Origin of the sequence: Lentzea albida, assembly GCF_900111005.1 — a bacterium.
GTDB classification, from domain to species: Bacteria; Actinomycetota; Actinomycetes; order Mycobacteriales; family Pseudonocardiaceae; genus Lentzea; species Lentzea albida.
The window spans coordinates 285,669-343,339 of sequence record NZ_FOFV01000010.1; the positions used below are offsets into that span (position 1 = coordinate 285,669).

Sequence of the window (57,671 nt, forward strand, 5' to 3'; positions counted from 1 at the left end):
ACGGTCACCGGCCTGAGCGCGGACACCTCGTACTCGTTCACGGTGGTGGCGACGGACTCCGCGGGCAACGCTTCGACGGCCTCCTCGGGCGTCACGGTCAGAACGTCGACCGGTGGCGGCACTCCCACGGGTTCGTGCACGGTGACGTACACGCGGCCGAGCACGTGGAGCGGCGGGTTCACGGCGAACGTGACGGTGGCGAACACGGGCACCAGCGCGATCAGCGCGTGGCAGCTCGTGTGGGCCTTCCCGTCGGGGCAGCAGCTCCAGCAGGCCTGGTCGTCGACCGTGACCGTCGCGAGTGGACAGGCGACGGCGAAGGGCGTGTCGTACAACGCCGACATACCGGCCGGTGGCTCGGCGTCGTTCGGCTTCAACGCCACGACGACGTCCACGCCGACCGACCCGACGTCCTTCACGCTCAACGGTTCGGCGTGCGCCGTCCGGTGATGAGGGCGTTGCTCGCCCTCCTGGTGGTGGGTTCGGTGACGTTCGCCCTCCTCGTAGGACGCGCCGAACCCACCCCGGACCTCAGCAAGGGCGTCGACGGCATCGCCGCGTGGCTGCACGACCTGACCGACGAGTGCTCCACGGTCCGGCGCGGTGACGACTTCACCGAGTTCGCCGGACCGGTGCGGTCGAAGGTCTACGCGCCGTTCGTCGCGGAGTGGGGGACCTGCGCCAAGGAGCCGTACGGGCGGCTCGGGCTGCTGGTCCTCAGGCCTGGCTTGGACCAGGCCTGGCTGGCGGCGCTCGCGGAGGGCGAGGTCCGGGGCGATCCGGACCTCGCCTTCGGGGACGGGTTCGCCCTCACCGGCTCGATCGGCATGGAGTACCTCGGCCTGAAAAGACTTGAGTGCACGCCCAGCGCGTGCTCGCTCAGGGAGATCGAACATCATTGACAGACAGGAGATCCGGAGCAATGAAGCTCAACGGACAGAGGCGGTGGGCCGCGGCGGGAGTCGTGGTCGCCACTGCCGTGGCAACGTTCGGGGTGGCGATGAGCGCACCCGCGGGCGCCGCACCTGGCTGCCGTGTGGACTATACGGCGAACAGCTGGGGCGGAGGGGGTTTCGGTGCTGCGGTGAAGATCACCAACCTCGGTGACGCGATCTCGGGTGGGTGGACGCTCAAGTTCTCGTTCCCCGGAAGCCAGCGCGTGGCCCAGGGCTGGAGCGCGAACTGGACGCAGTCCGGCAAGGACGTGACCGCGACGAGCATGTCGTGGAACGGCAGCCTGGGCACCAACGCGTCGATCGACATCGGCTTCAACGGCAGCAACGCCGCCACCGGTGACGCGAACCCGTCCACGTTCACCCTGAACGGCACGACGTGCACCGGTCAGCCGGGGACGACGACGACCACCACCACAACGACGACGACCACCACGACCACGACGTCGAACGGCCCCGGCCCCGGCAACCGGGTCGACAACCCGTACGTGGGCGCGAAGCAGTACGTGAACCCGGACTGGGCGGCCAAGGCGAACGCGGAACCGGGCGGCAGCAGGGTCGCGAACCAGCCGACCGGTGTGTGGCTGGACCGCATCGCGGCGATTGCGGGAACGGCCGACTCGCGCAGCCTGGCCGGACACCTGGACGAGGCGGTGCGCCAGGCGGCGGGCTCACCGCTCGTGATCCAGCTGGTGATCTACAACCTGCCGGGTCGCGACTGCTCGGCGCTCGCCTCCAACGGTGAGCTCAAGGCGACGGAGATCGACCGCTACAAGTCGGAGTACATCGACCCGATCGCGTCGATCCTCGCCAGGCCCGAGTACTCCGGTCTGCGCATCGTCACGACGGTGGAGATCGACTCCCTGCCGAACCTGATCACGAACGTCTCGCCGCGTCCGACCGCGGTGGCGGCGTGCGACACGATGAAGGCGAACGGCAACTACGTGACCGGCGTCGGCTACGCGCTCGCGAAGCTGGGTGCGGTGCCGAACGTCTACAACTACCTCGACATCGGCCACCACGGCTGGATCGGCTGGGACGACAACTTCGGCCCGACCGCCGAGCTGCTCTTCCAGGCGGCCAACGCGTCGGGCAGCACCAAGGCGAACGTGCACGGCTTCATCGCCAACACCGCGAACTACGGCGCGCTCAAGGAGCCGTACTTCAAGATCGAGGACTCGGTGAACGGCACCTCGGTCCGCCAGTCGAAGTGGGTGGACTGGAACCGGTACGTCGACGGGTTGTCCTACGCCCAGGCGTTCCGCAACCGTGCCGTCCAGGCCGGTTTCGACGCGAACGTCGGTGTGCTGATCGACACCAGCCGCAACGGCTGGGGCGGCAGCGCCCGTCCGACGGGCCCCGGCCCGACGACGAGCGTCGACGCCTACGTCAACGGTGGCAAGATCGACCGTCGCATCCACCTCGGCAACTGGTGCAACCAGGCCGGTGCCGGACTGGGCGAGCGCCCCAAGGCCGCTCCGGAGCCGGGCATCGACGCCTACGTCTGGATGAAGCCGCCGGGTGAGTCCGACGGCGCCAGCGAGGAGATCCCGAACAACGAGGGCAAGGGCTTCGACCGGATGTGCGACCCCACGTACACCGGCAACGTGCGCAACGGCAACAACATGTCCGGCGCGCTCGGCAACGCCCCGATCTCGGGCAAGTGGTTCTCCGCCCAGTTCCAGGAGCTCATGCGCAACGCCTACCCGGCGCTCTGAGCCGCGGGATGTGAGCGTGCCCATGCGACCGGCCTCGTTCGCTGAGGTCGTACCGCGTGGGCACGCTCTTCCAGCCTGATCGTCTTTTCCGTCGCGGAACTTTCCAGACGGTGCCGAATTCGTCTGGACCACCTGAAGTTCGCAATGTTAACGCGCACATAACACTTGATGTCATCAGAAGGTGCTCCCTATGGTGTCGACACGCTCACTGAGCGCAAGCGCGAGAGGAGGCTGTGTGGTCACCATCGCGGACGTCGCAAGGCACGCCGGGGTCGCCCCGAGCACGGTCTCCTACGTCCTCACCGGCAAGCGGTCCATCTCCGCGGACACGAAGACGAGAGTCCGCGAGAGCATCAGAGCCCTGGGCTACCAGCCGCACGCCTCCGACCGCACGATGTCGGCGGGCAGGACCAACGTGATCGGCCTCGTCCTCCCGCTGCGCGCGGGCACCCACCTGCCCGCGGTGATGCGCTTCGTCACCGCCGCGGTGACGACCGCCCGCCGTTACGACATGGACCTGCTGCTCATGACCGCGGACGACGGAGCCGCGGGCCTGCGCCGCGCGGCGAACGGCGCCCAGGTCGACGGGTTCCTCGTCATGGACGTGGAGATGGACGACGACCGGGTGCCGTTGCTGCGGCAGCTGGCCAAGCCGTCCGTCCTCATCGGACACCCCGCGGCGGCCCGCGGCCTCACCTGCGTGGACCTGGACTTCGAGGCGGCCGGCGCCAAGTGCGTGGACCACCTGGCGGACCTGGGCCACCGCTCGATCGGCTTCCTGGGCGCGCCCAGCGCCGTCTACCGGCGCAGCACCGGCTTCGCCCACCGCACCATGAACGGCTTCAGCGCGGCGGCGATGCGCCGCGGGGTCGCCGCGACCGCGCTGGCCGTGGAGGGCGACCACGACTCGGTGCTGCGGGCCACCAAGGCCCTGATCCGGGCGCACCCGTCGATGACGGCCCTGGTGGTGCACAACGAGGCCGCGCTGGGGTGGATCACCACCTGCCTGCGGGCGGCCGGGAGGCAGGTCCCGGGAGACGTCGCCGTCGTGGCGATCTGCCCGGACGAGCTGGCGGAGCAGACGTCACCGCTGCTCACTTCGGTGCGGCTGCCGGCGGAGGAGCTGGGGCGGCACGCCGTCGACCTGCTGGTGGCGAAGCTGGAGGGCAAGCAGCCGCCACCGCTGATGTTGTTGCCGCCCAGGCTCTCGCGGCGGGCGAGCACGCCGGACCCGGCACCACACCGCGGCACGGCCTGAGGGCTCACCGAGCGGACGGTCGCAGGGACGACTTCGGCCCGCGCGGAAACGCGGCGCGCGCGGACCGGCCACGCCCGCAGACCGTCCTGGAGGAGTGCGCGACGCCACGGCGGAGCGACCGTCGCGCACTCCTCGGCCCGTGCCGTCTTGCGTAGACTTCCTGTGGTGGAACTGGCGGAGGCACTGGAGCGCAGGCCGGTCGTGCTGGACGGCGGCATGTCGACGGCACTGGAACTGGCCGGGCACGACCTGTCCGACGAGCTGTGGTCGGCGCGGCTGCTGCTCACCGACCCGGACGCCGTCCGCGCCGCCCACCTCGCCTACTTCCGCGCGGGAGCCGAGGTCGCCATCACCGCGAGCTACCAGGCGAGCTTCGACGGCTTCGCGAAGCGCGGGATCAGCGAGAGCGAGACGGCACGCCTGCTCAGGTCCAGCGTCGGGCTCGCACGCTCAGCCGCGTCCGAAGTGGACGGACCGCGCTGGGTGGCGGCGTCCGTCGGGCCGTACGGGGCGGTGCTCGCGGACGGGTCGGAGTACCGCGGCCGTTACGGGCTGAGCGGGCGGGAGCTCCAGGCGTTCCACCGCAGGCGGATCGAGGAGTTGTGCGCCGCCGGGCCGGACGTGCTCGCGGTCGAGACCGTCCCGGACGTCGACGAGGCCGAGGCGGTGCTGGAGGTGGTGCGCGGCAGCGGTGTGCCGGCCTGGCTTTCCTACAGCGTCCGCGGGGACAGGACGTGCGCCGGGCAACCGCTGGGGGAGGCCTTCGCGGTCGTGTCCGGTGTGGACGAGGTGATCGCGGTCGGCGTGAACTGCTGCGCGCCGGAGGACGTGGCCGGCGCGGTCGCCGTGGCGCGTGAGGTGACCGGCCTGCCGGTCGTCGTGTACCCCAACAGCGGCGAGCGGTGGGACGCGCGCGACCGGTCGTGGACGGGGGACGGCGGCGGGTTCGCCACGTCGGCGGGGGAGTGGGTGCGCGATGGAGCCCGGCTGGTCGGCGGGTGCTGCCGGACCGGGCCGGACGCCATCGCGGTGCTGGCGGAGAACTTCACCGCCGCGGGAGGGTGATCGTCAGGCGGTGGTGCAATTCCTGCCGTTGAGGTGGAACGAGGCAGGTGCGGCCGCGTCACCGGTGTGCGTGGCCTGGAAGCCGATGGTGGTGGACGCGTACGGGGCGATGGTCGCGTTGTAGGAGACGTTCCGGGCGATCACCTGTCCCGAGGTGGGGGAGTAGGTGGCGTTCCAGCCGCCCGTGATCGTCTGCCCCGGCGCCAGGGTGAACCCCAGCGACCAGCCTTCGACCGGGGTGGGACCGGTGTTGGTGATCGTGATGTTCGCCGTGAGGCCGTTGTTCCAGGCGTTGGTCGTCGTGCCCAAGCGGCAGGACCCCTGACCGGGGAGCAAGGTGGTGGTGGTCGGCCCCGTCGTGCTCGTCGTGGTCGTGGTGCTCGTCGGTTCGCTGCCGCGGAACTGGCTGATGAACCTCCACGCCTCGTCGGACGTCCAGGTGCGCCAGCCGTCGCCGCCCCCGTCGACCGGTGCCGGGGTGTGCCCGCCGTCGAACGCCGCCCACACCACCGGTTGACCGGACCGGCAGCCGCTGTACGCGGTGACGACGTGGGTCCTGCTGCCCGCGCTCGGTTCCCGCGGGTTCTGCGCCGTGCAGCCGTTGTTGCGCACGAACGTGTCGCGCAGCGCCCGGCCCTGCGAGATGTTGAGGACGGTGTCGCTGATCCCGTGGATGCCCAGGTAGGCAACGGGTTGCGTACCGCCGTTGCAGCCGCTGAGCTGAGCGCCCGCGTACACGACCACCGCGCGGAACACCGTCGCCCTGGCACAGGCGACCGCGTACGACATGGCCCCGCCGTAGCTGAAGCCACCGGCGAAGCGCTGGGTCGTGTCGAGGCACAGCGCCGCGTCCAGCCGTGCGAGCAGGTCGTCGACGAACACCAGGTCCTGGCCGCCGGGGTTGGCCCAGCCGTTGTTGTTGCCCTGCGGTGCGACGAAGATCGTGCCGTTGTCCGCCGCGTCCGACAACCGCCGGAGCCCGTAGTACGACCAGTTGTAGCCGTCGCCGCCGCCGGAGTCGACGTCGTTGGCCGTGCCGTTGAGCCAGTGGAAGCCGACGAACAGCCGGTACTGGCGGTTGTTGTCGTAGTTCGCGGGCAGCCGCAGGAAGAACGTGCGGTTCTGGCCGCCGCTGCTGATCGTGTGCTGGCCGCTCGTCAACGCGGGCGATTTGCCGCACCCCGCCGTCGTGGCACCGACCTCGCCGGCACCGACCTCGCGGGCACCGCCCGCGGCGACGCCCGCCGCGCCCAGCAGCACCACGGCACTCGCGACGGCCGCCGCGAGCACGGACCTGTGCCGGCTCATCGCACACCGCACACTGCGCCGTTGAGCGAGAACCCGGTCGCGGCCGCGCTGTTGCCGGTGTGCGTGGCCTGCAGGCCGATCGAGATCGACCCGTTCGGCGGGATCTGCGGGTTGTAGTTCACGTTCCGCGCGGTCACCTGGCCGCTCGCGGGCGAGTAGGTCGCGCTCCAGCCGCCGGTGATGACCTGTCCACCTGGGAGCGTGAACTGCAACTGCCAGCCGTTCACCGCGGTGGTGGACGTGTTGGTGATCGTGATCGTCTCGGTCAGCCCCGTGTTCCAGGCGTTGACCGACGCGGTCACCGCGCACCCACCGGACGGCGGTGGGGTGGTCGTGGTCGTGGTCGTCGTGGTGGTGGTCGTGGTGGTCGGGTCGGTGCCCGGCTGGTCCAGGCCCAGGAACGTGATGGCGCGCGAGACCATCCCCGCGGTCGGCACGTCGTGCCCGGTGCCCTGCGCGCTGATGCCCTCGACGACACCCGTTGCGCCGTACCGGGTGCGCGTCCAGTTCGACTGCGGCTGGTCGGTCGACACCGGCGTCCTGCTGACCCCGTGCACATTCGTCCACTGGTCAAGCGCCTCGCCGAAGTTCGGGTACGCGAGGGTCGTGTCGTTCGTGCCGTGCCACAGCTGCATTCGCGGGTAGGCGCCGGTGTAACCGGGGAACATCGCCCGCGCCTGGTCACCCCACTGCTGCGGGGTCTTCTGCAGCGTCCCGCCCGAGCACTGGCTGTTCCACAGCGACCCGTCGGTCGTCGCGAAGCACCCCGCGGGAACGCCCGCGAAGGCCGACGCCGCGCTGAACACGTCCGGGTACTCGGCCGCCAGAACGTTGGTCATCATCGCGCCGGACGAGATGCCGGAGACCACGATGCGCGACGGGTCGACGTTGTAGCGCTGGCGCGCGTGGGCCACCATCGACATGATGCCGGTGGAGTCGCTGCCCCCGTCGCGGCGCAACGCGTTCTGGGTGGAGACGTCGAAGCAGCGGCCGTCCCGCGTCGCCTCGGGGTAGACGATCACGAACCCGTACCGGTCCGCGGCGCTGACGTAGTCGCGCCCGCCGCCGTTGTGCACGGCGCTCGCCGTCCCGGTGCAGTAGTGGATCATCAGGAGCAGTGCGGGCCGGGCGGCGAGCCGGTCCGGCGCGTAGACGTACATGTTGAGGTTCGTCGGGTTGGTGCCGAAGCCCGTCACGCGCGTCAGGGACGCGGCGTGCGCCTGCTGCGGCACGGAGGCGAAGGCGATGGCGGCGACGACGGACAGCACCGCCGCGATGACCGCGATGACGCGGTACCTGGTCGTGCGCGGAAAGGTGGGGTTGCGGAGGGTCACGATGACCTCGTTCTCTCACAGGGAGTTCCAGGGCAGGCCGGCGCCCGCGGAGGACGTCACGCCGACTCCGCGGGGCCTGCCTGTGGTGTGGTGCGGGACGTCAGCGCGCCGTGCAGGACGGGTTCAGGCCCGATCCGTTGCCGCTGCCCTGGAAGCCGAACTCGGTGGACCCGCCCGCGGGCACGGAGGCGTTGTAGTCCACGTTGGTCCAGTTGATGGTTCCGCTGTTGCCGCTGCGGGTCGCGCTCCATGAGCCCGTGACGGTGCCGTTCGACAGCGTCGTAGTGACGGTCCAGCCCCGCAACGCGCTGGAACCAGCGGTGACCTTGATCGTGGCGACGAAGCCCTCGTTCCACTGGTTCAGCGACACCGTCGCGGTGCAGCCGCCGGTGCCGGGGTCGTTGCTGGTCGTCGTTGTCGTGGTGGTGGTCGTGGTCGTCGTCGGGTCGGTGCCGCCACCCGCGTTGAGCGCGTCCAGCGTGGAGTTGTACGCGGCCTTCTTGTTGCCGCTGCCGTCGAACAGCAGCGGGGTGCCGTAGGAGCGCCAGGAGTCGGTGTCGCGGATGCCCCACACGGTGATGCCCGTGCAGCGCGCGACGTTGAGGCAGGCCTGGGTCACCCGCTGGAAGTTCTGGGCCTGTGCGCTGCCGGAGCCCTCGATGTCGAGCTCGGTGATCTGCACGTCCACGCCGAGGTTCGCGAAGTTCTGCAGCGTGGTCTGGTAGTTCGACGGCACCGGGCTCTGGCTGTTGAAGTGCGACTGCAGGCCGACGCAGTCGATCGGGACGCCGCGGGACTTGAAGTCCTGCACCATCCGGTACACGGCCTGGGTCTTGGCGTGCGACCAGTCGTCGGTGTTGTAGTCGTTGTAGCAGAGCTTCGCGCCGGGGTCGGCCGCACGAGCCGCGCGGAACGCGGCCTCGATCCAGTCGTTGCCGGTGCGCTGCAGGTTGGAGTCGCGGCGAGCGCCGCTGCTGCCGTCGGCGAACGCCTCGTTGACGACGTCCCAGGCGTAGATCTTGCCGCGGTAGTACGTCGCGACCTGGGTGACGTGGTTGAGCATCGCGTTGCGCAGGGCGGTACCGGACATGTTCTGCATCCAGCCCGGCTGCTGCGAGTGCCACGCCAGCGCGTGCCCGCGGACCCGCTTACCCTGGTTGCGGGCCTGGTTCACGATCCGGTCCGCGTTGCCGTAGCTGAACTGGTTCTGGTTCGGCTCGGTCGCGTCCATCTTCATCTCGTTCTCGGCCGTGACCATGTCGAACTCGCGGTTCAGGATGCCCACGTAGGTCGAGTCACCGAGCTTGTTCGCGGCCACGGCGGTGCCGAAGTACCGGCCGCTCTGCTGCGCCGCCGCGGCGAGGGTGGTCGCCGCGTTGGCGACGGGTGGGGCGATCAGGGTGGCGCCGATCGCGGCGGTCGCGACCGTGGCGATGATCGGGATCAGGGCCACTGACTTCGATGTCAGTTTCATCTTCCACGCTTTCCGAGGTCGACCCGAATGCAGGACGGGTGATGGTCAGTGCGGTGGCCGGACCCGGTGCGCCATTGCCGGATCTCGGTGGGCGTCGAATCCGCGGTGGTGTTCCGCCAACGCCTACCGGTGCCGTTCCCGGAGTGTCGCAGCAGTTCGACACGGCTCACAAGAAGTCGTTGTCGAATTCGACAGCAGATTACCCTGATCGGCCTACCCTGGATGCGGGAGCGCTCCCAACTAGCACGTCAAAGCCGTGATCGCATTCTCGGCGGACTTTTCGAAACTTTCCTCGACGTCGTCGACGCGCTTCGTTTCCGCCGTTGACGATTCAGTGCTCCGTGGTTACGTTGGCCCGAACTCGCATTCGCATCTGATTCCCACTTCTGGGCGGCAATGACGCTGCGAGAACCGAATCACTGCAACCGAGCGAACTGGAGACACGATGACACGGTGGAAGCGGGGCACGGGCGCGTGCGCACTAGCGGGCGCGGTCGTCGCCGGGGTCACCGCCCTGGTCGTCAGCGGCGGTGCGACCGTCAGCGCCGCCGAGTCGGCGTTCTACGTCGACCCGTCGAGCTCGAGCGCGCGGTGGGTGGCGGCCAATCCCGGCGACTCGCGGGCGGCGGTCATCCGCGACCGCATCGCCTCGGTGCCGCAGGCGCGGTGGTACACCACGACGAACACGTCGACGGTGAGGTCGGAGGTCAGCTCGTTCGTCGGTGCGGCGGCGGCCGCGGGGAAGATCCCGATCCTGGTGGTCTACAACGTCCCCAACCGCGACTGCGGCGGGGCGAGCGGCGGCGGTGCCCCGTCCCACGAGGCCTACCGGGCGTGGGTCGACGAGGTGGCGGCGGGACTCGCGGGCCGTCCGGCGACGATCGTGCTGGAGCCGGACGTGCTGCCGTTGATGACCAACTGCCAGAGCACCGACCAGCAGAACCAGACCAAGGCGTCGATGGCCTACGCGGGCAAGAAGCTGAAGGCGGGCTCCGGTCAGGCCAAGGTCTACTTCGACATCGGCCACTCCTCGTGGCTCACCCCGTCCGAGGCCGCGAACCGGTTGCGCGGCGCGGACATCTCCAACAGCGCCGACGGCATCTCGACGAACGTGTCCAACTACCGGGCCACCTCCGACGAGGTGAACTTCGCGAAGAACGTCCTCAACGCCGTCGGTGACGGCCGCCTCAAGGCCGTGGTCGACACGAGCCGCAACGGCAACGGCCCCGCCGGCAGCGAGTGGTGCGACCCGTCCGGGCGCGCGATCGGCACGCCCAGCACCACGAACACGGGCGACTCGAAGATCGACGCGTTCCTGTGGATCAAACTGCCGGGCGAGTCGGACGGCTGCATCGCCCCCGCAGGCCAGTTCGTGCCCCAGCGGGCCTACGAACTCGCGATGGCCGCGGGCCCGATCACGACCACCACGACCACGACCACGACGACCACCACCACGTCGGGCGGCGGCAACCCCGGTGGCGGCTGCACCGCGACCCACCGCGTGACGAGCCAGTGGCAGGGCGGCTACTCCGCGGAGATCGTGATCGTGAACCGCGGCTCGGCGATCAACGGCTGGACCTTCTCGTTCTCGGCACCCGGCGTCTCGGTGACCCAGGGCTGGAACGGCACGTGGACCGACCAGGGCGACCAGGTCCGGGTGGCGAACGCGGCGTGGAACGGCTCGCTGTCGTCCGGCGGGCAGGTGAGCATCGGCTACAACGCGAACTACAACGGCACACCGCCGTTCTCCTCGCCGGTGCTGAACGGCGTCGCCTGCTCGTGAGGCGGCCGGCGTGAGGTCTCGCCCGTTGAGGCGGCGGCGGGCGAGGCGGAGTCCCCGGCCGGGAGGCCGGGGACTCCCGCGTGCCCGGCGGGGGCGTCCACGCCCGAGTGGGCCGGACTGCGGGGTCGGGCGGGTGTTCGGTGCGTCGGGTGCGACAGCTACCGCCGGGCGCCTGGCCCACACCTGAGCCCGCACCCCGGCGCGCCCCTGAGCCCACCTCTCCGAGCCCACCTCTCCGAGCCCACCTCTCCGAGCCCACCTCTCCGAGCCCACCCCTGAGCCCACCCCTGAGCCCACCCCTGAGCCCACCGCAGCCCGCCCCAGCTCACACCGCAGCCCGCTCACGCTCACACCGCAGCCCAGCCCACCTCTGAGCCCACACGTCGGCCCGCCCTGAGCCCGCACCTCAGCCCACCCCGCTCACACCCAGCCCAGCCCGCCTCTGAGCCCACACCTCAGCCCGCCTCCACACCCAGCCCAGCCCATCCCTGAGCCCGCACCCCACCCAGGTGTCCACCGCCTCCGTCCACCGGCGTGCCCTCCGCAACGCCGGCGCGGCCACCGGAGGCCACATCCCCGACCAGCCCCGTCCGCTGAAAGCACGCCCGCAGGAAGCGGCCCTCGAAGGCAGGAGCCGGACCCGTGGCGGAACGAACGCGTGTGACCCTGGCCCACGTGGCGGCGGCGAGCGGGGTGTCGGTCACGACCGCCTCTCTCGTGCTGACCGGGCGTGCGCGCGAGTTGCGCATCTCCGAGGCGGCGGAGCAGCGGGTCCGGTCCACCGCGCAGGAGCTGGGCTATCGGCGTGGCGGCGGCGACACGCGGGCGGGGCTGTCGCGGACGATCGGGTTCGTGCTCGGCGCCGAGCCGGACGTGGAGGGGGACACCGTCAAGGGTGCCGTGGAGGTGGCGTACCGGCGCGGGTTCATGCTGTTCGTCGGCGAGACCGGGGGAGATCCGGCCGTGGAGCGGGGGCTGGTCGAGGCGTTGCGCGACCGGCGGGCGGACGGTGTCGTGTTCGCCGGCGGGCGGCCGGACGTGCTCTGGTACGGGCCCGCCGTGGTGCTCGGCGCCCCGGGGTCGGGTCTTCCCTCGGTGGTGCCCGACGAGGTGCGGGGTGGCCGGTCGGCGGCGCGTGTCCTGGTCGAGGCCGGGCACGACCGCGGTGTTCACCTGGTGGGTGCCGGCCAGCGCGACGTCGCGGCCGCGGACCGGCTCGCCGGGCTGCGGCAGGTGTTCTCCGGGGCCGGTGTCGAGGTGGCCGGGGTGCACCCGTGTCCGGAGTGGACACCGGAGGGCGGGTACGACGTCACGAAGGACCTGTTGCGCCGGCATCGGCCCGCGGCACTGGTGTGCTTCGACGACCGGCTGGCGTTCGGGGCGTACGAGGCCCTCGCGGAGGCGGGGCTCTCAGTGCCGGGCGACGTGTCCGTGCTCGGGTTCGGTGGCCACCCCGCCGCCGCGTGGATGCGTCCCCGGCTGACCACGGTCGCCCTGCCCCTGCGCGAGCTCGGGGAGCGCGCCGTGGAGGTGCTCGTGGAGCTCGTCGAGGGGCGGGGTTCCCGCACCCCGCTGGTGCACCGGGTGCCGATGCCCGTGCGCGGAGGCGGTTCGGTGGCACGAGCGCGATGACTTGCATGTTTGCGTTAACAGTCGAAATGGCCAGATGCGTCCTTCGGTGCTACAGAAAAGCGATCAGCTAAAAGTTAGCGCTCACATTTAGCTTTGACCGCGGTGTGAACCCGTCGTTACATTGCTGGGAGCCGCCCCTGCCGTTGACCCCCGTCGACGAAAGGCTCCTCATGCCGAGCCCGTTCCGCGCGCTGTGCTGTGCCCTGGTCGCCACCCTCCTGGCCGCCTCACCCGCACTCGCCGACCAGTCCACTGTGGAGCAAGCCGCCGATCCCGTGAGGGTGATGCCCCTGGGCGACTCGATCACCCAGGGCGGCTCGATCGGCGGTTACCGCCTCGACCTGGGCACGAGACTGCGCGCCGCGGGGCGCAACGTCGACTTCGTGGGGTCCCTCGCGGACGGCCCCGGCTCCATGCCCGACCGCAACCACGAAGGCCATCCCGGCTGGACCATCGCGCAGGTCGACGCGAACGTCGTGAACTGGCTCAGGACCTACACCCCGCGCACGATTCTGTTGCACATAGGCACGAACGACATGTACGGCAGCGATCCCGCTGGTGCGCCAGGACGACTCTCGTCCCTGGTGGACAAGATCACCGCACAGGCACCGGGTGCGGACGTGTTCGTCTCGACGATCATCCCGATCCGGTTCGCCGACGCCACCGTGCGCAACTACAACGCCGCCATCGTGCCGTTGCTGCGGGCGAAAGCAGCCGCCGGCAAGCGGGTGCACGTCGTGGACATGTACCCGGCCGTGCCCGTCGCGGACCTGCCCGACGGCATCCACCCGAACGCGGCGGGCTACAGCAAGATGGCGGCGGTCTGGTTCAACGCCCTGTCCTCGGTGCCCGGCAGCGTCGGAGACCCGCAGGACCCCGGCGCGACCTGCACTGCGACACCCAAGGTGACCGGCACGTGGAACGGCGGCTTCCAGGCGGAGGTCGTCGTCACCAACCCCACCGCGTCGACCCTCACCGGCTGGAGCGTCCGGTTCACGCTGCCGGGCGGGCACACCGTGACGCAGATCTGGGGTGGCACGGCCAGCGGTTCGGTCACGGTCACCAACGCCGCCTACAACGGCACGATCGGCCCCGGTGCCTCCGCGGCCTTCGGCTTCATCGCGTCCGGTTCCGGTGCGGCGGCGGTCGGATCCGCCACCTGCGCCGGCGCCTGAACCCCTGCCCCAGCGACGAAGGGTGATCATGTCCCCCGCTCGGTTCTCCCCGTCCCGGCGTGCCCGGCTCACCGCCCTGGCCGCCGTCCCGCTCATCGCGGTCACCGCGCTGACCGCGGTGGCCCAGCCGCCCGCCTCGGCCGCCCCCGGCTGTTCGGTCACCTATTCCACACCGTCGCAATGGGACGGTGGCTTCACCGCGGCCGTCGCCGTCACGAACCTCGGTGACGCGGTCAACGGCTGGACGCTCACCTGGAGCTTCGGCGCCGGGCAGCAGGTGCAGCAGGCCTGGAACGCCCAGGTGACCCAGTCCGGCTCCCAGGTGACCGCCCGCAACGTCTCCTACAACGCGACGATCCCGACCAGCGGGAAGGTCGAGTTCGGCTTCAACGGCTCCAGCACCGGTGCCAACCCGAGCCCGTCGGCGTTCAGCCTCAACGGCACCCTGTGCACCGGCGACGTCGGCCCCACCACCACGACCACCACGACGACGACCACCACGGGCAACCCGCCGGTGGGCACCCTCCCGTCGAGCTTCCGCTGGTCCTCGAGCGGCCAGCTGATCAGCCCGAAGCCGGACTCCACGCACGCCAACGTCGCGGTGAAGGACCCGAGCGTCGTCTACCACAACGGCAAGTACCACGTCTTCGCGTCGACCTACACCGACGGCTACAACCTGATGTACACCAGCTTCACCGACTGGTCGCAAGCGTCGTCGGCACCGCACCACTACCTGGACCGCTCCGGGATCGGCGCCGGCTACCGGGCGGCGCCGCAGGTGTTCTACTTCGCGCCGCAACGCCTCTGGTACCTCGTCTACCAGACCGGGTCGAACGCCTCGTACTCGACGACGTCCGACATCTCGAACCCGTCCTCGTGGTCCACGCCGAAGAACTTCTACGCCAACGGCATGCCGCAGATCATCCGCGACAACATCGGCAACGGTTACTGGGTCGACTTCTGGACGGTGTGCGACACCGCGAAGTGCTACCTGTTCTCGTCCGACGACAACGGCCACCTCTACCGGTCCGAGACGAACCTCGCGCAGTTCCCCAACGGCTTCACCAACACGGTGATCGCCATGCAGGACAGCGACAGGTACCGGCTCTTCGAGGCGTCGAACGTCTACAAGATCGCCGGGAAGGACCAATGGCTGCTGGTGCACGAGGCGATCGGCACCGACGGCCGGCGCTGGTTCCGCTCCTGGACCGCCCCCTCGATCACCGGTCCGTGGACGGCGCTGGCCGACACGGAGTCGAACCCGTTCGCCCGCGCGAACAACGTGACGTTCCCGAGTGGACAATGGACCCGCGACATCAGCCACGGCGAGATGGTCCGCACCAACGTCGACCAGACGATGGAGATCAGCCCGTGCAGGCTCAGCTACCTGTACCAGGGCATGGATCCCAACGCCGGCGGCGACTACAACCGCCTGCCCTGGCGGCTCGGCCTGCTGACCCAGACCAACTCCACCTGCTGACCCGGGACCGGCGCCACCGGCACCCCGGTGGCGCCGCTCGTGGGGAGAAAGGGGCGACGATGCCCTTCCGGTCCAGGAAACTCACGCGTCTCGGGATCGCCGCCCTGGCAGCGGTGGCGGTCACCGCGCCTCCCGCCAGCGCCGCTGCCGCACCGGCCGCTGGTCCGGGCAGCGCCACCGCACCCGCCACCGCCGGCCCCGACGCCGCTGCGGCGACGGCTGCCGGTCCCGCCACCGGCACCGGCACCGCCGCCACCGCCACCGCCAGTCTCGCCACCGCCGCACCCACCACCGGTCCCAGCGCCGCGGCCCCCGGCAGCCCGGCCCAGACCCCGCCCCTGGGGTGGAACAGCTGGAACAGCTTCGGCTGCGGCATCACCGAGGGCCAGGTCCGCCAGGCCGCCGAGGCGATGGTGTCGTCGGGCATGCGCGACGCCGGCTACCAGTACGTCGTCGTGGACGACTGCTGGTTCGACCCGCAGCGCGACTCGGCGGGCAACCTCCGCTCGCACCCGTCGAAGTTCCCCAGCGGCATGAAGGCGCTGGGCGACTACATCCACGCCCGCGGCCTGAAGTTCGGCATCTACCAGGTGCCGAACGAGAGGACGTGCGCGCAGACCACCGGCGCCCACCCCGGCTCGACCGGCAGCAAGGGCCACGAGGTCCAGGACGCCGGCACGTTCGCGTCGTGGGGTGTCGACTACCTCAAGTACGACTGGTGCTCGGGCGCCGGCACCCGCGACGAGCAGGTGGCCCGGTTCTCGATCATGCGCGACGCCCTGCGCGCCACCGGACGGCCGATCGTCTACAGCATCAACCCCAACAGCTTCCACGCCATCACCGGCGACCGGTACGACTGGGGGCAGGTCGCCGACCTGTGGCGCACCACCGAGGACCTGCTGGACATCTGGCAGAACGGCAACGTCAACAGCTATCCGATGGGCGTGGGCAACGTCCTCGACGTCACCGCCCCGCTCGCGGCGCAGTCCGGTCCCGGCCACTGGAACGACCCGGACATGCTGGTGGTCGGGCGCCCCGGGCTCACCCTCACCGAGTCCCGCTCGCACTTCGCGCTCTGGGCGTTGATGGCGGCGCCGCTGATGGCGGGCAACGACATCCGCACCATGTCCGCCGACGTGAGCGCGGTCCTGCGCAACCAGCGCCTGATCGCGGTGAACCAGGACGCCCTCGGTGCGGGAGGGCGGAGGGTGCGCGACGACGGGACCGCGGAGGTGTTCGCCAAACCCCTCGCGGACGGCTCGGTCGCCGTCGGCCTCTTCAACCGGGGCGACGCCACCGCGACCATCACCACCACGGCCGCCCAGACCGGTCTGTCGGGGAGCGCCTTCACCCTCACCGACCTGTGGACCGGCGGCACGTCCGCCACCACGGGCGCGATCTCCGCCTCCGTTCCCGCGCACGGCGTCGCCGTGTACCGGGTGACGGGCGGGAGCCCGGTGCAGAGCACCACGTCCCCGTTGCGCGGGGCGGGGGCGAACCGCTGCCTCGACGTCGAGAACGGGTCCACCGCGGCCGGGACCGCCGTCGTGATCCAGGACTGCCTCACGCCCGCGTCGCAGCGGTGGACGTCCTGGCCGAACGGCGAGGTGCGCGTGTTCGGGGACAAGTGCCTCGACGCCTACGACCAGGGCACCGCGAACGGCACGCGCGTCATCGTCTGGCAGTGCAACGGCCAGGCGAACCAGCGCTGGACGTTCGGCTCCGACGGGACGCTGCGCAACGCGAACGCCGGCCTGTGCCTCGACGTCGAACGGGCCGCGACGGCCAACGGCTCGAGGCTCGTGCTGTGGACCTGCAACGGCCAGTCCAACCAGAGGTGGACGCGATCATGAGGTGGTTCCCGGCCGCGTTGTCGGCACTCACCCTGGTGGCGGCGGGAGTCGCCGCGAGCACGGCGGCGCAGGCGGCTCCCGGCTGTGCGGTCACCTACACGAAGACCTCGGAGTGGCAGGGCGGTTTCGGCGCTTCCGTGTCCATCACGAACACCGGTGACGCGATCACCGGCTGGACGCTGGAGTGGACCTACGCGTCCGGCCAGCAAGTCGGGCAGCACTGGAACGCCGTGATCACGCAGAGCGGCGCGGAGGTGAGCGCGCGCAACGCCGGCTACAACGCGACGATCCCGTCCGGTGGCCGGGTCGAGTTCGGGTTCAACGCCACGGCCGGCTCCTCCAACCCGGCACCGGCCTCCTTCCGCCTCAACGGAACGACCTGCGGGGACACCGGCACACCCACGACCACCACGACAACCACCACGACCACCACGCCGAGGCCGTCGTCCTTCACCAATCCGGTGCTGTGGCAGGACTTCGCGGACATCGACATCATCCGCGTCGGCGACGCTTACTACTACTCGGCGTCGACCATGCACTACTCGCCGGGGGCCCCGGTCCTGCGGTCCTACGACCTGGTCAACTGGGAGTTCGCCGGACATTCCGTGCCGCGACTGGACTTCGGCGCCAAGTACGACCTCAACGGCGCCAGGGGGTACGTGCGGGGCATCTGGGCGTCGTTCCTCAACCACCGCAAGAGCAACAACACCTTCTACTGGGGTGGCTGCGTCGACTTCGCGCAGACGCACATCTACACCGCCACCTCCGTGGACGCGCAGTGGTCGAAGCTGTCGACGATCAACAAGTGCTATTACGACGCCGGAATGCTGGTCGACGACAACGACACGATGTACGTCGCCTACGGCAACACGACGATCAGCGTCGCGCAGCTTTCGGCGGACGGGAAGTCGGAGGTGCGGTCGCAGCAGGTGTTCCAGACCCCGTCGACCATCGGGACGCTCGAGGGTGCGCGGTTCTACAAGCGCAACGGCAGCTACTACATCTGGTTGACCAGGCCCGCGAACGGCCAGTACGTGCTCAAGGCGTCGAGCCCGTTCGGTCCCTACACCGTGCAGCAGGTGCTGCTGGACATGCCCGGCCCGATCCAGGGCGGGGGAGTGCCGCACCAAGGCGGTCTGGTGCAGACGCAGAACGGCGACTGGTACTACATGGCGTTCGTGGACGCCTACCCCGGCGGGCGGGTGCCGGTGCTCGCGCCGATCACCTGGACCTCCGACGGCTGGCCGCGCGTCACCACCGCCAACGGAGGCTGGGGCGTGAACTACCCGATGCCGAACCTGCCGTCGCGGCCGGTGAAACCCATGACCGGCGTCGACACCTTCGACGGCACGGTGCTCAAGCCGCAGTGGGAGTGGAACCACAACCCGGACACCACGAAGTACAGCGTGAACAACGGTCTGCGGCTGTCCACGGCGACCGTCACCAACGACCTCTACAACGCCCGCAACACCCTCACCCACCGCGTCCAGGGCCCGACGTCGACCGGCACCGTCGCGCTGGACCTGACCTCGATGCGCGACGGCGACCGCACCGGTCTCGCGATGCTGCGCGACTCCTCGGCGTGGATAGGCGTCAAGCGCGACAACGGCCGCAACCGCGTCGTCGTGGTCAACGGACTGACCATGGACGGCAACTGGAACACCACGGGCACCGGCACCGAGACCGCGAGCGTGAACCTCGCCGGAACCCGGATCTGGTTGCGCGCCAACGCCGACATCCGGCCCGGCAGCGGACGGCAGGCCAGGTTCTCCTACAGCACCGACGGGGTCAACTTCACGTCGCTGGGCTCCGGCTTCACGCTGAAGAACGAGTGGCAGTTCTTCATGGGCTACCGGTTCGGCATCTTCAACCACGCCACACAGGCACTGGGCGGATCGGTCACCGTGCAGCGCTTCGAGCTCACGACTCCATGACCCCGTTGTCCCGCAGGGCGTTCCTCAAGGCGTGCAGGCCGTGGTTCAACCTCGATTTCACGGTGTCCTGCGGCAGCCCCAGTTCGTCGGCGAGCTCGGCGACGGACCGGTGGCGGTAGAAGGCCCGCACGACCACCACCCGGTGCTCGGGTTCGAGCGAGGACAAGGCCTCGGCGACGAGGGCCGCACTGCGGGGTGCGTTCACGGGTGCCTCACACCTGCGAGCGGAGTGCCCGCGCACGGCGTCCGTCCAAACGGGACAGAAGTGCGTGCCGGTCGACCTTGCCGCGATCCGTCGTGGGCAGTGCGTCGACCGGCACGATCAGCGTCGGCACGCAGTAGTGCGGCAACCGCCGCGAGACCGCCTGCTTGGCCACCTCCGGCGCGGCCGTGCCGGGACTGATGAACCCGACGAGCCTCCCGTCGTGGACCAGGGTCGTGGCGCGCTCGCAGCCCACTGCCCCCTCCAGCGCCTCGGTGACCGCGTCCAGCTCGAAGCGGTGCCCGAGCACCTCGACCTGGTCGCCGGCGCGGCCGTGGTGCTCCAGGTCGCCGTCGGCGGTCCACCTGCCGAGGTCACCGGTGCGGAACATCAGGCCGCCGCCCCTCAGGAACGGGTCGGGCCGGTACCGCCGCGCCGTCAGGTCGAGGTCGCCCGCGTACCCCGCGGTCACGCCGGCGCCGCCGATCCACACCTCGCCGACGGCACCGGCGGGCAGCGGCTGGAGGTCGTCGCCGAGCACGTACACCGTCGTGTTCGGCACCGGCCTGCCGAGGGTGAGCCGCCCGCCACCCGGTTCGTGGCGCCGCACCGCGGCGGCGATGGAGACCTCGGTCGGCCCGTACGCGTGGTGCAGGGCCACGCGGGTCGACCACGTGTCCGCCAGCGCCTGCGGGCAGCGTTCGCCGGCGACCACGACCGTGCGGACGCGGTGGCAGACCTCGGGGTCCAGGGACGCGAGCACGCCCGGTGTGGCGATGACGACGTCGGCCTCGCTCGCCGTCTGCTCGGCGTCGTCGCCGCGGAGCACGAGGGTGCCTCCGTTCGCGAGGGTGCCGAGCACCTCCCAGATCGCCAGGTCGCAGGCGATGTCCTGCAGTTGCGACACCCTGGTCCCCGGCGTGATGCCCAGCGATCCGGGGGCGGTGAGCAGGACGTTGCACAGGTTGGCGTGGGAGATCCGCACGCCGGTGGCACCGCTGTAGACCACGGCGGCGGCGTCCGACTCGGCGGTGATGGTGCGGCAGAACGCGCCGACGTCGGGCAGCGCGTCGACCACGACGATCCGCGCCAGGTGGTCGGGCACCTCGTCCGCGCTCGTGGTGAGCACCACGTCGATGCGCGCGGTGCGGACGACGTGCCGCAACCGGGCCTCCGTCGCGGTGGCGGTGTCCTGCGGCACGTAGGCCGCTCCCGCCTTGAGCACCGCGAGGACACCCACGACCATGGAGATCGACCGCGTCAGGAACAGGCCGACGTGGTCACCGGGACGCACGCCGCCGCGGATCAGGAGTTCGGCCAGCAGCCCGGCCCTGGCGTCGAGCTCCGCGTAGGTCAGCGACTCGCCGAGGTGCTCCACCGCGGTCGCGCGCGGGCGCTGGGCGGCGTGTGCCTCGAACGCGTGGTGGACGTGGTCGAACGGAGGGGTGCGGATCGGCCCGGCGCCGAACGCCCGGAACAGCGCGCTGTCGGCGGCGGACAGCCCCCGCAGGGCGGTCTCCAGGAACTCGGCTGCCACGACAGGACCTCCTCACGAGCGGTGTCCCTCCATCTTGAACGAAACAGACCAGTCGTGGTGACAAGCTGTCGATTCACCGGTCGAATCGATAAAGCCGTTGTGTCGCATCGGCTTGCACGGTATGGGATCGGCCGGGCAGAGTCGGGAGGTGGACGAGGGAACGAACATCGTGATGATCAACCCCGCGGGCCGGGTGCTGCTCTACCTGCGGGACGACAAGCCCGGGATCAGGTTCCCGAACACCTGGTGCCTGCCCGGCGGGTACCTCGAGGAGGGCGAGACCCCGCACGAGTGCATCAGGCGGGAGATCGAGGAGGAGATGGGCGTCGTCCTCGGGGCGGACGACGTGCACCACCTGTGCTCCGAGGAGCGCTCCTACGGCATCGAGCACACGTTCTGGGCCGAGGCGGACCTCGACCTCGACCGGGTGGTGCTCACCGAGGGTCAGCGGCTGCGGTGGTTCACCCCGGAGGAGGTCGCGGCCCACGAACTGGGCTACGAGGACAACGCGATCCTCGCCGAGTTCTTCGCGCGCGCCGGCCATCACCCAGGTGGATGATCACCGGGCGCGCCGGTTTGTCGTGGTCGTCTGCGCATATGAGCATCTGTCCTATGACGACAGTCGACCACGCTCCCGCCGAACTGCACCGCCACACCCACGGTCCCGGCTGCGGCCACGACGCCGTCGTGCACCGCGACCACGTCGACTACCTGCACGACGGCCACCTGCACCGCGAACACGTGACGGATCGCGGTGTGCACTACGACGAGTGCGACAAGTGCCGGTGCGCGCACTGCGCGGACTCCTGCGCGCAGTGCGACTGCACGGACTGCGACTGCCCCACCTGCAACCACGCCCGTTGCGCGTGCGACGGCTGCGACGACTCGTGCGCCAACTGCACGTGTGCCGAGTGCAGCTGCCCCACGTGCGCGCACGCGGCCTGAGTCAGTCCGCAGTGGACAGTTGGAACACCGTCTCCTGGTGGTAGACCTCGCCGGGCCGCAACACCGTGCTGGGGAAGTCCGGCCGGTTCGGCGAGTCCGGGAAGTGCTGCGCCTCCAGGGCGAACCCGGCACCGGGACCGTAGGGGCGGCCGCCGGTGCCGACCAGGTCGTCGGTGAGGAAGTTGCCCGAGTAGAACTGCAGGCCCGGCTCGGTGGTCCACAGCGTCAGCAGCCGCCCGGACCCCGGGTCGCACGCCTGCGCGGCGAACGACGCCCCGGAGGAGTCCAGCACCCAGTTGTGGTCGTAGCCGCCCGCGATGCCGAGTTGCGGGTGCGGCGCGCCGATGCGGGCGCCGATGGCCGTCGGCAGCCGGAAGTCGAACGGGCCGCCGTCCACGGCGACCGGGTCGCCCACCGGGATCAGCGTCTCGTCGACCGGGCAGAACCGGCCCGCGTTCAGCATCAGCGACTGGCCGTGCACGTCGCCGGTGCCCTCGCCGGCGAGGTTCCAGTAGGTGTGGTTGGTCATGTTGAGGACGGTGGGCGCGTCCGCGGTCGCGGTGTAGGTGATCGTGAGGCGGTTGTGCCGGTCGAGCCGGTACGTCACCTGCGCGGCCACGGCGCCGGGGAACCCGCCGTCCCCGTCCGGGCTCACCAGGTCGAGCCGCACGCCCACGCTGTCCGGTTCGCGCAGTTCGGACGCGGACCACACCCGCGTGTCGAAGCCGTTCGGCCCGCCGTGCAGGCTGTTCGGGCCGTCGTTGACGGGCAGCCGGTAGCCGACGTCGTCGAGGGTGAAGGCGCCGCGGGCGATCCGGTTTGCGTACCGGCCGATGACGGCGCCGAAGAACACCCTGTTCTCGCCGGGCTGGCTGTTCTTGACGTAGTCGTCGAGCGAGGAGAACCCGAGCACCACGTTGGCGGGGACGCCGTCGCGGTCCGGCGCCTCCAGCGACTGGACGATGCCGCCGTAGTCCAGCACGCGCACGGTGAGCCCACCGGGCCACGCCAGGACGTACCGGTGGACGGCGGTGTCACCGATGTGGCCGAACAGTTCCCGGTGGAGCGCGGGTTCCCGCTGCGACATCGAACTCCTCGTGATCAGGTGACCAGGGCGCGGCAGTGCTGCGGCCGGATCCGTTGTGGTGCGACGCTTTCCAGGGTCGGTCTGACCGGGACGATCGAACCGTCCCGGTCGAACCCCATCCTGTCTATCGTGATCTCCCGGTGCGTGCCATCCCCCTCCGGGATGGCGAACCGGTGGTAGGCGAGGTACCAGTCGTCGGTGCCGGGCACCCGGAGCATCGAGCTGTGCCCGGTGCCCTTCACACCGAGCGCCAGGTCCTTGGCGAGGATCACACCGCGGTTCGTGAACGGGCCGGTGGGGGAGGGCCCTGTCGCGTAGGCCACGCGATAATCCTCGCTGCGGGTGTCGTCGACCGACCAGCTCAGGTAGTAGGTGCCCGCGCGTTCCACCACGAACAGGCCTTCCCGGAAGTCCGCCAGCCCGGTGAGCCGGGTGATCTTCCCCGGGTCGTAGGAGATCATGTCGGCGTTGAGCGGCACCACATGTGCTTCACCGTTGCCCCAGTACAGGTAGGGCTGCCCGGAGCGGTCGACGAAGACCGCCGGGTCGATGGCCTGGCCGCCGCCGGGGTTGCGGGCGACCAGCGGCTGTCCGGAGTCGGTGAACGGGCCGGTCGGCGAGTCGCCCACCGCGACCCCGATCTTGGCCTCGGCGCAGAAGTAGAAGTAGTACTTGCCGTCGCGTTCGGCGATCGCGGGTGCCCAGGCGTTGCGGTCGGCCCAGCTCACGTCGGGCCCGAGGTCGAGGACCACGCCCTCGTCCCGCCAGTTCACCAGGTCCTTCGACGACCACGCCGAGAACCTCGTGCCGCTCCAGCCGTCGAAGCCGTCCGTGGTCGCGTACATGTAGTAGGTGTCGCCGAACGCCACGATGTTCGGGTCGGCGTTGAGGCCCGGGACCACGGGGCTGCGCATCTCGTGCGCCTCGACCGTCCACACCCGACTCTCCCGCCCCGACCGGACGACGAACTGCCGGGGTTTCCGCAGATCGACCGGCCCGCCGGGGGTGATGGTGGCGCCCGGCGGGAGCTCGAAGCCGAGCCGGACCCGCCGCAGGTCGGTGCCCGGCCGCACGGGGAGCACCACCCTGCCGGACCCGACGACCGCGGGTGCTTGGAGCGAATCGTGCGTGACCGACCGGATCTGCGTGGCGTTGAACGGGAGCGCGGCCACCTCGCCGCCGGAGAGCGCGCGGTTGTACAGGCGGACGTCCTTCATCCTGCCGAGCAACGGCCTGTCCGCCGTGTACACGGACCGGCCGAGGTAGTTGGCCGTGGTGATCCCGCCGCCGATGTCGGACGGTCTGGTCGTGACACCGGTGGTGCGCGCCACCTCGACCCCGTCCAGGTAGAGCACTTCCACACCGTTGCCGACGGTCAGCGTCACGTTCTTCCACACCCCGCGCGGCAGCGCCCGGCCGGAGTTCACGCCCTGCTCGGTCGCCCAGTTGCCGGTGGCGATCGCGCCGCGGTAGGTGTCGCCGGTGCTGAACAGGTAGCCGTCGCCGACCCCGTTCGGCGCGGTGTTGCCGAAGCCGTAGAGGAAGTACGGCGTCTGCTGGGCCGGATCGACCAGCACGTCGGCGGAGATCGTGGCCGCCGGGGCGCCCGTCAGCAGGTTGTTCGGCAGTTGGACGTGCCCGCCCTTCAACGACAGGGAACCTCCGGACCACGTGGCGTTGCCGGCGAGCACGCCGTCGTACCCGTGACCGGTGGCGTCGGCGGCGGACCCGTTGAGCGGCCAGTGCGCGACCAGGCCCCTGCTGTCGGCCTTCACCGGCGCCGGGGGAGCGGTGAGGCGGTTCAGCTCGGCCTGCGTCACCGGGAGGACCGTGCCGTGCCGGGGAGAGGCGGGCAGGCGGGCGCCGGTCGACATCGTCCACCTGCCCGACGCGAGGTCGGTCGTCTCGAACGGCACGTAGCCGCGGCCGCCGTACTCGTCGATGAACAGGTACCACCTGTCCTCGGTGTTGGACTTGAACCCTGTCGGGCCCTCACCCGCGGACAGGCCGGGGCTCGTCGGCGTGGCCTTGCCGATGCACTCGGCGACGAAGTCGTAGCTCGTGTCGAGCAGGTCGGTGGACTTCTCGGCGGTGATGTACTTGCTGCACGGCGACGACGACGAGTTGTTCCGCTCGTCCTTGGTGTAGCGGTAGTACGTGCCGTCGTGCTCGATGACCGTCGAGTCGATCACCGAGTAACCGGGGTCGATCCACACCTTCGCCGGGGTGAAGGTGACGAAGTCGCGCGTGGTCGCGTACATCATCCGGTTGTAGCTGGTGCCGGTGTGGTTCGGGTCGTTCTCCGCGTAGAGCTTCGAGGCCCAGTAGACGACGTAGGTGCCGCGGCGGGCGTCCCAGAACGCCTCCGGTGCCCACGTGTTGCCCGCGGTCGGCGGTGAGACCTGGACGCTGCGCTGGCGGGACCAGTTCCGCAGGTCCGTCGACTCCCACACCATGATCGACCGGCTGCCGGTGCGCTGGGCCGCGTCCCAGCCGCGGCCGCCGTTGATCTTGAGGTCGGTGGCCAGCAGGTAGAACCTGTCGCCGTCGGGGGAGCGCAGGATGAACGGGTCGCGCACGCCCAGCTCGCCGAGGCTCGACTTCAGGATCGGCCTGCCGCCGTTGACCTCGGAGAAGTCGAGCGGGTTGTTTCCGTTGCTCGCGGCGGCGTAGATCTGCTCGCCGATCGGGCTGCTCTCACCGGTGAAGTAGAAGAAGCCGTAGCCAGCCAGGGGTTCCGCGACGGGCAACGGGACGACGGTGGCCGTCAGGGCGCGGGTGGTGCTCTGCTGCCCGAGGCTGACCTTCGCCGTCAGCACGACCTTCGCCGGCCTGGCGCCCGCCGGAGGGCGGGTCACCTCACCGGTCGGGGTGATCACCGCGCTGTCGGACGACCGCCACGCGACGGTCGTGCCGTGGGTGCCGGTGGTGGGCAGGGTGAGGTGCCCTCGGACGTCGCCGAGGTTCGGCACCTCGACGGCGGCCGCCGCCGACCGCACGAGCGGTTCGGCGGCGGCCGGAGTGGACGGGAGGAGCGCGGCGGTCAGCACCGCGGTGAGGACGACGTGGCGCAGGGGTGCCATGTTCGCCTTTCCGGTCGAATCAGGCGCGTCGCTTGGTCCAGACGTCGTAGGCGACGGCGACGAGCAGGACGAGGCCCTTCACGAGCATCACGCGTTCGCTGGGCGCGCCGATCAGCGACATGCCGTTGTTGATCACGCCCATGATCAGGCCGCCGGTGATGGCGCCGACGACCTTGCCGACACCGCCCTGCACCGCCGCGCCGCCGATGAACGCGGCCGCGATGGCGTCGAGCTCGAACGACATGCCGGCGGTCGGACCCGCCTGGTTGAGGCGGCCGGCGAAGATCACGCCGGCGAGCCCCGCGAGCGCGCCCATGTTGACGAACACCCAGAACGTGACGGCCTTGACCTTCACGCCGGACAGCGTGGCGGCCTGCAGGTTGCCGCCGATCGAGTAGATGTGCCGTCCGAACACCGAGTTGTTCGCCATCAGCGAGTAGCCGAGCGCGAGAGCCGCGAGCAGCACGAGCACCCACGGCAGGTTGCGGAACCGGGCGAGCTGCACGACGACGGCCATCACGACGACGGCCACGCCGACGATCTTGAGCACGAACACCGGCATCGGGTCGACCGTCTGGCCGTAGCCGAGCCGCGCGGACCGCTTGCGCCACTGCGACAACGCGAAGCCGGCGACGCACGCGAGACCGGCGAGCAGGCTCACGAGGTCCGCGCCGCCCAGCGGGCCGAGGCCGATGTTGCCGAGGTAGCCGCCCGTGAAGCCGTTGGACAGCGACCGGATCTCGTCCGGGAACGGCCCGATGCCCTGGTTGCCGAGCGTGGTCAGGGTGAGCGCGCGGAACACCAGCATGCCCGCCAGCGTCACGATGAACGCCGGGATGCCGAAGTACGCGATCCAGTAGCCCTGCGCCGCGCCGATCACCGCGCCGGACAACAGCGTCAGCAGCACCGCCACCGGCCACGGCAGTCCCCATTGGACGGTCAGCACCGCGCAGACCGCACCTGTCAGCGCCACGGTCGAGCCGACCGAGAGGTCGATGTGCCCGCCGATGATCACCAGGATCATGCCGATCGCGAGGATCAGCACGTACGAGTTCTGCACGATGATGTTCGAGATGTTCTGCGGTTGCAGCAACGCCCCGTCCGTCAGCACCGTGAACAGCACGACGATCAGCGCGAAGGCGACGTAGATGCCCGACTGCCGCAGGTTGATCGAGAACCGCCGGGGCTGGGACGGCGGGGCGGCGGCCGGTGAGGGCGCGATCTTCGTGGTCATGAACTCTGTCCTCGTGTCATGAACTGCATGAGACGTTCCTGCGTGGCCTCTTCACGGCTCACCTCGCCGGTGATGCGGCCTTCCGAGAGCGCGTACACGCGGTCGCACAGGCCGAGGAGCTCCGGCAGCTCCGAGGAGATCACCAGCACCGCGCGGCCCTGGGCGGCGAGGTCGTTGATGATCGAGTAGATCTCGTACTTGGCGCCGACGTCGATGCCGCGCGTCGGCTCGTCGAGGATCAGCACGTCCGGGTCCGTGAACATCCACTTCGCCAGCACGACCTTCTGCTGGTTGCCGCCGGACAGCGTGCCCGTCGGCGTCGACACGGACGACGTCCGGATGCCCATCGACCTGCGGAACCGCTCCGCGACCGTGTACTCCTCGTTCTCGTTGACCCAGCCGCGGCTCGACAGCTTGCCGAGCGCCGCCGCCGAGACGTTGCGCTGCACGCCGTCGATCAGGTTGAGCCCGTAGCGCTTGCGGTCCTCGCTCACGTACGCGATGCCGTGGTCGATGGCCCCGCGCACGGTCCGCGTGTCGATCTCGCGGCCGTCCTTCACGACGCGTCCGGAGACGCCGACGCCGTACGAGCGGCCGAACACGCTCATCGCGAGCTCGGTGCGCCCCGCTCCCATCAACCCGGCGAGACCCACGATCTCCCCGCGCCGCAACGTGAGCGTGGCGCCGTCGACGACCTTGCGGTCCGGCTGGGCGGGGCTGTGCACGGTCCAGTCCACGATGCGCAGGATCTCCTCGCCGACGTCCGGCGTGCGCGGCGGGAACCGGTGCTCGAGGTCGCGGCCGACCATGCCGGCGATGATGCGTTCCTCGCTCAGCCCCTTGGCGGGCAACGTCTCGATCGTCCTGCCGTCGCGCAGCACGGTGACGGTGTCGGCGATCCTGGTGACCTCGCCCAGCTTGTGGGAGATGATCACGCAGGTGATGCCCTCGGAGCGCAGCCCGTCGAGCAGGTCGAGCAGGTGCTGCGAGTCGTCGTCGTTCAGCGCGGCCGTCGGCTCGTCCAGGATGAGGAGGCTGACCTCCTTGGACAGCGCCTTGGCGATCTCGACCAGCTGCTGCTTGCCGACACCGAGGTCGTTGACGGGCGTCGTCGGGTTCTCCCGCAGGCCGACGCGGTCGAGCAGCGCCTGGGCCTCGTGGTTGGTGCGGTTCCAGTCGATGAACCCGCGCCGCGCCCTCTCGTTGCCCAGGAACAGGTTCTCCGCCACCGAGAGCTGACCGCACAGCGCCAGCTCCTGGTGGATGATCACGATGCCGCGCCGCTCGCTGTCCCGGACGCCGTTGAACGCGCACGGCTCGCCCTCGAACAGGATGTCGCCCTCGTACGTACCGTGCGGGTGCACCCCGGACAGCACCTTCATCAGCGTGGACTTGCCCGCGCCGTTCTCACCGCAGATCGCGTGGATCTCACCGCGCCGCACGGTCAGCGAGACCTCGTGCAGCGCGGTGACCCCCGCGAACCTCTTGGTGATGCCGCGCATCACCAGGATTTCGTCGGACACCTGACCTACCTGAGCTGGTCTGCGGTGTAGTAGCCGGAGTCGATCAGTTCCTTCTGGTAGTTCGCCTTGTCCACCGGGACGGGCTGCAGCAGGAACGACGGGACGACCTTGACACCGTTGTCGTAGTCCTTGGTGTTGTTGACCTCGGGCTTGCCGCCCTTGAGCACCGCGTCGGCCATCTTCACCGTGACGTCGGCGAGCAGGCGGGTGTCCTTGTGGATCGTCGAGTACTGCTCACCGGCGATGATCGACTTCACCGAGGCGACCTCCGCGTCCTGACCCGTGACGATCGGGTAGGCCTGGCCGGCCGTGCCGTAGCCGCCGCTCTTGAGCGCCGAGAGGATGCCGATCGAGATGCCGTCGTAGGGCGACAGCACGCCGTCGACCTTGGCACCGCCGTAGGTCGAGGTGAGCAGGTCCTCCATGCGCTTCTGCGCGGTCGCCGGGTCCCAGCGCAGGATCGCGACGGTCTTGAAGTCCTTCTGGCCCGACTTCACGACGAACTTGCCCTGGTCGATGAGCGGCTGGAGCACGGACATCGCGCCGTTGAAGAAGAACGTGGCGTTGTTGTCGTCCGGCGAGCCCGCGAACAGCTCGATGTTGAACGGGCCCTCGCCCTTGGTCTTCAGCCCGGCCACGAGCGAGTTCGCCTGCTCCACGCCGACCTTGAAGTTGTCGAACGTCGCGTAGTAGTCGACGTTCGGGCTCTTGCGGATCAGCCGGTCGTACGCGATCACCGGGATCTTCGCGTCGGCGGCCTGCTGCAGCTGCGACGTGATCGCGGTGCCGTCGATCGAGGCGACGATCAGCAGCTTCGCGCCCTTGGTGATCTGGTTCTCGATCTGGTTGGCCTGGGTGGGGATGTCGTTCTCCGCGTACTGGAGGTCGACCTTGTACCCCTTGCCCTCCAACGCCTTCTTGATGTTGTCGCCGTCGTGGATCCAGCGCTCCGACGACCGGGTGGGCATGGTGACGCCCACCAGGGCGCCTTCGCTGGACCCGCTCTGCTGGTCGACCGTCTTCTGCGCCGAACCGCAGGCGGCGAGCGTGACGGCCAGTGCGGTGGTGGCCGCGATCCGGGCAAGCCTCATTGCTTCTCCTCGATGGCACCGACAGGCAACAGTGCTGTAGGCGGCGAGTGTTATCGCTAACAACATGTCCGTCAAGTTCCATCTGGATAACGCCAGGTGACGCCTGTTAGCGCTCACAGGGGTGGTGAGCGGCAGGTGGAGGGAGGTCGCGCCGTGCCGCGACGGTCGGGTTGTGACAGCGTTGTGACAGCGTTGTCCGGCGAGTCGGCCAGGTGGGGAGCCGGTGGTCGCGCCGCCGGATCACCGAGCCGCCGCCGTTCGCCGCACCGGACCGTCCGAACGGCAGCGCGCGCCGGAGTGGCAGCGGGTGCGGAGGGCGGCCTGCCGGAGCGCTTGGAGGGCAGCGCGCCCACCACCGAAGTGGGCAGTGGGCAGAGCGGACGCCCCGCCCGAACGGCAGCGCGCTCGCCGCCACCGAAGTGACAGCGGGCGCGGTTGACTGCCTGGCAGAGCCTCGAGGCGGCCGCGCGCCCGCCACCGAGGTGGCAGCAGGCACGGTGGGCGGCCTACCGGAGCGCTTCCACGGCAACGCGCCCGCCACCGAAGCGGCCAGAGCGGACGCCCCGCCCGAACGGCAGCGCGCCCGCCGCCACCGAAGTGACAGCGGGCGCGCGTCCCGAGCGTCGCCTCACACGGTCTTGCAGGTCTTCCCGTTCACCGTGAAGACGGTCGGATCCGCCCCGGACCCGGACCCGTTGAATCCGATCTGGACGGTCCTGCCGGGCTTGAGCTCGCCGTTCCACGACATGCTCGTCGCCGTCACGTCCCGCCCGGTCTGGCTCCACGTCGCCGACCACCCGGAGGTGACCCGCTGGGTGCCGGGCAGTGCGAACCCGAGCTTCCAGGACGTCCACGCGGCCGTACCGGTGTTGGTGATCTTCACCTGCGCCGACAGGCCGTCGTTCCAGCGGCCGGCGCTGAAGTTCACCTCGCAGTCGGACTTCGGCGTGGTCGGGGTGCCGGACTTCTCCGCCGCCCAGCCGGACACCCAGGCGAGGGCGGAGTTCCAGTTGATCGCCACCTCGTTCACCGAGTAGGCGCCGATGTCGTCCACCCAGCACTTCTGCTGCGGGCAGCCGGTGAGCAGGCGCTGCGCCACCGGGTCCTGCAACGCGCTGTTCGGGCCGCCGGAGAGGGAACCGGGCGGCGCGATCGGCAGGGCCGGGTCGTTCTGGTGGGCCCAGAAGCGGTGGTGGGCGTTGACCATCGCCTGGTCGCCGTAGCCGGCGACGTACGAGGTGCTGAGCGGGTTGCGGCCGAGGACGTAGTGCAGTGCCTCGAAGACGCCGTCGCGGTACTTGGCGGTGCCGGTGAAGTCGAACGCGAGCGCCAGCACCTGGGCGTTGTTGAGGACCGTGGAGTTCGAGCCCCAGACGTAGCCCGCGGTGCTGTTGTCGTACGGCGCGGCGTAGCCCATGCCCGCCATCGCGGTCAGGTGCTGGTCCGCGACCGACGCGAAGGCCGACTTGATCGCGGACACGTCCGCCGCGGGCAGGCCGTTCGGGGCGAGGGCGAGGGTGATGTCGCCCAGCGGAGCCGTTCCGCCCCAGTGGAACCCGCCGCGGTTCAGGCTCGCCGCCTTGTAGTGCGAGGAGCCGGTCACGTCGGTGCGGTAGGCCGCGTCACCGGTCGTCGCGTAGAGCTCCGAGGCGGCCCAGTAGAACTCGTCGGTCACGGTGTCGTCGCTGTACGCGCCGCCGCCGGTGCCGTCGTTCGGGTCGGCGAGCTTGGCCGGGTTCGCCTTGGCCGCCGCGTACGCCTTGCGGGCCGCCGCCAGCAACGTCGAGGAGTAGGTCGCGTCGATGCTCTTCCACAGCCGGGACGCCTGCGCGGCGACGGCGGCCAGGTTCAGCGTCGCGGCCGTGCTGGTCGCGGACAGGCGGCGCGGCTGGTCGTCCAGTTCGGGACGGGTGGGCAGCGCGGTCCAGTTCGCGTCGTGGACCTTGTGGTGCGCCATGCCGTCGGGCGCCTGCATCTTGAGCAGGAAGTCGACCTCCCAGCGCGCCTCGTCGAGCAGGTCCGGCACGCCGTTGGCCTTCTCCGGGATGTTCATCGAGCCGTCGCGGTACGCGGTCGCGTCGCCGAGGCGGGACGCGCGCTCGTAGGCGTTGAGCAGCTGCCAGGTCGCGATGCCGCCGTTGACCACGTACTTGCCGTGGTCGCCCGCGTCGTACCAGCCGCCGCGCACGTCGAGCGTGTAGCCGCACGCGAGGTCGGCGCGGCACGGCACGTTGTTGTCGCCCTGGTTCGGCGCGACGTTGAGGTGCGCCGCCGGGCGCGCGTACTCGTCACCGACGTACTGCGCCTCGATCGGCGTGCCGCTGCGCTGGTGGTAGAAGAACGCGAGCGAGTCGTAGCGCAGCCGCTTCACCGGGTCGGCGGAGATGTCGAACGGGAAGCTGGTGTCCTCGCCGACCGACAGCGTGTAGCCGGTGCCGGGCGTGTCGAACGACGAGAAGTCGATCAGGTGCGTCGAGTCGCCCGACGTCGCGTCCGCGCCCTTCGGCGTGCTCTGGCCGGACGCCACCGCCACGCCCGCCGAGTTCTTCAGCGTCCACGTCTGCGGGGTCGTGGCGCCGGACACGAGCGTCGCGCGCTTGGGCAGACCCGGCACGTACGCCACCAGGTCGACCTGGACCTTCTTGGCGGGGTTGGGGTTCACACCACCAGGGGGCTTCACGCCGCCGACCACCGAGACGTTGTCCACGCAGATCGTGTTGTCGGAGGGCTGGCCGCCCAGCTGGAACGCGACCTGGCCGTTGCCCGCGTCCGGGAAGTCCAAAGTGGACGTGAAGGTGAACGAGAACCGTTGCTTCTCGGGGGAGACCGCGAACTGCTGGCTGGCGATGCCGCGGTACGGGCTGACGCTCTCGCCGGCGGCGGCCGTGACGGGTTGCGCGGTGGTCGCACGGGCGTCGAACGAGAACGTGTAGGACTGGCCGGTCTCGAACGGCACGCCGTTCTGGCCGATCAGCGCGTCCCAGGGGTTCGTCGTGCCGCCGGTGACCGCCGCGCACAGTTCGCCGCCGGTGACCCGGTTCGTGACGCCGGCGCCACTCCACCAGGGATCGGCGGAGCCGCTCTCGAACGTTCCGTTGAGCACGCGTTCGTAGTCCGCCGCCGCGGCCGGCGCGTGGACCGAGGCGGCCGTGAGCGTCGCGAGCAGGGTCGCGGCGAGCAGGCGTGGGGGTAACGATCTCATGGGACTGAGGTTCTCCGTCCTCGTCGACGGTGCTGCGTTCTGGGAGCGCTCCCAGAACGCACCGTAGGGCGAAGGCGGCAACGGCTACAACCCTTGGCGGGCGACCGATCCCGTTCGACCGTCGATTTCGATTCGATCCTCAGTGCAGGAGGCGGTCGAGCAGGTCGTGCCAGCCCTTCTCGAGCCGCTCCAGCGATGCCCCCGGGCGGAGGAAGTGGTCGACCAGCACGACGTCCACCGACGCCAGCAGCGTGTGGGCGAGCAGTTCCGCGTCGGCGCCGGGGAGAACGGCGCGCACGAGCAGGGCGACGTGCCGGTGGCGCAACTGCCGGGCCGGCACCGAGAAGCGGCGCTCGGGCGTCGGCTCGGCCGCGAGGTAGAGGTCGCGGTGGGCGTGCTCGTGCCGCAGCAGGGCCGGTCCGAACGCCCTGAGCCGCGCCGCCGCGTCCGCGCCGGGCCCGAGTGGCGGCGGTCCACTCAGGAACGCCTCCTGGAACAGGACCTCCGAGCGGTCCAGCAGCGCCTGCAACAGCCCGTTGCGGTCGCCGAAGCGCCGCGACACGGTGCCCTTGCCGACCCCGGCCGCGGCCGCCACGGTCTCCATCGTGATCGCCGCCGCCCCCCGCTCGCTCGCCAGCTCGGCCGCCGCTTCCAGCAGCAGCGCGCGGTTGCGCACGGCGTCCGCGCGCAGGGCGGACTGCGGGCCCACGAGGGGGAGGGGTGTGCCGTCGATCACCTCCACAGCCTAGACGGAAGATAAACGGGCCGCGTCCCGTTTAGGGTGTAGTCGTTCAAACACAGCCTGCACCTGGGAGTCACGTCATGGCCGTCCGCATCCTCACGCTCGTCGGCAGCCTTCGTTCCGGTTCGCACAACCGCAGGCTCGCCGAGGCCGCGGTCCAGATCGCGCCGGAGCACGTCGAGCTCGGCGTGTTCGACGGCCTGGGCTCCGTGCCGTTCTACAACGAGGACATCGACCACGAGGGCACCGTCCCCGCCGAGGCCGTGAAGCTGCGCGAGGCGGCCGCCGAGGCCGACGCGCTGCTGCTGGTCTCGCCCGAGTACAACGGCACCATCCCCGCCGTGCTGAAGAACGCCATCGACTGGCTGTCGCGCCCCTACGGCGCCGGCGCCCTGTCCGGCAAGCCGGTCGCCGTCGTCGGCACCGCGTTCGGCCAGTACGGCGGCGTCTGGGCGCAGGACGAGGCCCGCAAGGCCGCGAAGATCGCCGGTGCCGAGGTGGCCGAGGAGCTCACGCTGTCGATCCCCGGCTCCGTGGTGCGCTTCGCCGAGCTGCACCCGGTGGACGACCCGGAGGTCACCGAGAAGCTGGCCGGCGTGATCGAGGGCCTGGCCGCGAAGGCGACCGCCGCGGTCTGAGGCGAGTGACGCGGCGGCCGGCCCCGCCTACGAGGGGGTCGGCCGCCGCGTCGCCCCCTCCGATGCCAGCCGCCGCCTGATCAGCGCATGGTCACGGCGCGCCAGTCGTCCGCGTCCTCGTCGGCCCCGGCACCGGGCCGGTGGTCCTGGTACCAGGCCATGATCCGCCGCCGGCCCTCGTCCGTGATGTGGTACCCGAGGTGGTCGCCCACCGGTGCCCAGATCAGCTCCGCCTGCAGGGCGTGCTTGATGGCGTCGCGCCGGCACATGCTTTGCAGCAGCCATGGCCACACCATTCCCTGCGCGGTCATCCACAACACGCGCAGCACCGCGGTCTCCGGCAGCTCCGGATCGTCCCGCGACTCGTCGAAGAATCGGCCCGCCTGCATCCGCGCCCCCCGCTCGTCATCCGCTCGTACGTCGTAATACGGCCTGGTCCGGGCGCTGGTTCAGGGTTTCGGGCGAAAAGCTTCCACGGCGAATGGATCAGGCGCTGGTCCTGCGCACCAGGGACGTCGGCAGCAGCATCGACTGCGGCAGCTTCTCCTCGCCCGCCAGTTCGGCGAGCAGGCGCCACGTCATGGTGCGGCCGAAGCCCTCGACGTCCTGCCGGACCGTCGTGAGCGGGGGGACGGCCGTCGAGGCGAGCACGGAGTCGTCGAAGCCCACCACCGCGACGTCGTCCGGGATCCGGTAGCCGCGCGTCTGGAGCACCCGCAACGCGCCCAGCGCCATGATGTCCGCGGCGACGAAGACCGCGTCGAGGTCGGGGGCGCGGCGCAGCAGGTCCTCCATCGCGAGCGCGCCGCTCTCCGGGGTGAAGTCGGTGGCGTGCGCGACGAGTTCGACGGGCATGCCGTGTTCCGCGAGGCCGCACCGCCAGCCGCTCAGGCGGTCCATGCCGACGGCCATGTCGTGCGGGCCGGCGATGGTGGCGATCTTCTCGCGGCCCAGCGAGATCAGGAACCGGACGGCGCCCAGCGCGCCGTTGAAGTTGTCCGCGTCGACGAACGGGACGGTGCCGCCCACGAGCGGACGGCCGCCCACCACCGTGGGCAGCCCCGTCTCGTGCAACGTTCTCGGCAACGGGTCCTCGCCGTGCAGGCTCACGACGAGCGCCCCGTCGACGTGCCCGCCGGTGAGGTAGGCGACCTGGTCCTCACCGTCGAGCGGCTGGTTCATCATCAGCAGGAGCTGCACGTGGTGTCCGGCGAGCTCGGCGTGCACCCCGCGCAGGACCCCGGCGAAGAACGGGTCGGCGAGGACCCGGCTGCCCTGCTCCGAGATCACCAGCGCGATCGCGTTCGCCTTGCTGCCCGCCAGGGTCCTCGCGGCGTGGTTGGGGCTGTACCCGAGCATGGCGATCGCGCGGTGCACCGCCTGGCGCGACCGCTCGCTCACGTACTTCTCGCCGTTGATCACCCTGGACACGGTGGACTTCGACACCCCGGCCACGCGTGCGACCTCCTCGATGCGCGGGCCGGGGCGCCGACTCCTGCCTTCCGTCATGAGACGGCGACCAGCGCGTTGTCGCGGGCCACCCTGCTGAACCACCTCGCACTCATCTTCGGCGTGCGGATCTGGGTGTCGTAGTCGACGTGGACGATGCCGAACCGCTTCGCGTACCCCTCTGCCCACTCGAAGTTGTCCAGCAGCGACCAGCAGAAGTAGCCGCGCAGGTCGACCCCCGCCTCGATCGCCGCGTGGGCGGCGCGCAGGTGGGAGGCGATGAAACCGGTGCGGTCCACGTCGTCGATGGCACCGGTGCCCGAGAAGTCGTCGCGGAACGCGGCGCCGTTCTCGGTGATGTAGAGCGGGAGGCGCGGGTAGTCGTTGTGCACCCGCATGAGGACGGTGGTGAGCCCGTCCGGCCTGACCTCCCAGCCCATGTCGGTGATGGGGGCGTCCCTGGGCGGGAACGAGGCGTGCTGCACGCCGATCCACGGTGACGGACCGGCCTCGCCGTTGGGCGTCGAGCTGACGTAGTGCTCGGTGTAGTAGTTGACGCCGAGCATGTCCATCGGGCCCGAGATCACCTTCAGGTCGCCGTCGTGGACGTGCTCGCCGAACCCGAACGGCTCGAGGTCCTCGAGGATGTCGGCCGGGTACTCGCCACGCAGCAACGGGTCCAGGAAGATCCGCTGCTGCAGCCCGTCGAGCCTGCGCGCCACGTCGAGGTCCGCGGGGTTGTCCGGGTCGACGGGGATGATCGGGTACATGTTGAGCGTGATGCCCACCTTGGCGTCCGGCCGCGCGGCGCGGATGGTCTCGTTCGCGAGGCCGTGCCCGAGCAGCAGGTGGTGCACGGCCGCGGCGGCGGCGGCCGGTTCCGTGCGGCCCGGTGCGTGGACGCCCGCGGCGTAACCGAGGAACGCGGAGCACCACGGCTCGTTCAGCGTCGTCCAGGTGCCGACCCGGTCTCCGAGCGCCTCGACGGTGGCGGCGGCGTACTCGGCGAACCGGTACGCGGTGTCGCGGTTCGCCCAGCCACCCGACTCCTCGAGCGTCTGCGGCAGGTCCCAGTGGTAGAGCGTCGGCCACGGCACGATGTCGTGCGCCAGCAGCGAGTCGACCAGCCGCTGGTAGAAGTCGAGTCCTGCCTGGTTGACCTTGCCGCCGTCCGGTCGCACGCGCGGCCAGGCGATCGAGAACCGGTAGGCCTTGATCCCCAGGTCCGCCATCATGGCGACGTCCTGCTCGAAGCGCCGGTAGTGGTCGGCGGCGGGTTCACCGCAGTCGCCGCCCACCACCTTGCCGGGTTGCCGGCAGAACTCGTCCCAGATGGAGTCGGTGCGACCGTCCACGTCGGTCGCACCTTCCACCTGGAACGCGGCGGTCGCGGCTCCCCACAGAAAACCCTGCGGGAAAACAATGTTCTCCATTTTCACCCCTTGACGGCGCCCTGCATCACACCGGCGACGATCTGCCGCCCGAGCACGAGGAAAACGATGAGGACCGGAACCGTGGCGAGCGTGGTCCCGGCGAGGACGAGCGAGTAGTCGACGTAGTAACCGCTTTGCAGCTTCTCCAGCGCGACCTGCAACGTCGGGTTGTCCGCGTTGAGGACCACCAACGGCCACAGGAAGTCGTTCCAGGACTGCATGAACGTGAACACGCCCAGCATCGCGGCGGCAGGGCGGGCGGCGGGCAGGGCGACGTGCCAGAACGCGCGCCACAGGCTGCAACCGTCCATGCGCGCCGCCTCGACGAGTTCGTCGGGGATGGCGTCGAGGAGGTACTGGCGCATCCAGAACACGCCGAACGCGGTCACGAGGTTCGGCACGATCACGGCCTCGAGCTCACCGGCCCAGCCGAACTCGGCCATCGCCATGTACAGCGGGATGATGCCGAGCTGGGTCGGCACCGCCAGCGTCGCCACCACGAACAGGAACAGCACACCGCGGCCGCGGAACCTCAGCTTGGCGAAGGCGAACCCGGCCAGCGTCGACAGCAGCACCACCGACAGCGTCACCGTGCCGGACACGATGAAGCTGTTGCCCAGCGCCTTCCAGAACGGGACGGTGTCGAACACGCGCACGGCGTTCGACCAGAAGTTCCCGCCGGGGACCAGCGTGAAGTCGCCGGTCAGCACCGAGTTGTCGCGGCTCGCGACCAGGAACGACCAGTAGAACGGGAAGGCGGAGCCCAGCACGAACGCGGCGAGGAAGCCGTAGATCGCGAAGGACGGTCGTCGCATCACTTGACGGCCCTCCTGGTGAGGAAGAAGTTGAGGCCTGCCACGGCGATGACGACCAGGAACAGCACCCACGCGATGGCGGAGGCGTAGCCGAGGTCGAGGCCCTGGAACGCCGACTGGTAGAGGTAGAGCACGACGGTCTGGTACTGGTGCTCCGTGCCGCCGCCGCTGCCACCGGAGGGCTCGAACAGCTTCGGCTCGGTGAAGATCTGCAGACCGCCGATCGTCGAGGTGACGATCACGAAGATCAGCGTCGGCTTCAGCAGCGGGAGCGTGATGCTGAAGAACCGCCGCAGCGCGCTCGCGCCGTCCACCAACGCGGCCTCGTAGACGTCCCGGGGGATCGCCTGCATCGCGGCGAGGACGATCAGCGCGTTGTAGCCGGTCCACCGCCAGTTGACCATCGACGCGATGGCCACGTGGCTGCCGAACGTGCTGGCCTGCCAGTCGATCGGGTCGATGCCGATGAGCCCGAGCACGTCGTTCACCAGCCCGTACTGGGGGCCGAACAGGTTGCCGAAGATGATCGTCAGCGCCACGAGGCTCGCCACGTAGGGGAGCAGCACGCCCATCCGCCACCCGGTGCGGGCGCGCAGGTTCGCGTTGAGCAGCGCCGCGAGGAGGACCGCGACGACGATCTGCGGACCGCTGGAGAGCACGAAGATGCTGAAGGTGTTGAACAGCGCGTTCCAGAACTGGTCGTCCTCGAACAGCGTCCGGTAGTTCTCCAGGCCGATGAACAGCGGCTCGTCGGCGCCGACCTCCCAGTCGAACAGGGAGACGTACGCCGTGTAGAGCAACGGGAAGAGCCCGATCGTCGCGAACAGCACGAAGAAGGGTGCTACGAACAGGTACGGCGACACCTTGGTGTCCAGGTTGGACAGCCGGTACCGCCGCGGAGGCCGCGGGCGAGCCTCCTGCGCTCGCCCGCGGTCCACCTTGGAGAGAGTGGCGGTCACTACTTGGCCGCCTTCTGGGCACCCTCGACCGCTGCCTTCCAGGCCTCGTCAGGGCTCTTGCCCTGCTCGACGGACTGCAGCGCCGGGCTGACGACCGTCTCCTGGATCTGGCCGTCGGCCGGGCCCTTGTACTGCGCGGCCTTGATCTTCTTGGCCTGCGTGGCGAACAGCGTGCCGGCCTTGACGTCACCGAAGTACGCGTTGGTCTGCTCGAGCAGCTCCGGCGCGTCGAGCGCCTTGACCTGGCTCGGGAACGTGCCCTTGGCCTTGAACGCCTTGATCTGCTGCTCCGGCGCGGTCAGCCAGGCGGCGAGCTCGGCGGCCTTCTTCGCGTTCTTGCTCTGCTTCGGCACGGTCAGGTACGAGCCGCCCCAGTTGCCGCCACCGTTCGGGAACGCGTCGGTGACCGCCCAGAGGCCCTTGTTCTCGGGACCCGCCTGCGACTCCACCACGCCGAGCATCCACGACGGGCAGGTCTTGGTGGCGAACTTGCCGAGCTTGAAGCCGGTGTTCCACTCGTTGCTGAACGCGCCGAGCCGGGCCGACTGTCCCTTCGCGACAGCCGCGGTCACGGTGTTCCAGTTGGCCTTGATGGCGGTGTTGCTGTCGATGACCAGCTTGTCGGACTTGTCGTAGTAGCCGGTCTCCAGCTGGTTGTGCATGGCGTTGTAGACCTGCGCGGCGCTGTCGAACCACGCGACACCGGGAACCTTGGCGATGAACTGGTCACCGGCCGCGAAGTACGCGTCCCACGTCGTGAAGAGCGCCTTGACGCCCTCGGGGTCGGACGGCAGACCGGCCTTCTCGAACAGGTCCTTGCGGTAGCACATGGCGAGCGGGCCGATGTCGGTCCCGTAGCCCATGAGCTTGCCGTCCTTGGTGGTGATCGCCTGGGTCTTCCACGCGAGCCAGCGGTCGTCCTCGATCTTCGGGCCGATCTCCTTGAGATCGTTGAACTGCCCGGCCTTCGACATGAACTGGCTCAGGTAGCCCTCTTCGACGCCCTCGATGTCCGCGAGACCGGAGCCCGCACCGAGCTTGGTGAACAGGTTCTGGTGGTGGGGCTGGCCCTGGCCGGTCTTGCGCTGGGTGATCTTGACGTCCGGGTGAGCGGCCTCGTACTCCTTGAACAGCTCCTCGTACCCGAACTCGTTGAACGTCGCGATCGTCAGCTCGGTCTTTCCATCCGCGGACTGACTGGCCCCGCCTGACCCGCACGCTGTGGTGACGGCGGCTGTGGTGGCGGCACAGATCAGCACGCTGATCCAACGGTGTCGCACGGGAGAACTCCTCTGGTCTCGGCGGCGGGTTCTGGGAGCGCTCCCAGACGGGGAGGAGTGTCGTCCCGGCTTCGAACGTGTGTCAAGACACACTTCCGGCCGCACCAGGCGTTTTCCGGTGCCGTTGGCTGGGTGACCTGGCTGTTCATGGCTCAGGTCACAGTTGGGAAACCTGGGAGCGCTCCCGGAGATGTGACCAATGGGTTAACACTACGTGCTGGGATCGGCACGGAACGCGGCACCGGACGCGGTGCCGACGCACCGCGGAAACGGGCGCCGACCGGGTGGGCGACGGGCTCCGCTCGTGGGACGGCACGTGTGTCAGGGGCACGGCAGAGAGGTGCGTGTGACCGAAGGGCGACGTCCGCCCCGCCGGCGAGGCCGGCGGCAGCGTGCACCGCTGGGCAGCGTGCACCGGCGGCAGCGTGCACCGGTTGGGCAGCAGGCACCGGTTGAGCGGCATGGGCGCGTTCGTCAGCCTGCCGCGCCCACCCTCAGGCGCTCGCCCGCCGCACCAGTGAGGTCGGCAGCAGCAGCGAGGGCGGCAACCCGGAGTCGCCCGCCAGTTCACCCAGCAGCCGCCAGGTCATGGTCCGCCCCAGCTGCTCGACGTCCTGCCGCACGGTCGTCAGCGGCGGGGTCGCGGTGGACGCGAGCAGCGAGTCGTCGAACCCCACCACCGCCACGTCCTCGGGCACGCGCAGCCCGCGGGCGTGCAGCACCTGCAGCACGCCCAGGGCGATGATGTCGGCCGCGACGAACACCGCGTCGAGGTCGGGGGCGCGGCGCAGCAGCTCCTCCATCGCGCCGGCACCGCTCTCCGGCGTGAAGTCGGCCTCGGCGACGAGGTCCGCGGACAGCCGCGCCTCGCCCAGGCCCCGGCGCCAGCCGCTCAGCCTGTCGAGGCCCGCCGCCATGTCGCGCGGGCCCGCCACGGTCGCGATCCTCGTGCGGCCGAGCGACACCAGGTGCCGCACGGCGTCGAGGCCGCCGGTGAAGTTGTCCGAGTCCACGAACGGGACCGTGCCCGCGGCGAGCGGGCGGCCGCCGACCACGACCGGGAGGCCGATCTCCTGCAGCAGGTGCGGCAGCGGGTCGTCGCCGTGCAGGCTCACCAGGAGGGCGCCGTCCACGTGGCCGCCCGCCAGGTAGGCGAGGAGGTCCTCGTGGTCCTCCGGGCGGCTGAGCATGAGCAGCAGCTGGATGCGCCGCCCGGTCAGTTCGGCGTGGACACCGCGCATCACGCCCGCGAAGAACGGGTCGCCCAGCACCCTGCTGCCCTGTTCGGACACGATCAGCGCGATGGCGTTCGCCTTGCTGCCCGCGAGGGAGCGGGCCGCCTGGTTCGGGCTGTACTTCAGGTGCGTGATCGCGGTGTGCACGGCGTCGCGGGCCCTGGCGCTCACGTACTGCTCGCCGTTGATCACCCTCGAGACCGTCGACTTGGACACCCCGGCGAGCCGCGCGACCTCCTCGATCCGCGGGCCGGGCCGTCGTTGCCGGTCGATCTCCGTCATGCCGCTCATCGTAGGAGTCCGCGAACATCAATTCGAATGTGACGAAACACCCGCGTGTCACATCGTGAGAGCGCGTTCCCGGCACGCCGGTGTGCCGGGAACGCGGCTGGGTACGGAGCGGGACGCCTGTGCCGCGCAGAACGTCCCGCCCCGAGGTCGGTCAGGGCTCCACGCCCCACACGAGGGCACCACCGGTGTGGGCGGTGACCCGGTCGAAGTCCGTGAGAGCGCTCACGCGGTAGCTGTGGTCGTCGGACTGGGTGAAAGAGGACCAATCGGACTTCGCTGCCCTCACCTGGATCTCGCCCGTGCTCGCCCCGGCCGCGAGCGTGCCGGACGCGAACGTCACCTCCAGGTACGCGTCGGCTCCCGGGCGGGCGGTCGCGAGCTTCACGACGCGCACCTGGACGGAGGCGCAGCCGATCTGCGCCCAGTCGCACCACACCTGGTAGGCCGGCGAGGGTGCGTCACCGGTGAACCAGTACCGGATCGTGGTGCCGGTCAGGCCGGCCGCCGACGTGCCGCGGTTCGTCAGCTGGAGCGTCGCGCCGACCTGGTTGGACGTTGCCGCGCCGGATCCCCTTTGCTGCACGGTGAGCGTGCTCGCGACACCGGGGAGCGTGCGTGTCGTGACCGGGGTGCTCGCGGCCGACGCGTTGCCCGCCGAGTCCCGTGCGCGCACCGAGAACGAGTACGGCGTGTCCGGTGTGAGACCGGTGACCCGGAGGCTCGTCGCCGACGTCGTGCCCGTGACGGTAGTGCCGTTGAGCACGTCGTACCCCGCCACCCCGACGTTGTCCGAGGAGGCCGTCCAGCTCAGGGTGACGGCGGTGGTCCCGGCGTTGGAAGCGATCAGTCCACTGGGGACGGACGGCGCTTCGCTGTCCGGCACGCCACCACCGGGCTCGGTGCCCCACACGGTGTTCCCGTCCTGGCGCAGCACGATCCGCTCGGTCTGGGCGACGGTGTTGCCGCTGCCGAGCCCGGCGTGCGACCAGTCGTTGGACGGGTCCCACGTGCCGGCGCTGGTGATGCGGAACTGCACCTCCTTGCGGAACGCGGACTGCCCGGCCGGCGCGACGCCCGGACACGGCACGTCCACGTAGTACACCGAGCCGCTGTGCTGGGTCGGCGCACTCGGTGTGCCGCACTGGTTGTAGTTCGTGGTGACGGTGATCTGGCTCGGCGTCGTCGATCCGTCGAGTGTGAAGTAGTAGCGCAGCGAGCCGTTGAACGTCCGCGCTGGCCACGCGCTCTTGTTCAGCACGAACGCCTTGATCTCGGTGAACTGGGCGGCGCTCTGGTTCACCGACGCCTGCACGGTCAACTCGGGGCCGTCCGGGGTCTCCGCGACCGGGAACGACGTGAGCGGCGCGCCGCCGTACTCCCCGTACAACCGGGCGAGGGCGCCGGTGAAGCCCGCGTTGTAGTCGAGCGCGACCTCGTTCATCACGTAGTCGCTGCGGCTGTCGGTGTAGGCGTCGTTGTTGGTGCTCGGGCCGCCGACCAACGCGCCGTACAGCACGTGGCGGCTGACGGTGGGTTCCTGGATGCTGTCGGCCCACGAGCCGTGCGCGCCGCGGTGGTGCGGGTTGCGCGGCGGGTTGGTGCCGAAACCGACGACGTAGCTCGCGTTGCGCGGGTTGTCGCCCAGCGCGTAGTTGATCTGCCGGACGCCGAAGTCGTGGTAGGTCCGCGCGCGGGTGCTGTCGCGTGTGGACAGCCAGTCCGAATACGTCAGCGCGGCGAACGCGGTGTTGGCGGCGTACCGCAGCGATCCCCAGCTGTCGAGCACCGCCTGGCCGCCGGGGGAGTAGCGCACCCGGTTGCCGTTGTGGCCGGTCGTCCAGAAGTCGAGCCAGCGGTTGGCGTCGGTGACGTAGGTCTGCTCGCCGGTCAGCTGTGCCATCAGAACGTAGGCGCCGTAGGACTTGTCGTCCCACGCGATGGTCCACTTGTAGGAGCGCTCGGAGCTCTGCGGTTCGGTGCCGAGCTTCTGGTACTCCGCCTTCGCCTTGGTCAGGTAGCTCGCGTCCCCGGTCGCGCGGTGCAGCCAGATCGCGCCCCACACCAGCTCGTCCTGGTAGCCGCTCCACGAGTTGTAGAAGCTCGCGGCGTCCGTGATGCACGAGCTGTACTTGCCGCGGTAGGTGTCGGCGAAGGTGTAGAGCTGCTTGGCGTGCGTGAGCAGGGTGGCCGAGTAGGCCGGATCGGTGCTCTGGAAGACCATCGACGCCGACGCCATCGCCGCCGCGTACTCGCCCGCGAGGTCGGAGCCGGGACACGAACTGTCCACTTTGTACGACGGACGGGCCATCGGCATGACCTCGGCCGATCCCCACCAGGCGTGGTCGGGGTTGCCCGCGCCGATCTGCCCGTAGACGACGTTCGGGGACGGGTGCGCCTTGATGATCCAGTCGGTGCCGTGCCTCAGGTTCGCCAGCAGGTGCGGGAGCTGACCGGAACTCGTGTAGGCGGCCCGGTTCTCCACGGCGCCCCACGCGAGCATCGACATGCTGAACGCGAACGGGAGCCCGAACTTCACGTGGTCGCCGGCGTCGTAGAAGCCACCGGACAGGTCCAGGCCGACGTCCGAACCGTCGCGCACGGCCGAGTCGGCGCGCCAGCTCACGCGATTGCCCGCCGGTAGCCGCCCGGACCGCTGGGCGTCGTAGAACCAGACGGACTTCTGCAACGCCTCGCCGTAGTTGAACGCGGGCGCGGCCGCCGACGGTGCCACGAACGGGCCCGCCATCCCCGCCAGCAGCGCGGCGAGGACGACTGCCACGGCTCTGAACCCGCGAGTGTGCACGTCAGCCTCCAAGGTCCCGGATCTGGGAGCGCTCCCAGAATTCGGACTGTAACGGTCACGAAGTCCGTGTGACAGAGGCGATTCCGCGTTCGAGTCGAATCGACGGAACGCCTGTCCGCCTTCCGGGTGGCTCAGTACAGTCCCGAGGCCTGGGAACGCTCCCAGGCTCAGGAGGTGTGTCATGACCGGAAGGCGTGTCGCCGCGCTGGCGGCGGCTTTCGTCTCGGTGGCGGCGAGCGCCGGCCTTGCGATCGTGGCTCCCGCCGCCGCGGCGCCGGGTTGCGAGGTCGACTACGCGGTTCCCAGCCAGTGGCAGAACGGGTTCACCGCGGCCGTGTCGGTGACGAACCTCGGCGAGCGCGTCGACGGCTGGCGGTTGACCTGGACGTGGCCGTCCGGGCAGCAGGTGACCCAGGCGTGGAACGCCACCGTCACGTCCTCGGGCGCCGAGGCCACGGCGTCGAACGCCGGCTACAACGCGGTGATCGAACCGAACGCCAAGGTTTCGTTCGGCTTCAACGGCAGCTGGTCCGGCACGAACACCGCGCCGCGGTCGTTCGCCCTCAACGGCGTCACGTGCACCGGCGAGCCGGGCCCCTCGCCGACGACGACCACCACGACGACGACCACCACGACGACGACCGGAAACCCCGTGCCCGGCGACGCCATGGCGCAGGTGGAGGCGATGCAGCCCGGCTGGAACCTCGGCAACACGCTCGACTCGACCGGGAGCGACGAGACGTCGTGGAGCAACCCGCGTGTCACGGAGGCCTTGCTGGACAACGTGAAGGCGCAGGGCTTCAAGAGCATCCGCATCCCCATCACGTGGGGCCAGCACCAGGGCTCGGACCACGTGATCGAGGCCGCGTACCTGAACCGCGTCAAGGAGGTCGTCGGCTGGGCGCTCGCGGACGGCTTCCAGGTGATGATCAACATCCACCACGACTCGTGGCAGTGGATCTCGGCCATGCCGTCGAACCGGACCGGTGTGCTCACGCGCTACAACGCGATCTGGACGCAGCTCGCGACCGCGTTCAGGGACTCACCGGGCAGGCTCGTGTTCGAGAGCGTCAACGAGCCGCAGTTCACCGGCAGCTCGGGTGACGCCCAGAACGCGCAGCTCCTGCACGAACTGAACGCATCCTTCCGCGACATCGTGCGGCGCTCGGGCGGCAACAACGCGAGCCGCCTGCTCGTGCTGCCCACCCTGCACACGTCGTCCGAGCAGGCCCGGCTCGACGAGCTGGCGACGTCGATCCGAGGTTTCAACGACCCGAACCTGGTCGCCACCTTCCACTACTACGGCTACTGGCCGTTCAGCGTGAACGTCGCCGGCGGCACGCGCTACGACGCGACCGCGCAGAAGGACCTGACCGACTCCTTCGACCGCGTGTACAACACCTTCGTCGCCCGCGGCGTGCCGGTGGTCCTCGGCGAGTACGGGCTGCTCGGGTTCGACCGGCACACCGGCACGATCGAACAGGGAGAGAAGCTCAAGTTCTTCGAGCACCTCGGGTACTACGCGCGCACCAAGAAGATCACGACGATGCTGTGGGACAACGGCCAGCACCTCGGCCGCACGTCCTTCCAGTGGAGCGATCCCGAACTCGCCGCGCAGATCAGGTCGAGCTGGTCCACCCGGTCCGGCACGGCGTCGACCGACCAGGTGTTCAGCGCCAGGTCCGGTGCCGTCTCCGCCAAGACGATCACGTTGAACACCAACGGAACCACGTTCAGCGGCCTGCGCCAGGGCACGACCGAACTGGTGCGCGGCTCCGACTACACGGTCTCGGGCGACCAGCTCACCCTCACCGCGCCGGCGATGACCCGGCTCAGCGGATCCCGCGCCTACGGCACGAACGCCGTGCTGACAGCGCACTTCTCGGCCGGGGTGCCGTGGCGGATCAACCTGGTCACCCACGACACCCCGGTGCTGGCGAGCGCGACCGGCACGACGAGCTCGTTCTCGATCCCGACCACGTTCCGCGGCGACCTGCTCGCCACGATGGAGGCGAAGTACGCGGACGGGTCGAACGCGGGACCGCACAACTGGACGTCGTTCAAGGAGTTCGACCGGGCGTTCGCGCCGAACTACACGACCGGCGCGACGACGCTGACCCCGGAGTTCTTCGCCGAGGTCAACGACAACGCGCGGGTGACGCTGACGTTCCACTACTGGAGCGGCGCCACCGTCACCTACCACGTCACCAGGTCGGGCAGTTCCGTCAGCGGGAGTCCGTGACCTTCAGGCCGAGGCGGAGCGCGTCGATCTCGTCGGCGAACATCCGGCGCGTGATCGCCGCGCTCTCGACCAGCGCCGTGCCGTGGAACGTGGCGGGGTAGAGGCGCAGCTCGGTCGCCACGCCCGCGTGGGCGAGGCGCCGGGCGTACTCCATGCCCTCGTCGCGCAGCGGGTCGTACTGGCACACGGTGACGAAGGCGGGCGGAAGGCCCGAGAGGTCGGTCGCGCGGGCGGGTGCGGCGTAGGGCGAGACGTCCTCGCCGCCCCGCTCGCCGCCGAGGTAGGCGGTCCAGCTGTAGATCGCGTTGGGGCGGTTCCACAGCGGGGTGTCGACGTAGTCCCGCATCGACTCGGTGTCGAGGCGGTCGTCGAGCTCGGGGATGCCGAGGTACTGGAAGGCGAGCGCGGGGCCGCCGCGGTCGCGCGAGAGCAGCACCGTTCCGGCGGCGAGCCCACCACCGGCGCTCTCGCCGCCGACACCGAGGCGTGCGGGGTCGATGCCCAGCTCGTCCGCCTTGGCCGCCGTCCACACCAGGGCCGCGTAGCAGTCCTCGACCGGTGCCGGGAACGGGTTCTCCGGCGCCAGCCGGTAGTCGACGGACACGATCACGATGTCGAGCTCGTCGAGGATCTTCTTCGCGTGCGCGTCGAACATCTCGACGCTGCCGACGATGAACCCGCCGCCGTGGATGTAGACCAGGCCCGGCACGGGGTTCTCGGTACCGGCGCGGCGGTAGACCCGCACCCGGACGTCGGGGGCGCCGGACGGGCCGGGGACCGTCTCGTCGCGGACGTCGATCTGGTTGACCGGCTCGTAGACCGGCATGAGGTGGGCCAGCTCGGACTGCTGGGAACGGGCGAACGCCACGGCCTCGTTGCTGGTCATGTCGAACTGCGGCAGCATGTCGAGCCAGGGCAGGACTTCGGGATCGATGTCGTAGCTCATGTCGTTGATCCTCGGCTCGGTGCGGCGGTGCGGGCAGCCGACACGTGGCGGGTGATTCGCGTCTCTCTCCAGCCACCTGTCGGGGCTATGGTGTCTGAATGAGAGGTTTGCTGCTGAGGCTGTCCGGGCTGGACGCCGACGCCGAGAGCGCCGTGAGGGTGATCGGTTTCTTCGATCGCCTGATCACCGAGCGCGCGAGCCTCGACACGTTGGTGCGCAGCACGTCCGAGCTCGCGGGCTGCCCGGTCGGCCTGCACGCGCCCGGCCAGGGCCTCTCGCTGCGCGCCGACGCCGGCGGTGCCGTCACGGCGGGTCCGGTGCCCGCACGCGCCGCGGTCCGCCCGCTGGAAGGCGGCGTGCAGGTCTGGGTCGCGCGGGAGGGTGCTGCGGTTCCGCTCGACGACATGCTGCTCGAACGGTTCGCGATCGCCGCCGCCGTGCTCCTGGAGCACTCGAGCGTGCCGCTGCCGGAGCTGGGCGACCCCGCGCTCATCGAGCTGGTCCTCTCGGAAAGCGTTGGCACGGCGGAACGTTCCCGCGCCCTGCACCTGCTCGGCATCGCCGCCACCGCCCCGGTGCGCGTGCTTGCGTCGACGGGGGAGGTGCCAGGACGGTCGGTGGTGCTGGGGAACGTGCGGGCGACGTTGACCGCCGACGTGCCGGAAACGCGCGGCCGGCTCGGCGTCGGACCCCTGCTGCCCGCGATGGACGCGGCGAAGTCGTGGCAGGGCGCGCGAACGGCGCTGCGGTACACATCGGACGGTGAGCCGGTGGTGTGGTGGGAGAAGCTCGGCAGCCTCGGGCTGCTGGCCGAACGTCTCACGCCCGCGGACGTCTCGGCGCTGCCCGACGTGGCCGCGCTCGACCGCCTGGCCGGCGAGCCGGGCATGATCGCGATGCTGGACGCGGTGTGCGCCACCGGTTCGCTGCGCAAGGCGGCGACGGTGCTGCACCGCCACCACAGCACGATGACGGCCCGGCTGGCACGCGCCGAGTCGGTGCTGGGGTTCGGTCTCGACGAGGCGCACGGCCGGTTCCGGTTGCACCTGGCGCTGATGTTGCGGCGGCTGCGGGAGAACGCGTCCGACTAGTCCGTGGGTGTGCGGTTGTCGCGTTCCAGCGGGGTTGGTCGCGTCTGGTTGGTCGGGTCGCGTTGCGTGGCCTGGTTGCGCGGGTCTTGACGAGTGTTGGGGTGCACCGGCTCCCAAAGCAGCACAGTTCAGACGGCTCGCTGCGCATCGCCACGGTGGATGCGTGGTCGGCCTTGTGCGGGTGGGCGCCGGGTGGCACCGCTCGCCAGGACTGCGTGCGTGGTTGCGGTGCGTGGGCGAGTGCGGGTGGTACCGCGCGCCGGGCTTGCGTGCGTGGTTGCGGCGGGTGGCGCCTGCGGTCCGCCCCCAGCTCGACCGCACGACCGTCGGACTAACCGCTGACCGGCGCCTGCCACAACCCGACCAGCGCGTCGACCAGCCCCGTGGCGGCGTCGTGCCAGCTGGCCCGCGGCGTGCGCGTGTTCTCGGCGAGGGCGCGCTCCCGTTCGGCGATCATGTGCACGAGCAGCTGGCGCGCCATGTCGTGGCGTTCTGCCCGCACGTCGTCCGGCAGGTCGGTCAGGCACGCGTTCAGGCCCGCCAGAATCCTCACCTGCGAGGGTGACGAGCGCGTCTCCTCGATGATGATCGGCCGCAGGGTCGGGTCGGTCATCACCTGTGCGCCGAAGCGGGCGAACCAGGTGGGGCTGCCCACCTCGTCCAGGTGCACAGTGACCGGGCGGACCAGGCAGTCGAGCCAGTCGCGCAGGCCGGGGGAGGTGCCGAGGCCGGCGACCATGCGCTGCCGGATCTCCTCGACGTGGGCCAGGTGCTTGCGCGCGATGGCGCGGACCAGGTCGGCCTTGGTGCCGAAGTGGTAGCCGACGGCGGTGTTGTTGCCCTGTCCGGCCGCCTCGCTGACCTGGCGGTTCGACACTGCCACCACGCCGTGCTCGGCGAACAGGCGCTCGGCCGCCGTGAGGATCAGCTCGCGGGTGGCGTGCGCGCGCTCCGCCCTGGACTGGCTCTCCACCTTGTTCATCGTCACCTCTGTTCCGGACATCCGGGACATCCTTGCACCGCTCGATGTTAAGTCAAGTGACTGACTTAGACTCGGGGGCGTGCTCCTCGAAGAAACGCGTCCGGTGACGCGCCCGAACGTCGTCGTGGCGGTGCTCGCGGCGGGCGGCATCGTCGTCTCGTTGATGCAGACCCTCGTCATCCCGCTGCTGCCGAGGTTCCCGCAGCTCCTGGGCTCGTCGCCCGGCGACACGACGTGGGTGATCACCTCGACGCTGCTGGCCAGCGCTGTCGCGACGCCTGTCATCGGGCGGCTCGGCGACATGTACGGCAAGCGGCGGATGTTGCTGGTCAGCCTGCTGATGGTGGTCGTGGGCTCGGTGATCGGGGCGCTGAGCCACTCGCTGGTGCCGCTGATCGTGGGGCGCGTGGTGCAGGGCATGGCGGTCGGCGTCATCCCGCTCGGCATCAGCATCATGCGCGACGAACTGCCGAGGGAGCGGTTGGCCGGCGCGACCGCGCTGATGAGCGCCTCGCTCGGCGTCGGTGGCGCGCTCGGCCTGCCCGCGGCGGCGTTGCTGGTCGAGCAGAGCGACTGGCACATGCTGTTCTGGACGTCGGCGGGAGCGGGCGTGCTGGCCGTGGCGGCGGTGCTGATCTGGGTGCCGGAGTCGCCGGTGCGCAGCGGCGGCCGGTTCGACCTGCTCGGCGCGGTCGGGCTCTCGGTCGCGCTGATCAGTCTGCTGCTCGGCGTGTCGAAGGCGTCGGAGTGGAGCGGCGGCGCGGTCACGGGCCTGTTCCTGGTGGCGGCCCTGGTGCTCGGCCTGTGGGGCTGGTGGGAGCTGAGGTCGTCCCAGCCGCTGGTCGACCTGCGCACCACGGTCCGGCGTCAGGTGCTGCTCACGAACATCGCGTCGGTGTCGTTCGCGTTCGCCCTCTTCGCGCAGTCGCTGGTGCTGCCGCAGGTCCTGCAGCTGCCGGCCTCGACGGGTCACGGCCTCGGGCAGTCGTTGCTCGTCACGGGCCTGGTGCTGGTGCCGTCCGGACTGGTCATGATGGCGACGGCGCCGGTGTCCGCCCGCATCTCGAACGCCCGCGGCCCGCGCGTCACGCTGATCATGGGCGCGCTCGTCGTCGCCTTCGGTTACGCCGTGGGCATCTTCATGCTGACGTCGATCTGGCAGCTCGTGGTCGTCTCGGCCGTGATCGGTGCCGGCATCGGCCTCGGGTACGGCGCGATGCCGGCCCTGATCATGGGCGCCGTGCCGACGTCGGAGACGGCCGCGGCCAACAGCCTCAACTCGCTGATGCGCGCCATCGGCACGTCGGTGTCGAGCGCGGTGGCGGGCGTCGTGCTGACGCAGGTGGGCGCGCCGTTCAGCTTCCAGCTGATCATGGGGCTGGGCGCCGCGACCGCGTTGCTGGCAGTCGTGGTCGCGACGTTCATCCCCGCGCGTCAGGCGCGCCCGGTCAGCTGAAGAAACGGGTGATCTCGCGGGCGACGACGTCCGGCTGCTCCTCGGTGAGCCAGTGGCCGGACCCGTCGACCCGCACGACCTCGGGCCGCTCCGCGACGTTCGGCAGCGCCGCCACGAACTGGTCGTAGGACAGGACCGACGCCAGCCCCAGCACCGGCGGCGTGAGCTTGGCGTAGGTCTTGCCGTCCGCGATGTCCTGCTGGAACGCCTGGTACCAGCCGTTGCCCGCGCGGATGGCGTCCGGGGAGTCGTAGGCCCGCGCGTAGATCTGGCGCGTCCGCTCGTCGATCGCGGACGGCGTGAACGCGGTGTTCGCGAACAGCCAGTCGAGCAGGTGCCGGAACCGGCCGGTGAGCAACTGCTCCGGAAGCTGCTGGACCTGGTTGAACGCGAACCACCACGGCGTGAAGCCACCGGGTGGGGGCAGCAGCGGGAGCTGGTAGAAGCTCTCGTCGGGGTGCAGCACGTCGAGGAACGCCGCCTTCGCGGTGGCCTCGGGGAAGTTCGCGGCGAACGAGAACGCCGTCATGGCACCGATGTCGTGCCCGACGACGCCCACCTGGTCGTACCCGAGCCTGCGCACCAGCTCGCGGACGTCGGTCGCCATCGTCTTCTTGTCGAACCCGCCGCGCGGCTTCTCCGACGAGCCCTGTCCTCGCAGGTCGACGGCGATGACGCGGAACTTCTCCGCCAGCGCGGGCATGATCTTGTGGAACGTCCACCAGGTCTCCGGCCAGCCCGGCAGCAGCACGAGCGGTGCGCCCCGGCCGCCCGTGACGTAGTGCAGGCGCACCCCGTTGACCTGCGTGTGGTTGTGCCGGAAGCCCGGGAGGTCCGGCTCCTTCGGGCTCCCGGCTCCGGCCGTTCCCGTGCCCATCGCGAGTGCGGCGCCCGCACCCAGCGCGAACACGCTGCGTCTGTTCAGCTCCATGTCCATCGGCCCCCAGCCTCTGTTCGGAGCGGACATCCGAACAGAGCGGCCGACCGGCGTCAACCCAGCTCGGCGGAGTCCGTGAGCCGCAGTTTGCGCCGCGCCCGCTGGTAGAACGTGGTCATCCCGAGCCTCACCACCCGAGCGGCGGCGGCGCGGCCGCGCAACGACACCCGCTGGCCCGGCTCGACGTAGCCCGCGACCTGGCCGTCCACCTCGACCGCCAGGCGGCCGCTCGACGGCAGCAGGTCCAGCTCCACGTCGTCGTTGACCGAGAGCACGACCCCGCGGCTGTAGGCGGAGTGCGGGGCGGCCGGGGTGACGAGCAGGGCCTCGACGGACGGGCTGGTGATCGGGCCGCCCGCCGAGAAGCTGTACGCGGTGGAGCCGGTCGGGGTGGCGACGATGACGGCGTCGGCGGCGTAGCTGACGAACGGCTGGCCCGCCACGCGTACGGCCACCCGTGCGCCGCCCTCACCGGGGATGCGGACGACGGCGACGTCGTTGAACGCCGTGACCTTCTGGCCCTGGAACTCCGCGTCGACGGCCAGGCGCGGCTCGACGGTGAAGTCGTGGGCGTCGATGGCGGACAGGGCCGCGGGCAGGTCCGGGACGTCGACCTCGGCCAGGAAGCCGAGTCTGCCCAGGTTGACGCCCAGGACGGGGGCGCGTTCGCCGTCGGCCAGGCGCATGGCGCGCAGCATCGTGCCGTCGCCGCCGAGGCTCACGACCAGGTCGGCGCGGCGGCCCAGCTCCTCCGCTGTGACCGGGGTGGCCTCGCAGCGCAGGCGCTGGATCTCGTCGGAGATGCCGAGGATCTCGACACCGCGGTTGGTCGCCCAGCCGAGGACGGCCTCGACCGCGGCGGCGGAGTCTCGTTGCGGGTGCAGCACCAGGCCGGCGGCGTGCACGTCAGGTCGTCCTCAGTCTCGTCACGGCTCCAGTCTGCCGAATTTCGGCGGCGGGCGTGGCGGTGAGGAGGAGTCCGCAGTGGACTCGCGTTCGCAGGTCGGCGGCATGACCATCCTGTCAGCCGATCCGGTCCCGCGCGCTCAGCCGCAGAACTGCCTGATCGTGCCGGTCAGGACGTCCGTGAGGCGGTCCAGCGACGCCAGGTCGACGTACTCGGTGGCCGCGTGGGCGCCCGCGCCGTCGACGCCGAACAGCAGGCACGGGATGCCGGCGCGGTCCAGCAGGGCGCAATCGGTCCAGAACGGCTCGGCGCGGAGGACCGGCGGTTCTCCCAGGTTCGAGATGAGCGTGCGGACGATCTCCGCGTCCGGGTCGGCCTCGAACGGGTCCCTCGCCAGGCCGCGGGTGAGCGTGGCGCGGAAGTCCGGGACCGCGGCGGTGAGGTGGCCGAGGATCGTCCGCAGCTCGTCCTCGGCCTGCTGCGGGAACTCGCCGGGGACCGTGCGGCGTTCGAGGGTGATCCTGCACGCCGAAGGGTAGGTGGAGGCCTCCTCGCCACCGCTGATCAGGGACGCGTGGACCGTGCCGGTCCCGAGCAGGGGGTGCTTCGGGCCGTTCGCGAGGTCGGCTCCGAGCTGCTCCAGCGCGACGAGGAAGTGGCCCGCCTTGGCAATGGCGTCGACGCCCAGCTCCGGTCGTGAGCCGTGGGCCGCCCTGCCTCCTACCTCGATCTCGAACCATACGAAACCCTTGTGCGCCAGCGTGACCTCGAGGTGGCTGGGTTCGGTGACGATGGCGGCGTCGGCGGTGAAGTGGCGGAGCACCTCTTCCGTGCCGAAGCTGCCGTGCTCCTCGTCGGCGACGCACGCGACGATGACGTCGCCTCGCAGCGGGCGTTCGGTGGCTCGGGCGGCGGCGACCATCATGGCCGCGATCCCGCCCTTCATGTCGAACGTGCCGCGGCCGTACATCCTGCCGTCCTGGACGGTCGGCTGGAGCGGGTCGCCGGCGTAGCCCGCCAGGCCCACGGTGTCGACATGACCGTTGAGCATCAACGACTTCCCGCCGCCGGTGCCCCTCCTGACGGCGACGAGCGACGGTCTGCTGGGGCGTTCCTCCAGGCGGTGGACCTCGAAGCCGCGGGTCTGGAGCCAGCCGGCGCAGAAGTCGGCGATCCGGCGTTCGCCGTGGCCGCCGGGGACGAGGTCGGGGTTGACGGAGTCGATGGAGATCAGGTCGGCCAGCAGGTCACGTGGGTTCACGGGCGTCCTTCGGTGCTGATGAGAACGGCGGTGCCGATGTCGCCGAGGTCGCTGCGGAGTGCGCGCAGACCCGCGAGAGGTGCGGCGCCGCACGGTCCGGAGTGGACGTTCAGCGCGTGGAGGTCGTTCATGGCGTTGGTGCATTCGTCATCGGAGATCGCCACGGCTGCGTCCAGGCCGTGGAGCAGGAACGGCCACGAGGTGGTGGACGGCGTGCCGCAGTTCAGCCCGGCCATGATCGTGTCACCCGTCGGGACGGTGGTGAGCTCGCCCGCTTCCAGACTGGCGAGGACGCAGGCGGCGCTGTCGGGTTCGACGGAGAGAAGGCGCGTGCGGGACTCACGGCTGCGATAGTGGGTGATCACGGCCTGCGCGAACGAGCCGACGCCGACCGGGATGACGACGAGATCGGGTTCCTCGTCGAGCTGCTCGTCGATCTCGTGGCACAGGGTGCTGTACCCCTCGACGATCCAGGACGGGACCTCCTCGTAGCCGGGCCACCCCATGTCCTGCACCAGCACGCCGTCGGCGCCCGCGGCTTCGGCGACCGCGTCGTCGTACGTGCCGTCGACCACCGTGACCTGGGCGTTCTCGGCGCGGATGGCCTCGATCGCGTGCTCGGGGACCGTGTTCGGCACGAACACGTGAGCGCGCTGGCCGTGCAGGCGGGCCATGCGCGCGACCGCGCGGCCGTGGTTGCCGTCGGTCGCGGTGGTGAGCGTGACCGGGCCCGTTCGCTGCCGGAGGACGCGGTGGACGGCCCAGGACGCGCCGAGAGCCTTGAAAGCGGGCAGTCCGAGCCGGGAGGATTCGTCCTTGACGAACAAGCGGCCGATCCGGAGCTCCGCGGCGAGCGCCGGCAGCTCGGTCAGCGGAGTCGGTGCGTAGCCGGGCAGTCCGGAGTGGAACACCCGCACCTCGGTGGGCGCGGGCGGGTACCGGCGGCTGCGGGCTCCTGGCCGCGAGAACGTCATGGAACACAGCGTGCGGTGGCGCGGATCATCGGTCCAGCGCATGTTTTCGACGTTTGTCGGTGGGAGAATCCGACGAGTCGGGGAGGAGGTCGCCGGATGAGCGACGAGGAGCTGATCGTCGAGTTCGCGCTGGCCCGCCTCGACAACCCCGCCCTCGACCTGGAGGAGGTCGCCGCGCTGGTCGTGCGGCGGGTCGGGCCGGAGCGCATGGTCGAGTTCGCCGGGCAGACGCTGGTGCACCGCGACGAGTTGCGGGGAGCGGTGTTCCCCGCGGCGGTCGAGCACGTGCTGCGGGTGGTGCTGACGCTGCGCGGGCCGCGCGACTAGAGCTGCTCGGCGGCTTGCTTCGTCAGTTCGATCACGCGGCCGGCCAGCGGTGACAGCGTGCGGTTGGCCTGCCAGGCGAGGTAGATCTCGCGCGGGGAAAGGCCCGGTTCTTCGAGCTCGTGCGTGTCCAGGTCCGTGGGCAGGTCCAGCGCGAGACGCGGCACGACGGCGAGACCCATGCCGGCGCGGACCATCGAGAGGACGCCGCGGTTGTCGGCCGTGCGGAAGACGATCAGCGGTTCGACGCCGGCGTCGGCGTAGACGCGTTCGACCCTGGCCTGGTCGCAGATCGGCGGCTGGGCGACCATGGCGGCGCCGTGCAGGGCGTGCAGCGGGACCGGGCCCGCCGGGAACTGGCCGGGGCGGGTGACCAGCACGTACGGGTCGTCGAGGATCTTGACCTGCTCGACGTCGCCGTGCAGCCGGCCGTCGAAGAAGACCAGGTCCAGGCCGTCGGCGCGGGGCTGGTCGGTCTCCTCCTCGAACAGCCTGATGTCGGCGTTCGGGTGTTCGGTGAGGAGCTGGCGCACCACGGTGGGGAGGATGACGTTGGTGACGCTCTGGAACGTGCCGATGTCGACGCGTCCTTCGCCTGCTTTGAAGCGTTCGACGGCGTCTTCGGTGGCTTGGGCACGTGCGAGGACCTCACGTCCGTGCGCCAGCACGACCTCGCTGAGGGGCGTGAGCCGGACGGGTTTCGGGCCTCCCGGGCGGTCGAAGACGGCGCCGCCGACGGCCTTCTCCAGTGCGGCGACCTGCTGGCTGACGGCCGACTGGGTGTAACCGAGGCGGTCGGCCGCCTTGCCGAAGGTGCCTTCGGTGGCCACGGCGTCGAGGGTGGCCAGGTGCCGCAGGTCCATCACGGCTCTGATGATAAGCAATGCTGGTTATTATGAGCAGAATCTATCGCTTTTGTTAATGAACGTTCGTTTCTAGCGTTGCTGGCATGAACCCGCGATGTGCGCTGTGGCTGCCGCTGTTCGACGCGCTCGCCGATCCGTTGCTCGTCGCTCGTCTCGCCGCCGAGGCGGAGAAGGTCGGCTGGCACGGGCTGTTCGTCTGGGACCACGTGCGGTGGCGTGAGCCCGTCACGCACGTGGCCGACCCGTGGATCACGCTGGCCGCCGTCGCGTCCGCCACCTCGGCGCTGCGGTTCGGGCCGATGGTCTCGGCGATCACCCGTCGCCGGCCCGTGAAACTGGCCCGCGAGACCGCGTCGCTGGACCTGCTCGGAGGCGGGCGGCTCGTGCTCGGCGTGGGGCTGGGGAGCGACCGGTTCGCCGGTGAGTTCTCGCGGACCGGCGAGGAGTGCGACGACCGGGTGCGCGGGCGGATGCTGGACGAGTCGCTGGAGGTCCTGCGGGCGGCGTGGTCGGGGGAGGTCGTGCACCACCGCGGCGAGCACTACGCGGTGGACGGTGTGAGGTTCCTGCCGCGACCCGTGCAGCGGCCCGGCGTGCCCGTGTGGGCGGCCGGGTTCCCGGGGAACTCGCGGCCGATGCGCCGGGCGGCCCGGCTGGACGGGTTCTTCCCGGTGAACCTGACGTCCGCCGGCGAGTTCGCTGATGCGGTGGGGAAGGTGGAGGCCTTGCGGTCCGGTGGACCGTTCGACTACGTGTGCGAGGTCGAGCCCGGTGCGGACGTCACGCCGTTCGTGGATGCCGGGGCCACGTGGTGCCTGACGGCGTTCGACCCTGCTTCTTTGTCCGTGGATCACGTGCGTGGCGTGCTCCGTGATGGACCGGCGGTGCGGTGATGCTCGTCAACGGCGTGGAGTTGTGTGTTGAGACCTTTGGGGACTCGTCGGATCCCGCGGTGTTGTTGATTCACGGCGCGTGCGCGTCCATGTTGTGGTGGGAGACGGAGTTGTGCGCCTCTCTCGCGGCACGGGGTCGGTTCGTGATCCGTTATGACAACCGGGACACCGGGTTGTCGGTGAGCTATCCGCCGGGGCGGCCGGGGTATGTGTTGTCGGACATGGTGCTGGACGCCGTGGGGATCCTCGACGCGTTGGGTGTCGCACGGGCCCATG

General features: G+C 70.3%; 47 protein-coding genes (2 of these 47 cut by a window edge). 20 read left to right on the forward strand and 27 right to left on the reverse strand.

Going from position 1 to position 57,671, the window contains the following annotated elements:
* The 5 genes from BMY74_RS25110 to mmuM form a co-directional block, all read left to right on the forward strand.
* Positions 1-450, forward strand: partial view of a lytic polysaccharide monooxygenase gene (locus BMY74_RS25110; RefSeq protein ID WP_089920153.1) — the 3' portion only. Its footprint begins 822 nt before the window's first position; the window shows 450 of its 1,272 coding nt (coding positions 823-1,272); its start codon lies off the left edge, out of view; it ends in the stop codon at positions 448-450.
* The gene (locus BMY74_RS25115) at positions 435-902 is read left to right on the forward strand and encodes a hypothetical protein (RefSeq protein ID WP_089920155.1); all 468 of its coding nucleotides are present in this window, start codon (positions 435-437) and stop codon (positions 900-902) included. The genes BMY74_RS25110 and BMY74_RS25115 overlap by 16 nt, the downstream gene beginning before the upstream one ends.
* Before the next feature lie 98 nt (positions 903-1,000).
* Complete coding sequence (locus BMY74_RS25120; protein ID WP_245786352.1) at positions 1,001-2,671, forward strand: glycoside hydrolase family 6 protein; 1,671 nt, start codon at positions 1,001-1,003, stop codon at positions 2,669-2,671.
* A gap of 235 nt (positions 2,672-2,906) precedes the next feature.
* Positions 2,907-3,929, forward strand: a complete 1,023-nt coding sequence (locus BMY74_RS25125; protein ID WP_218159731.1) for a LacI family DNA-binding transcriptional regulator — start codon at positions 2,907-2,909, stop codon at positions 3,927-3,929.
* A gap of 165 nt (positions 3,930-4,094) precedes the next feature.
* Entirely contained in the window at positions 4,095-4,994 is a 900-nt protein-coding gene (gene mmuM, locus BMY74_RS25130; RefSeq protein ID WP_281245001.1) for a homocysteine S-methyltransferase, read from the forward strand.
* A 3-nt stretch (positions 4,995-4,997) separates the two neighbouring features.
* Here mmuM and BMY74_RS25135 read toward each other — a convergent pair whose 3' ends face one another.
* From BMY74_RS25135 to BMY74_RS25145, 3 genes are all read right to left on the reverse strand, one after another.
* Positions 4,998-6,302 (reverse strand): CE1 family esterase, encoded by a 1,305-nt coding sequence (locus tag BMY74_RS25135; protein WP_089920161.1) that lies wholly within the window; start codon positions 6,300-6,302, stop codon positions 4,998-5,000.
* Positions 6,299-7,636, reverse strand: a complete 1,338-nt coding sequence (locus tag BMY74_RS25140) for an extracellular catalytic domain type 1 short-chain-length polyhydroxyalkanoate depolymerase (RefSeq protein WP_089920163.1) — start codon at positions 7,634-7,636, stop codon at positions 6,299-6,301. The genes BMY74_RS25135 and BMY74_RS25140 overlap by 4 nt, the downstream gene beginning before the upstream one ends.
* Positions 7,637-7,736: 100 nt before the next feature.
* The gene (locus BMY74_RS25145; RefSeq protein WP_089920165.1) at positions 7,737-9,110 is read right to left on the reverse strand and encodes a glycoside hydrolase family 10 protein; all 1,374 of its coding nucleotides are present in this window, start codon (positions 9,108-9,110) and stop codon (positions 7,737-7,739) included.
* 445 nt (positions 9,111-9,555) lie between these two features.
* Between BMY74_RS25145 and BMY74_RS25150 the strand changes: the two genes are divergently transcribed.
* The 6 genes from BMY74_RS25150 (at position 9,556) to BMY74_RS25175 (ending at position 18,967) form a co-directional block, all read left to right on the forward strand.
* Complete coding sequence (locus tag BMY74_RS25150; protein WP_089920167.1) at positions 9,556-10,893, forward strand: glycoside hydrolase family 6 protein; 1,338 nt, start codon at positions 9,556-9,558, stop codon at positions 10,891-10,893.
* A gap of 642 nt (positions 10,894-11,535) precedes the next feature.
* Entirely contained in the window at positions 11,536-12,525 is a 990-nt protein-coding gene (locus BMY74_RS25155) for a LacI family DNA-binding transcriptional regulator (protein ID WP_089920169.1), read from the forward strand.
* A 143-nt stretch (positions 12,526-12,668) separates the two neighbouring features.
* Positions 12,669-13,700 (forward strand): cellulose binding domain-containing protein, encoded by a 1,032-nt coding sequence (locus BMY74_RS25160; RefSeq protein WP_245786343.1) that lies wholly within the window; start codon positions 12,669-12,671, stop codon positions 13,698-13,700.
* Between the two features lie 28 nt (positions 13,701-13,728).
* Positions 13,729-15,180 (forward strand): glycoside hydrolase family 62 protein, encoded by a 1,452-nt coding sequence (locus BMY74_RS25165; RefSeq protein WP_089920314.1) that lies wholly within the window; start codon positions 13,729-13,731, stop codon positions 15,178-15,180.
* A gap of 59 nt (positions 15,181-15,239) precedes the next feature.
* Complete coding sequence (locus BMY74_RS25170) at positions 15,240-17,033, forward strand: glycoside hydrolase family 27 protein (RefSeq protein ID WP_245786344.1); 1,794 nt, start codon at positions 15,240-15,242, stop codon at positions 17,031-17,033.
* Entirely contained in the window at positions 17,030-18,967 is a 1,938-nt protein-coding gene (locus BMY74_RS25175; RefSeq protein ID WP_089920316.1) for a family 43 glycosylhydrolase, read from the forward strand. Before BMY74_RS25170 ends, BMY74_RS25175 begins: the two co-directional genes overlap by 4 nt.
* Here BMY74_RS25175 and BMY74_RS25180 read toward each other — a convergent pair.
* A complete protein-coding gene (locus tag BMY74_RS25180; protein ID WP_218159732.1) occupies positions 18,954-19,172 on the reverse strand; it encodes a sigma factor-like helix-turn-helix DNA-binding protein in 219 nt (72 codons plus the stop codon). The two genes, BMY74_RS25175 and BMY74_RS25180, sit on opposite strands and share 14 nt — an antisense overlap.
* A gap of 7 nt (positions 19,173-19,179) precedes the next feature.
* Positions 19,180-20,706: an AMP-binding protein gene (locus BMY74_RS25185; RefSeq protein ID WP_089920178.1), complete on the reverse strand. Its 1,527-nt coding sequence runs from the start codon at positions 20,704-20,706 to the stop codon at positions 19,180-19,182.
* A gap of 148 nt (positions 20,707-20,854) precedes the next feature.
* On the opposite strand from BMY74_RS25185, the gene BMY74_RS25190 reads away from it, so the two are divergent.
* Both BMY74_RS25190 and BMY74_RS25195 read left to right on the forward strand, forming a co-directional pair.
* On the forward strand, positions 20,855-21,265 hold the full coding sequence (locus BMY74_RS25190) for an NUDIX domain-containing protein (protein ID WP_218159733.1): 411 nt from the start codon (positions 20,855-20,857) through the stop codon (positions 21,263-21,265).
* A 53-nt stretch (positions 21,266-21,318) separates the two neighbouring features.
* Complete coding sequence (locus BMY74_RS25195) at positions 21,319-21,651, forward strand: hypothetical protein (protein ID WP_089920183.1); 333 nt, start codon at positions 21,319-21,321, stop codon at positions 21,649-21,651.
* Position 21,652: 1 nt separating this feature from the next.
* Here BMY74_RS25195 and BMY74_RS25200 read toward each other — a convergent pair whose 3' ends face one another.
* The 7 genes from BMY74_RS25200 to BMY74_RS25230 form a co-directional block, all read right to left on the reverse strand.
* Positions 21,653-22,738, reverse strand: coding sequence for an aldose epimerase family protein (locus BMY74_RS25200; protein ID WP_089920185.1), 1,086 nt, complete (start codon positions 22,736-22,738; stop codon positions 21,653-21,655).
* 14 nt (positions 22,739-22,752) lie between these two features.
* Complete coding sequence (locus BMY74_RS25205; protein ID WP_089920187.1) at positions 22,753-25,821, reverse strand: family 43 glycosylhydrolase; 3,069 nt, start codon at positions 25,819-25,821, stop codon at positions 22,753-22,755.
* A gap of 19 nt (positions 25,822-25,840) precedes the next feature.
* Positions 25,841-27,055, reverse strand: a complete 1,215-nt coding sequence (mmsB, locus tag BMY74_RS25210; protein WP_089920188.1) for a multiple monosaccharide ABC transporter permease — start codon at positions 27,053-27,055, stop codon at positions 25,841-25,843.
* Positions 27,052-28,557 (reverse strand): multiple monosaccharide ABC transporter ATP-binding protein, encoded by a 1,506-nt coding sequence (mmsA, locus tag BMY74_RS25215; protein WP_089920318.1) that lies wholly within the window; start codon positions 28,555-28,557, stop codon positions 27,052-27,054. Before mmsA ends, mmsB begins: the two co-directional genes overlap by 4 nt.
* A gap of 26 nt (positions 28,558-28,583) precedes the next feature.
* A complete protein-coding gene (gene chvE / locus BMY74_RS25220; RefSeq protein WP_089920190.1) occupies positions 28,584-29,669 on the reverse strand; it encodes a multiple monosaccharide ABC transporter substrate-binding protein in 1,086 nt (361 codons plus the stop codon).
* A gap of 628 nt (positions 29,670-30,297) precedes the next feature.
* Positions 30,298-32,871: a glycoside hydrolase family 9 protein gene (locus BMY74_RS25225; protein WP_089920192.1), complete on the reverse strand. Its 2,574-nt coding sequence runs from the start codon at positions 32,869-32,871 to the stop codon at positions 30,298-30,300.
* A 139-nt stretch (positions 32,872-33,010) separates the two neighbouring features.
* Positions 33,011-33,607: a TetR/AcrR family transcriptional regulator gene (locus BMY74_RS25230; protein ID WP_245786345.1), complete on the reverse strand. Its 597-nt coding sequence runs from the start codon at positions 33,605-33,607 to the stop codon at positions 33,011-33,013.
* A gap of 86 nt (positions 33,608-33,693) precedes the next feature.
* Here BMY74_RS25230 and BMY74_RS25235 point away from each other — a divergent pair, with 86 nt between their 5' ends.
* Positions 33,694-34,251, forward strand: coding sequence for an NAD(P)H-dependent oxidoreductase (locus tag BMY74_RS25235; protein ID WP_089920195.1), 558 nt, complete (start codon positions 33,694-33,696; stop codon positions 34,249-34,251).
* An 80-nt stretch (positions 34,252-34,331) separates the two neighbouring features.
* On the opposite strand, the gene BMY74_RS25240 is transcribed toward BMY74_RS25235, so the two are convergent.
* The 8 genes from BMY74_RS25240 to BMY74_RS25275 form a co-directional block, all read right to left on the reverse strand.
* Positions 34,332-34,640 carry a hypothetical protein gene (locus tag BMY74_RS25240; protein WP_089920197.1) on the reverse strand — a complete coding sequence of 103 codons (309 nt, stop codon included), beginning with the start codon at positions 34,638-34,640 and terminating at the stop codon, positions 34,332-34,334.
* 97 nt (positions 34,641-34,737) lie between these two features.
* A complete protein-coding gene (locus tag BMY74_RS25245) occupies positions 34,738-35,760 on the reverse strand; it encodes a LacI family DNA-binding transcriptional regulator (RefSeq protein WP_089920199.1) in 1,023 nt (340 codons plus the stop codon).
* Positions 35,757-37,133 carry a GH1 family beta-glucosidase gene (locus BMY74_RS25250; protein WP_089920201.1) on the reverse strand — a complete coding sequence of 459 codons (1,377 nt, stop codon included), beginning with the start codon at positions 37,131-37,133 and terminating at the stop codon, positions 35,757-35,759. The genes BMY74_RS25245 and BMY74_RS25250 overlap by 4 nt, the downstream gene beginning before the upstream one ends.
* Positions 37,134-37,135: 2 nt before the next feature.
* On the reverse strand, positions 37,136-37,948 hold the full coding sequence (locus tag BMY74_RS25255; protein WP_089920320.1) for a carbohydrate ABC transporter permease: 813 nt from the start codon (positions 37,946-37,948) through the stop codon (positions 37,136-37,138).
* Positions 37,948-38,886: a carbohydrate ABC transporter permease gene (locus tag BMY74_RS25260; protein WP_245786346.1), complete on the reverse strand. Its 939-nt coding sequence runs from the start codon at positions 38,884-38,886 to the stop codon at positions 37,948-37,950. Before BMY74_RS25260 ends, BMY74_RS25255 begins: the two co-directional genes overlap by 1 nt.
* 20 nt (positions 38,887-38,906) lie before the next feature.
* Positions 38,907-40,187 carry an ABC transporter substrate-binding protein gene (locus BMY74_RS25265; protein ID WP_089920205.1) on the reverse strand — a complete coding sequence of 427 codons (1,281 nt, stop codon included), beginning with the start codon at positions 40,185-40,187 and terminating at the stop codon, positions 38,907-38,909.
* Positions 40,188-40,681: 494 nt separating this feature from the next.
* A complete protein-coding gene (locus tag BMY74_RS25270; protein WP_425434856.1) occupies positions 40,682-41,704 on the reverse strand; it encodes a LacI family DNA-binding transcriptional regulator in 1,023 nt (340 codons plus the stop codon).
* 160 nt (positions 41,705-41,864) lie between these two features.
* Positions 41,865-44,492, reverse strand: a complete 2,628-nt coding sequence (locus BMY74_RS25275; RefSeq protein WP_245786347.1) for a glycoside hydrolase family 9 protein — start codon at positions 44,490-44,492, stop codon at positions 41,865-41,867.
* 205 nt (positions 44,493-44,697) lie between these two features.
* Between BMY74_RS25275 and BMY74_RS25280 the strand changes: the two genes are divergently transcribed.
* Positions 44,698-46,758 (forward strand): cellulase family glycosylhydrolase, encoded by a 2,061-nt coding sequence (locus BMY74_RS25280; RefSeq protein WP_089920209.1) that lies wholly within the window; start codon positions 44,698-44,700, stop codon positions 46,756-46,758.
* Here the strand turns inward: BMY74_RS25280 and BMY74_RS25285 are convergent.
* Entirely contained in the window at positions 46,742-47,704 is a 963-nt protein-coding gene (locus BMY74_RS25285; protein ID WP_089920211.1) for an alpha/beta hydrolase, read from the reverse strand. The two genes, BMY74_RS25280 and BMY74_RS25285, sit on opposite strands and share 17 nt — an antisense overlap.
* A 98-nt stretch (positions 47,705-47,802) precedes the next feature.
* On the opposite strand from BMY74_RS25285, the gene BMY74_RS25290 reads away from it, so the two are divergent.
* Positions 47,803-48,795, forward strand: coding sequence for a helix-turn-helix domain-containing protein (locus BMY74_RS25290; RefSeq protein ID WP_089920213.1), 993 nt, complete (start codon positions 47,803-47,805; stop codon positions 48,793-48,795).
* Positions 48,796-49,126: 331 nt separating this feature from the next.
* Here BMY74_RS25290 and BMY74_RS25295 read toward each other — a convergent pair whose 3' ends face one another.
* Positions 49,127-49,798 carry a TetR/AcrR family transcriptional regulator gene (locus BMY74_RS25295; protein ID WP_245786348.1) on the reverse strand — a complete coding sequence of 224 codons (672 nt, stop codon included), beginning with the start codon at positions 49,796-49,798 and terminating at the stop codon, positions 49,127-49,129.
* A gap of 142 nt (positions 49,799-49,940) precedes the next feature.
* On the opposite strand from BMY74_RS25295, the gene BMY74_RS25300 reads away from it, so the two are divergent.
* The gene (locus tag BMY74_RS25300; protein WP_089920326.1) at positions 49,941-51,233 is read left to right on the forward strand and encodes an MFS transporter; all 1,293 of its coding nucleotides are present in this window, start codon (positions 49,941-49,943) and stop codon (positions 51,231-51,233) included.
* On the opposite strand, the gene BMY74_RS25305 is transcribed toward BMY74_RS25300, so the two are convergent.
* The 4 genes from BMY74_RS25305 to BMY74_RS25320 all read right to left on the reverse strand — a co-directional run bounded on the left by BMY74_RS25305 (position 51,226) and on the right by BMY74_RS25320 (position 55,312).
* Complete coding sequence (locus BMY74_RS25305; RefSeq protein WP_342717944.1) at positions 51,226-52,170, reverse strand: alpha/beta fold hydrolase; 945 nt, start codon at positions 52,168-52,170, stop codon at positions 51,226-51,228. The genes BMY74_RS25300 and BMY74_RS25305 overlap by 8 nt on opposite strands.
* 53 nt (positions 52,171-52,223) lie before the next feature.
* The gene (locus tag BMY74_RS25310) at positions 52,224-53,075 is read right to left on the reverse strand and encodes an NAD(+)/NADH kinase (protein ID WP_089920215.1); all 852 of its coding nucleotides are present in this window, start codon (positions 53,073-53,075) and stop codon (positions 52,224-52,226) included.
* Positions 53,076-53,216: 141 nt separating this feature from the next.
* Positions 53,217-54,338 (reverse strand): ArgE/DapE family deacylase, encoded by a 1,122-nt coding sequence (locus BMY74_RS25315; protein ID WP_089920217.1) that lies wholly within the window; start codon positions 54,336-54,338, stop codon positions 53,217-53,219.
* Positions 54,335-55,312, reverse strand: a complete 978-nt coding sequence (locus BMY74_RS25320) for a pyridoxal-phosphate dependent enzyme (protein WP_245786349.1) — start codon at positions 55,310-55,312, stop codon at positions 54,335-54,337. Before BMY74_RS25320 ends, BMY74_RS25315 begins: the two co-directional genes overlap by 4 nt.
* Before the next feature lie 96 nt (positions 55,313-55,408).
* Here BMY74_RS25320 and BMY74_RS25325 point away from each other — a divergent pair, with 96 nt between their 5' ends.
* Positions 55,409-55,639 carry a hypothetical protein gene (locus BMY74_RS25325; protein WP_089920220.1) on the forward strand — a complete coding sequence of 77 codons (231 nt, stop codon included), beginning with the start codon at positions 55,409-55,411 and terminating at the stop codon, positions 55,637-55,639.
* On the opposite strand, the gene BMY74_RS25330 is transcribed toward BMY74_RS25325, so the two are convergent.
* Positions 55,636-56,499 (reverse strand): LysR family transcriptional regulator, encoded by an 864-nt coding sequence (locus BMY74_RS25330; protein ID WP_089920222.1) that lies wholly within the window; start codon positions 56,497-56,499, stop codon positions 55,636-55,638. The genes BMY74_RS25325 and BMY74_RS25330 overlap by 4 nt on opposite strands.
* Before the next feature lie 86 nt (positions 56,500-56,585).
* Here BMY74_RS25330 and BMY74_RS25335 point away from each other — a divergent pair, with 86 nt between their 5' ends.
* Positions 56,586-57,395, forward strand: coding sequence for an LLM class flavin-dependent oxidoreductase (locus BMY74_RS25335; protein WP_089920224.1), 810 nt, complete (start codon positions 56,586-56,588; stop codon positions 57,393-57,395).
* On the forward strand, positions 57,395-57,671 hold the 5' portion of the coding sequence (locus tag BMY74_RS25340) for an alpha/beta fold hydrolase (protein WP_089920331.1). It continues 524 nt past the right edge of the window; 277 of the gene's 801 nt are visible here — the first part of the coding sequence; it begins with the start codon at positions 57,395-57,397; its stop codon lies beyond the right edge, outside the window. Before BMY74_RS25335 ends, BMY74_RS25340 begins: the two co-directional genes overlap by 1 nt.

What these genes read in the sequence shown, in the direction of transcription:
- BMY74_RS25320 (WP_245786349.1), bottom strand. Translation starts at nt 55,312, where the DNA reads ATGACGTTCTCGCGGCCAGGAGCCCGCAGCCGCCGGTACCCGCCCGCG.
- mmsA (WP_089920318.1), bottom strand. Translation starts at nt 28,557, where the DNA reads ATGCGCGGCATCACCAAGAGGTTCGCGGGGGTCACCGCGCTGCACGAG.
- BMY74_RS25170 (WP_245786344.1), top strand. Translation starts at nt 15,240, where the DNA reads ATGCCCTTCCGGTCCAGGAAACTCACGCGTCTCGGGATCGCCGCCCTG.
- BMY74_RS25175 (WP_089920316.1), top strand. Translation starts at nt 17,030, where the DNA reads ATGAGGTGGTTCCCGGCCGCGTTGTCGGCACTCACCCTGGTGGCGGCG.
- BMY74_RS25150 (WP_089920167.1), top strand. Translation starts at nt 9,556, where the DNA reads ATGACACGGTGGAAGCGGGGCACGGGCGCGTGCGCACTAGCGGGCGCG.
- BMY74_RS25325 (WP_089920220.1), top strand. Translation starts at nt 55,409, where the DNA reads ATGAGCGACGAGGAGCTGATCGTCGAGTTCGCGCTGGCCCGCCTCGAC.
- BMY74_RS25305 (WP_342717944.1), bottom strand. Translation starts at nt 52,170, where the DNA reads ATGGACATGGAGCTGAACAGACGCAGCGTGTTCGCGCTGGGTGCGGGC.
- BMY74_RS25330 (WP_089920222.1), bottom strand. Translation starts at nt 56,499, where the DNA reads ATGGACCTGCGGCACCTGGCCACCCTCGACGCCGTGGCCACCGAAGGC.
- BMY74_RS25255 (WP_089920320.1), bottom strand. Translation starts at nt 37,948, where the DNA reads ATGCGACGACCGTCCTTCGCGATCTACGGCTTCCTCGCCGCGTTCGTG.
- BMY74_RS25270 (WP_425434856.1), bottom strand. Translation starts at nt 41,704, where the DNA reads ATGACGGAGATCGACCGGCAACGACGGCCCGGCCCGCGGATCGAGGAG.
- BMY74_RS25135 (WP_089920161.1), bottom strand. Translation starts at nt 6,302, where the DNA reads ATGAGCCGGCACAGGTCCGTGCTCGCGGCGGCCGTCGCGAGTGCCGTG.
- BMY74_RS25250 (WP_089920201.1), bottom strand. Translation starts at nt 37,133, where the DNA reads ATGGAGAACATTGTTTTCCCGCAGGGTTTTCTGTGGGGAGCCGCGACC.
- BMY74_RS25205 (WP_089920187.1), bottom strand. Translation starts at nt 25,821, where the DNA reads ATGGCACCCCTGCGCCACGTCGTCCTCACCGCGGTGCTGACCGCCGCG.
- BMY74_RS25165 (WP_089920314.1), top strand. Translation starts at nt 13,729, where the DNA reads ATGTCCCCCGCTCGGTTCTCCCCGTCCCGGCGTGCCCGGCTCACCGCC.
- BMY74_RS25300 (WP_089920326.1), top strand. Translation starts at nt 49,941, where the DNA reads ATGCAGACCCTCGTCATCCCGCTGCTGCCGAGGTTCCCGCAGCTCCTG.
- BMY74_RS25235 (WP_089920195.1), top strand. Translation starts at nt 33,694, where the DNA reads ATGGCCGTCCGCATCCTCACGCTCGTCGGCAGCCTTCGTTCCGGTTCG.
- BMY74_RS25295 (WP_245786348.1), bottom strand. Translation starts at nt 49,798, where the DNA reads ATGTCCGGAACAGAGGTGACGATGAACAAGGTGGAGAGCCAGTCCAGG.
- BMY74_RS25240 (WP_089920197.1), bottom strand. Translation starts at nt 34,640, where the DNA reads ATGCAGGCGGGCCGATTCTTCGACGAGTCGCGGGACGATCCGGAGCTG.
- BMY74_RS25195 (WP_089920183.1), top strand. Translation starts at nt 21,319, where the DNA reads ATGACGACAGTCGACCACGCTCCCGCCGAACTGCACCGCCACACCCAC.
- BMY74_RS25145 (WP_089920165.1), bottom strand. Translation starts at nt 9,110, where the DNA reads ATGAAACTGACATCGAAGTCAGTGGCCCTGATCCCGATCATCGCCACG.
- BMY74_RS25335 (WP_089920224.1), top strand. Translation starts at nt 56,586, where the DNA reads ATGAACCCGCGATGTGCGCTGTGGCTGCCGCTGTTCGACGCGCTCGCC.
- BMY74_RS25290 (WP_089920213.1), top strand. Translation starts at nt 47,803, where the DNA reads ATGAGAGGTTTGCTGCTGAGGCTGTCCGGGCTGGACGCCGACGCCGAG.
- BMY74_RS25285 (WP_089920211.1), bottom strand. Translation starts at nt 47,704, where the DNA reads ATGAGCTACGACATCGATCCCGAAGTCCTGCCCTGGCTCGACATGCTG.
- chvE (WP_089920190.1), bottom strand. Translation starts at nt 29,669, where the DNA reads ATGAGGCTTGCCCGGATCGCGGCCACCACCGCACTGGCCGTCACGCTC.
- BMY74_RS25245 (WP_089920199.1), bottom strand. Translation starts at nt 35,760, where the DNA reads ATGACGGAAGGCAGGAGTCGGCGCCCCGGCCCGCGCATCGAGGAGGTC.
- BMY74_RS25200 (WP_089920185.1), bottom strand. Translation starts at nt 22,738, where the DNA reads ATGTCGCAGCGGGAACCCGCGCTCCACCGGGAACTGTTCGGCCACATC.
- BMY74_RS25280 (WP_089920209.1), top strand. Translation starts at nt 44,698, where the DNA reads ATGACCGGAAGGCGTGTCGCCGCGCTGGCGGCGGCTTTCGTCTCGGTG.
- mmsB (WP_089920188.1), bottom strand. Translation starts at nt 27,055, where the DNA reads ATGACCACGAAGATCGCGCCCTCACCGGCCGCCGCCCCGCCGTCCCAG.
- BMY74_RS25120 (WP_245786352.1), top strand. Translation starts at nt 1,001, where the DNA reads ATGAGCGCACCCGCGGGCGCCGCACCTGGCTGCCGTGTGGACTATACG.
- BMY74_RS25225 (WP_089920192.1), bottom strand. Translation starts at nt 32,871, where the DNA reads ATGAGATCGTTACCCCCACGCCTGCTCGCCGCGACCCTGCTCGCGACG.